Source organism: Kitasatospora sp. GP82, from assembly GCF_029892105.1.
In the GTDB taxonomy this organism is placed as follows: Bacteria; Actinomycetota; Actinomycetes; order Streptomycetales; family Streptomycetaceae; genus Kitasatospora.
Genome location: NZ_JARZAJ010000048.1, coordinates 1 through 46961, shown reverse-complemented (window position 1 = coordinate 46961; position 46961 = coordinate 1). Strand labels below are relative to the sequence as shown.

The following is a 46961-nucleotide window of genomic DNA, read 5'->3' as shown; positions in this document are numbered from 1 at the left end:
GTTCTCAAGGAACGGACGCTTCCTTCGAGCCGCCTTCCAGCGGGCCCTCCGGGCGCTTCGTTCTTTCGTGTTTCAAGCTTATCAGATGTTTTCCGTTCCGTTTCCGGCTCCGGATTTCATCCGATTTGCTTTTGCCTTTCGGCGCTCCCGAACTCTAGCAGAGTTATTCGGTCCGCTTTTCCCTCTCGACCGGAATCGAAAGAGCGCGCGACGAATCGCTCACTGGAGTAAGGGGGGTCCGCCTGAATCAGGCGACTCGCTCAACGTTAGGACACCGGCCATCAAGAGTCAAACGTGAGGGGCCGGATCTGGCTGGATCCGGCCCCTGTCGCCCGAAGGTGCAGCTCAACTCGGGTGTGTTTTGCGCCAGTCGAGCAGGCGATCACTCGACTCGGACTCCGGCGAGCGTCAGTTGGACTTCAGCTCTACGGCCGCGAGGTTGCGCTTGCCCCGGCGCAGCACCAGCCAACGGCCGTGCAGCAGGTCGGAGTCGGCCGGGGTGGCCTCCTCGTCGGTGACCTTGGCGTTGTTGAGGTACGCGCCGCCTTCCTTGATGGTGCGGCGGGCGGCCGAGCGGCTCGGGGCCAGGCCGGCCTCCACCAGGAGGTCGACGATCGGGAGCAGCTCGGCGACCGTTGCCTTGGGCACTTCTGCCAGGGCGGCAGCGAGGGTGGCGGGCTCCAGGTCGGCGAGGTCGCCCTGGCCGAAGAGTGCCTTGGAGGCCGCGACGGCGCGCTCGTACTGCTCCGCGCCGTGGACAAGGGTGGTGAGTTCCTCGGCGAGGGCGCGCTGGGCGAGGCGGGCGGCGGGGCGTTCGGCGGTCTCCCGCTCCAGTTCCTCGATCTCCTCCCTCGTACGGAAGGAGAAGATGCGCAGGAAGTTGGAGACGTCCCGGTCGTCCGCGTTCAGCCAGAACTGGTAGAAGGCGTACGGGGTGGTCAGCTCCGGGTCCAGCCAGACCGTGCCGGACTCGGTCTTGCCGAACTTGGTGCCGTCGGCCTTGACGATCAGCGGGGTGGCGAGGGCGTGCACGGACTTGCCCTCGGCCTTGCGGATCAGGTCGGTGCCGGCCGTGAGGTTGCCCCACTGGTCGCTGCCGCCGGTCTGCAGGGTGCAGCCGTAGCGGCGGTTCAGCTCCAGGTAGTCCATGCCCTGGAGGATCTGGTAGCTGAACTCGGTGTAGCTGATGCCGGCGTCGGAGTTCAGCCGACGCGCGACCGCCTCCTTGGCAATCATGTTGTTGACGCGGAAGTACTTGCCCACGTCACGCAGCAGACTGATCGCCGACATCCCGGAGGTCCAGTCCAGGTTGTTGACCATACGGGCCGCGTACTCGCCCTCGAAGTCGAGGAAGCGGGAGATCTGGCCGCGCAGACGGTCGACCCAGCCGGCCACCACCTCGGGGTCGTTGAGGACGCGCTCCGCCGTCGGCTTGGGGTCACCGATCAGGCCGGTCGCTCCGCCCACCAGGCCGAGCGGGAGGTTTCCGGCCTGCTGGATGCGGCGCATGGTGAGGATCTGCACCAGGTTTCCGAGGTGCAGGCTCGGGGCCGTCGGGTCGAAGCCGCAATAGAAGGTGACCGGGCCGTCCGCGAACGCCTTGCGCAGTGCGTCCTCGTCGGTGGACAGGGCGATCAGCCCACGCCACCGCAGCTCGTCGACGATGTCCGTCACGGTCACGCTTCTCCTTCGATCGGGCGCCGGGCGCGTCGGGTGGGCCGTTCCATCGGACCCTGCGCCTGGACGACTCCAGCCTTCTAGAGGGTACGCGGTCCTGGCCAGCGGATTTCAGCCCAGGCATCGTGTGCCGCAGGCCAGGACGCCGAAATTCCGTTGTCCGCCCGGCCCGGGGCCGTTCACAGTGGTGCCACTGCCACCGGCGAAGGGTGGCCGACAGGTGGGTGACGGGACGGCCGTGCCGTCGGGCACGGCCGGACAGGGAGGTGGCCGGAATGCGCAACACGCTGGTACTGAACGCGAGCTATGAGCCCCTGACGACGGTGTCGCTCAAGCGGGCCGTGGTCCTCGTCCTCCAGGACAAGGCCGTGGTCGAGCACGCCCATCCGCTGGGCATGGTGCGCGGGACCGGCGTGTCCGTGCCGATACCCCGGGTGATCAGGCTCCAACGGTACGTCAGAGTGCCGTTCCGACAACGGGCGCCGTGGTCGCGGCGCGGGGTGCTGGTACGGGACCAGCACCTGTGCGCGTACTGCGGGCGGCGGGCGAGCACCGTCGATCACCTGGTGCCGAGGTCGAGGGGCGGAGCCGACAGCTGGCTGAACACCGTGGCGGCCTGCGCGGAGGACAACCAGCGGAAGGCCGACCGAACCCCCGAGCAGGCCGGGATGAGGCTGCTTCGCCGGCCGTTCGAGCCGACGCCCGAGGCTTCCCTGATGATGGCGCTCGGCCTGCGGGACAGCGAGGCGGACGAGTTCGCCGCCTGGCTCCCACTGCCTGCGGCCGCCTGAGCCGCTGCCCGGTGGTCCGATCCGACTCTTGGGGGGGACGGATCGGCCCACCGGACCGTACGGGCGCGGTGGCCCGGGCTCAGTCCTTGGCCTGGAAGGCAGTGGCGGTACCGAAGTTGGCCGAATGCTCGGGTACGGTCACGACCTTGTCGCCGCCGATCAGGACCCGGCCGGAGGTGAGCAGCGAGCCTGTGCCCTGGGGGTAGGCGCCGCCGGTGGACTCCTGGCCTCCGGTCAGCGCCAGGCGGCTGAGGTGGGCGGGCTGGTCGAGGCGTTCGTCGACGGCCAGCATCAGCGCACCGTTGTCGATGCCGACGGCGCGGGCCGTGCCCTTCTCGGACGCCGGCGTCTTCCACAGGGACTTGCCGCTGTTCAGGTCGTATGCGGTCACCGTGACGGGACCGGGGGCGGTCGGGGTGAGGGTGGTGACCAGGGTGTGGTCCTGGAAGAAGACGCTCGGCGTGGCGCTGAACGTGCCACGGGCGACGTCGAGTCGGCCGGCGTCGCCGGAGACCGGGATCTCGGCGGTGGGGTCGCCGTTGGCGCCCCAGGCGAAAACCCGGTCGTCGGTGGGCTTGTCACCAGTGGTAGCGATCACGGCGGGCTCGGCGGACAGGACGGTGACGGCCTTCGGGTTGTTGTTGAGGCCGCGCCACCACTTCACCTTGCCGTCGGCGGCGTTGAGCGCGACGGCCTGGCTGTTCGGGTTGCTGTCGACGCAACCGCTGTTGAGCAGCACGGTGCCGCCGCTGGCGCTGCCGGACAGGGTGCAGAACTTGCCCTGGCCCGTGTACTGCCAGACGTCCTTGCCGTCGGCAGCCGTCCAGGCCGCTGCCTTGTCGTCGCCGACCGCGATCACCTTGTCGCCGGTGAGCGCGACCTGGGCGGCGTAGGTGTCCTTGTCGGAGAGAGTCTTGGTCCAGACCGTCTTGCCGGTCTTGGTGTCGATGGCGGCGAGCAGGGTGCAGGGGCTCTTCGGGTCGGCCTGCGGGCGGAACAGAGCGGCCCCGATGCCGTCGCTGTTCACGGTGGGCGAGAGATCGCAGGCGGCTGCGCCCTGGGCGGGCGGGGTGGCGGTCCAGGTGGGCTTGCCGTCGGCGAGGGCGTAGGCGTGCAGGCCGGTGCTGTCGGCGCGGACGACGGCGTCGCTCAGCAGCCAGCTGCCGACCAGGGTGTCGTCGGCGGCCGTGGCACCGGCGGAGGCGGGCTGGGCCGTCCAGGCTTTGGCGTGGGCGACGGCGAAGGCCTTGGCGGCGGCCGGATCCTCGGTGGCTCCGCCGCCGGCACTGCTGCCGCCGCCGCTGCCTCCGGTGGCCAGGACGGCTGCCGTGATCAGAACGGCGACGGCAGCGGCCCCCGCACCGGCGCGGATCGCGAGGGTGCGCTTGTCGGGACCGTGTTCGGCCGAGACCACGGCGGCGACAGCGGACTTGGCGCGGTCGACGAGCGATCCCTTGCCGGTGGAAGCGGCCGCCGTGTCACCGGCAGCGGCGGGGTCGTCCGAGTCCCCGGAGACGGCAGGCATGGTGGCGGTGGCGAGCTGCTCGAACGGGGCGAAGGCGGCGGTCGCCGGCCCTCCGTCCGCCTCGGCATCCGGTGCGGCGGCCGACGACTGGTCGGCGGGGTACGGCTGGTGGTACCCGTAGTAGCCGTTCTCGCTGCCCGGCGGGGCGTACAACTGCTGTTCGGCTGCGGGGTACTGGCCGTAGACGGAGTCGGATCCCGGTGCGGGCGGCTGCTGGTCGAAGGGCGTCGTCCCGTAGGCGGCGCTGTCGGTGACGGGCGCGTAGAAGCCCTCGGAGTACCCGTCGGCCTCGTGCTGCTGCGGCAGGCCGGTCTGCCACGGGTCGGTGCTCGGCGCCGCCCAGCCGGGCTGGCCCGGCAGGCCGTGCTGCTCCGGGAAGCCGGACTGGTCCGTCACACCCTGCTGCGCCGGAACACCCTGCTGACCGGGGAAGCCGTGCTGCTCGGAAAAGCCCGATTCGCCGCCCGCGTACGGCTGGGCCTGGCCGGCCCCGCCCCAGGGGTCACCGGCCGGCGCCGACTGCTGCGATGGATACCAGGGCTGCTGCTGGTAGTCGTACCCGATGGGCTCCTGCCCGGCGGTCCCGGAGTGGTCCTGAGCCATGCGTTCCGTCCGTCCGACTGCGTGCTACAAGCCGCCAGCATCTCATGTCGGAGCGGGCGTTCCGCCAGGAACCCTGGGCTCAGGACGCCGGGCACGGCTCAGGATTCGGCGCGTACGGCCTCGTCGATCCGGGCCGCGAGGGTGAAATCAAGGCTGGTCAGGCCGCCTTCGCTGTAGGTGAGAAGGACGAAGCGCAGGGTCCGCCAGCGGATGTCGATGTCGGGGTGGTGGTCCATCTGCTCGGAGGTCACGGCAATCGAGTCCACGATCCGGATCGCGGCCGGGAAGCTGGATGCCTCGACGGCTCGGGTGATCGAGTTTCCCTCGCGGGTCCAGTCGGGCAGGGCGGCGAGGGCCGCCGCGATCTCGTCCTCGGTCAACAGGCTCGGGCGGCTGCTGCTCATGGTGCTGCTACCTCTTCTCAACTGGTGCATTCCGGGCAGAAGGTGCACTCGTAGGAGCATAGGAAGGCGACCGCCCGCAGGGACGGCGACACCTCGCAGCGCGCACAGATCTCACGCGTTCCGGTGCCGGGGCGGCCCCGGCTCACCGGCGGGAGGATCAGCGGCTTGACCGTTCGTCAGCTTATGAGCAGTCGGGTGACGGCGACCAGGCCGACCACCACGATGATGCCGCGCAGCACCGGCGGCGGCAGCCGACGGCCGACCTTGGCGCCGATCTGGCCGCCCAGCACCGAGCCGGCCGCGATGAGCAGGACGGCTGTCCAGTCCAGGTGCGAGGTGAAGAGGAAGAAGACGGCGGCGACACCGTTGACGATGAGCGCCAGCACGTTCTTGGCGGCGTTGAGCCGCTGCATGCCGTCGTCGAGCAGCATGCCCATCAGGGCGATCAGCAGGACGCCCTGGGCCGCACCGAAGTAGCCGCCGTAGATACCGGTGAGGAAGACCCCGGCGAGCAGCACCGGGCCGGCCTCGGAGCCAGCGCCGTCCCGCCGCCGGGCGGCCATCGCGCGAGCCACCCGGGGCTGGATGACCACCAGCACCAGGGCGAGCAGGATCAGTGCCGGGACGATCGCGTCGAAGGCGCTGCTCGGCAGCTTGACCAGCAGGTACGCGCCGAGCAGCCCGCCGAGCAGGGAGGCCGTCCCGAGCCGCAGCAGCCGGCGGCGCTGGCCGGCGAGTTCGCGGCGGTAGCCGATGGCGCCGCTGAGCGAGCCGGGGACCAGGCCGAGGGTGTTGGAGACGTTGGCGGTGACCGGCGGCAGGCCGAAGGCGAGCAGCACCGGGAAGGTGATGAGGGTGCCCGAGCCGACAACGGTGTTGATCGTCCCGGCACCGACTCCGGCGATCAGGACGGCGAGCCCCTCCCACAACGTCATGTCCGAACCCCTCGCTCGCTCCTGTCGCGCTGATCATCCAGCACTCGGCGGCGCGAAGACCAGAGGGCATCCACGATACGGAACGTGAATCGGACGATCGGCCGCGGGAAACCCCGATCGACCGGCGGACCACAAGGCGACCGACCGGAGCAGGGGCACAACCGAAAGGCCGGCCCCCGGACGCATCCGGGGGCCGGCCGAAATCCTGGCTAGAACCCGACCATCACTCGGGGTCGATCTTCGGGTACTCGCGGGTCGGCTCGACACGCGGGCGGGCGGCGCCCTTCTCGGTGTCCACCGGGCGCGGCCCGGCGGGCGGGGTGACGGACGGGCGGCCGGGGTTGTCGAGCGGAACCTGAGTGGTCGTCGGGGCGGCGGCGGCCGGGGCCGCGCCGTTGCCGCCGGTCAGGCCGGTGAAGGCACCGCCGAGGCCCTTGAGTGCGTCGCCGACCTCGCTCGGGATGATCCAGAGCTTGTTGGAGTCGCCCTTGGCGAGCTCCGGCAGGGTCTGCAGGTACTGGTAAGCGAGCAGCTTCTGGTCGGCGTCGCCGTCGTGGATGGCCTCGAAGACCGTGCGGATGGCGGCGGCCTCACCGTCGGCGCGGAGCACCGCCGCCTGGGCCTCACCCTCGGCGCGCAGCACGTCGGCCTGCTTCTCACCCTCGGCGCGCAGGATCGCGGCCTGCCGGGAACCCTCGGCGGTGAGGATCGCCGCACGCTTGTCACGGTCGGCGCGCATCTGCTTCTCCATCGAGTCCTGGATGGAGGTCGGCGGCTCGATGGCCTTCAGCTCGACGCGGTTGACCCGGATGCCCCACTTGCCGGTGGCCTCGTCCAGCACGCCGCGCAGGCCCGCGTTGATGACCTCACGGGACGTCAGGGTGGACTCCAGATCCATGGAGCCGATGATGTTGCGCAGGGTCGTGACGGTGAGCTGCTCGATCGCCTGGATGTAGCTGGCGACCTCGTAGGTGGCGGCGCGCGGGTCGGTCACCTGGTAGTAGATGACGGTGTCGATGTTGACCACCAGGTTGTCCTGGGTGATCACCGGCTGCGGCGGGAAGGGGACGACCTGCTCACGCAGGTCGATCCGGTTGCGGACGGTGTCGATGAACGGCACCACGATGTTCAGGCCCGCGTTGAGGGTCCGGGTGTAGCGGCCGAAGCGCTCCACGATCGCGGCGCTGGCCTGCGGGATCACCTGGATCGTCTTGATCAGTGCGATGAAGGCCACCACGACCAGGACGACCAGCACGATAAGGACGGGTTCCACGGACTCTCCCTAGACGACCAGGGCGGTTGCGCCCTGGATCTCGACGACATCGACCTGCTGCCCCGGCTGGTACACGCTGCCGGGATTGAGCGCACGGGCCGACCAGATCTCACCGTTCAGCTTGATCCGCCCGCCCTCCCCATCGACCTGTTCCTGGACGACCGCGGTGGCACCCACCAGCGCCGCAGTCCCCGTCCTGTACTCCGGCGCCTGCTGCAGCTGGCGGTAGGCGATCGGGCGGACGAAGACCAGCAGCGCGACGGAGACCCCGACGAAGATCAGGAACTGGAGCACCACCCCGGCCCCGAGCCCGGACGCCAGCGCGGCGGCGCCCGCACCGATCGCGAACATGGCGAATTCCGGCAGCGCCGTGAGCACCAGAGGTATGCCCAGGCCGACGGCGGCCAGCAGCCACCAGATCCAACTCTCCACGGATCCATCCTAGGGACGGGAAGACTCTTCCCGCGTAGCTTCCCGCAGGTGGATGGGCGGAAACCGGTCGCACGTACGACCGGTCCCGGTTCAGCCGAGTTCCGTGTGTCCGCGGTGCCCCGGAGCTCAGCCCAGCGGAAGGCCCTGAGCGGACCAGCGGTCGCCCCGGCGCTCCAGGGTGAGCGGCAGGCCGAAGCAGAGCGAGAGGTTGCGGGCGGTCAGCGCGGTGTCGATCGGCCCTGCGGTCAGCACCTTGCCCTGCCGGATCATCAGGACATGGGTGAAGCCCGGCGCGATCTCCTCGACGTGGTGGGTGACCATCGCCATCGCGGGCGCGAACCCGTCCTGGGCCAGCGCGCCCAGGCGGCGGACCAGGTCCTCGCGGCCGCCCAGGTCCAGCCCGGCCGCGGGCTCGTCAAGGAGCAGCAGCTCGGGGTCGGTCATCAGGGCACGGGCGATCAGGGTGCGCTTGCGCTCGCCCTCGGAGAGGGTGCCGAACTTGCGCCCGGTGAGATGCGCCATGCCCAGCCGGTCGAGCAGCGCGAGGGCACGCTGCTCGTCCGTGGTCTCGTACTGCTCCCGCCAGCTGACCGTCATGCCGTAGGCGGCGGTCAGCACGACCTGGAGCACGGTCTGGTCGGAGGGCAGCCGCTCCATCATCGAGGCACCGGCCAGGCCGATCCGCTGGCGCAGCTCGAAGACGTCCACGGAGCCGAGCTTCTCGCCGAGGATCGCGGCGGTGCCGGTGCTCGGGAAAAGATAGGTGGAGGCGACCTGCAACAGGGTCGTCTTCCCCGCACCGTTCGGGCCCAGGATCACCCAGCGCTCGCCCTCGGAGATCGACCAGGAGACCTGGTCGATGAGCGCGTGCCCCTCCCGGACCACGGATACGTCCACCAGCTCCAGCACGTCGCTCATGCCTACGCCTTCCCCAATGCAGATTCGGCCGTCCTTGGGACCTGCGCGAAAGGTCCTCGGGGTGCGGTCCACTCGTCTCGTCAGTCGGTGCGAGCGGGCAGCCCGCTCCGGTTGCCGGGTGAGGCTGGGAGGGGTGCGCCGCGCGCAGCACAGCCCAAACCTACGCCACGCGGATGGCCGAGTTTTCCGTAGGCTGGCCGGATGCTCGCCACACCTGCCGACAATCCGTACGAAGAACCGCGCTCAGGGCGCCTGACCGCCTGGGGCAACGCGCTGCTCGCGGGTCTCGTGCCGCCGGACAACGCCGCCGCCGCCGTGCTGGGCGAGGACGAGACACACCGGGTCACCGGGCTGCCGGGCGACACGGACGGGGAGCAGCACGGGCTCACCTGGGCGCTCGGGCGGCTCCGGGTCCTCGGGGTGACCGGGCTCCGGCTGGCGCTGCCCTGGGCCGGGCACCCGCTCGGGCTGACCGGTCCTGCCGGGTTCAATGCGCGGGCCCTGGTCGCGGGTGAGGCGGTACTGGCGATCGGGGCACCGATCGGGCTGGTACCCGAGGTGGAGGTGTACGGGCCCGCCGGTGATCAGGGGGTGCGGGTGCTGTGGCAGTGCGGCACCGTCAACGACGGGCCGCCGACCGGGGTGCCCTCGCTGCACGAGGCCGAACGGGAACTCGCCGACGGACTGCGGGAGGCGACCCTGATGCTCACCAAGCTGGACGTGGCCGGGGCAGGCCCCGAGGCGCTACGGGCCCTGGAGGCGTACCGGCGACGGGGGCACACGGAGCTGCTCGCGCCCGGGTACGCGCCGCGCGCCGTACGGGTCCTGGAGTCGGCCCGGCAGATCTCGGCCCTGCTGGCGATCGCCCTCGGCGGCCACGGGGCGGCGGTGAGCGCCTCCGAGATGGCCGCCCGCCGCGAGGTCCTGGCCCCCCTGGTGCAGACGGCCCGCCGCGCCCAGATCGCCGCCTACAACTCACTCCCCGACGAACCCCGCCCCTGACCTTTCAGGGGCAGGGGTCGACCGTTCAGGGGCGCGGGGCTCTGCTTGGGGCAAGCCCGACTGCGCGCCCTATGCCGCGCCGTTGCGGACGGCCCAGAGGGCGGCCTGGGTGCGGTCGGCGAGGTCGAGCTTCATCAGGATGTTGGAGACGTGCGTCTTCACCGTCTTCTCGGAGAGGTGGAGGGCACGGGCGATCTCGCGGTTGGAGCGGCCGTCGGCGATGTGGCTCAGAACCTCGCGTTCGCGTTCGGTGAGGGTGCCGCCCCGGCCCTGGGGCGGGCGGGGTCCGTCGTCGGAGAGCAGGGCCTCGGCCAGTTCGGGCTGGAGCAGGACGTGCCCGGCGTGGACGGAGCGGATCGCCCCGGCCAGCGCCTCGGGATCGACGTCCTTGTACACATAGCCGGCCGCCCCGGCCCGCAGGGCGGGGACCATCGTCCGGTGCTCGGTGAAGCTGGTGACGATCAGGATCCGCGCCTTGCTGCCCTGCTCCTTGAGCAGTCTGAGCGCCTCGATCCCGTCCACCCCGGGCATCTTCAGGTCCATCAGGACGACGTCGGGCAGCAGCTCCTGGGCGCGCGCGACGCCTTCCGCACCGTCGGCCGCCTCGCCGACCACCTCGATGTCGTCCTGCACCTCCAGAAAGGTCCGCAGGCCGCGCCGGACCACCTGGTGGTCGTCCACCAGCAGGACGCGGATCGCCGACGACGTGTCAGGCACCGGGGACCTCCATCTCCACGACCGTCCCCTTGCCGGGGGCCGATTCCAGCACCAGTGTGCCGCCGACGGCCGCCGCCCGGTCGCGCATCGACACGAGCCCGAGGTGTCGTCCGGCCCGCCGGACCGATTCGGGGTCGAAGCCGTGTCCGTCGTCGGCGACCCGCAGCAGCGCGCCCCGACCGGCCGTTGCGGCCAGGGTGACGTCCACGTGCCGGGCGTCGGCGTGCCGCAGGGCGTTGTGGAGGGCCTCCTGGGCGACCCTCAGGACCGCCGCCTCCTGTCCGGAGGGCAGGGCCCGTACGCCCTGGCTGCGGAAGCGGACCTCGGCGGCGTGCGCCCGGTCGAGCAGTTGGACCTGGGAGGCGAGGGTGGCGACCAGACCGTCCTCGTCCAGCGCGGCGGGGCGCAACTCGACCACGACGGTGCGCAGTTCGTCGGCGGCCTCGGCGGCGAGGCGGGCGACCTCGGCGAGTTCGGCCCGGGCCCGGGCCGGATCGCGGTCGACCAGGGTGGCGGCGGCCTTGGCGGTGAGACGCAGCGAGAAGAGCTTCTGGGAGACGGCGTCGTGCAGGTCGTGGGCGATCCGGGCGCGTTCGCCGGCCAGGGTGAGTTCGCGGCTGCGCTCGTAGAGGCGGGCGTTGCCGAGGGCGATGGCGGCGTGGGCGGCCAGGATGCGCAGCAGCTCCTCGTCGCGTTCGGTGAAGCCGCCCTCCTTGTCGGCGAGGAAGACGGCCCCCAGAACCTCCTCGTCGTCGATGATCGGCATCCCGAGGAAGTCCTTCATGTCGGGGTGCGCGTCGGGCCAGCCCTCGAAGTCGGGGGCCAGCCGGACGTCGACGAGCCGGGTCGGGTCGAGCCGGTGGAGCATCGAGGCGAGTACGCCGTGCTGGCGCGGCAGCGGGCCGATCGCCTTCCACTGCTCGTCGCTGACGCCGTCGACCACGAACTGGGCGAACCCGCCGTGGTCGTCGGGCACCCCGAGGGCCGCGTACTCGGCACCGAGCAGCTGCCGGGCGGAGGCGGTGATCCGGCGCAGCACCTCGCGGACCTCAAGGTGCCGGCTCATCGCGAGGACAGCCGTGCTGACCGCCTCGATCCCGCCGAAGCTGGGGTCGCAGGCGGTGGTGGGGTCGTCGGCGGTGGTGGGGTCGTCGGCGGTCATGTCCCCCACGCTACCGCCGGGCCGCCGGGCCGGGCATGGGGCGCCGGGTCTAGGACGTGCGGCGTAGCCGGATACGCCGACGGGCGGCTTCCGGTCGGATCCGACCGGAAGCCGCCCGCGAACGCACACCGGGTCAGCCCTTCTGCATGACCTCGGGCTCGTGCCGGCGCTGGAGCCGCTGCACCAGGAACGCCAGCGCGACCGACATGGCCACCATGACCAGGCAGTTGACGACCCAGTGGCCGACCGAGTGGCTCCAGAGCGCGTCGATCTCGTTGGCCTTGTTGGACATCGGGGCGATGTGCGCCAGGTCCAGGGTGTTGCCCGAGGCGGCGACGCCCCAGCGGGCGGGCATCAGCCAGGCCAGCTGCTCCAGGCCGGGCTTGTGGAAGAGCTGGAAGACCGCACCGGTGAAGACCATCTGGACGAGGGCGAACATCACCAGCAGCGGCATGGTCTTCTCGGCTGTCTTGACCAGGGCGGAGATCACCAGGCCGACCATCATCGAGGTGATGCTGAGCAGGATGATGCCGATCGCCATCTCGACGGCGGGGGCGTGCTTGAACACCAGCCCCTCGGCGGGCAGTTTGCGCACCCCGAACCCGATCCCCGAGATGATCGCGCCCTGCACGATGCTGACCCCGCCGAGCACGGTGATCTTCGACATCAGGTACGCCGACCGGGAGAGCCCCGAGGCGCGTTCCCGTTCGTAGATCGCCCGTTCCTTGATCAGTTCACGGACCGAGTTGGCCGATCCGGACAGACAGGCGCCGAACGCGATGACCATCAGGATCATGCTGGCGATGCTGTTGGTGTGCGTCCTGGGGCTGGGTCGCAGCCCCAGGTCGTCCGGGATCAACGTACTCAGCACGCCCAGCAACAGTGGCATCAGCAGTGACAGCCCGATGTAGCCCCAGTCGGAGCCGATCACCGAGAGGTAGCGGCGGATCAGCGTCCACAGCTGGGAGCCCCAGCTCTGCGGCTTGGGCGGGCGGAGCTGCTCGCGGGCGACGGCGTCCGACTGGGCGGCGACCGAGTCCACGTCCGCCGAGTACTGCTGGTAGTGCACCGAGCCGCGGTAGCGGCCGGCCCAGTCGTGGTCCGGGTAGTTCTCGAAGGCCTGGAAGACATCCGCCCAGGTCTCGTACCCGAAGAAGTGCAGGGCCTCGTCCGGCGGGCCGAAGTACGCCACCGAGCCACCCGGCGCCATCACCAACAGCCGGTCGCAGAGCGCCAGTTCGGCCACCGAGTGGGTGACGACGAGGACCGTGCGACCGTCGTCGGCGAGGCCGCGGAGGGTCTGCATGACCTCGCGGTCCATACCGGGGTCGAGGCCGGAGGTGGGCTCGTCCAGGAAGATCAACGAGGGCTTGGTGAGCAGTTCGAGGGCGACCGAGACGCGCTTCTGCTGGCCGCCGGAGAGAGCGGTGATCCGGTTGTCGGCCCGCTTGTCCAGCCGCAGTTCGAACAGCACCTCGTCGATCCGGCGCTCGCGCTCGGCGGCCTCGGTGTCGCCCGGGAAGCGCAGCCGGGCGGCGTACTTGAGGCCGCTGCGGACGGTCAGTTCCTTGTGCAGGATCTCCGACTGGGGCACCAGGCCGATCCGCGAGCGCAGCTCGGCGAACTGCTTGTAGAGGTTGCGGCCGTCGTAGAGGACGTCGCCCCGGTCGGCGGGCCGGTAGCCGGTGAGCGCGCGCAGCAGGGTCGACTTGCCGGATCCCGACGGGCCGATGACGGCGACCAGGGACTTCTCCGGGACGGAGAAGCTGACGTCGTTGAGCAGGACCTTCTTCGCACCCTTGTGCTCGACCTCGACGGTGAGGTGCCGGGCGGAGAAGGTGACGGCACCGGTGTCCACGAACTCCTGGAGCTGCTCGCCGACCAGGGTGAAGGTGGAGTGACCGACCGTCAGCCGGTCCTGCGGCCCCATCAGCTGCCGCTGCGCCGGCTGGCCGTTGAGGAAGATCCCGTTGTGGCTGCCGAGGTCGACGATCTCCCAACGGCCGTCGGGCAGTTGGCGCAGCTCGGCGTGGTGCCGGGAGACCTGGAGGTCGGAGACCACGATGTCGTTGTCCAGCGCGCGGCCGATCCGGATGGTGCGGCTGCCCGCGGTGAGGCTGCGGACCATGGTCGGGTTGCCGAGACCCGGCTGCGGCGTGCCGCCGGACTGCTGCGGGACGTACGGGGACTGGGGGGCGGGCGCCTGGGGCGCGGGCCACTGCTGCGCGACCGGCTGCTGCGCGGGCCACTGCTGCTCCATCGGCGGCTGCTGCGCCGGGTACGGCTGCTGCTCCGGCGCCTGCTGGTGGGGAGCTGCCGGGCCGGGACGGGGCGCCGTGGCGGCCTCGTACCAGCCGGGCGTCGGCGGCTGGCCGCCCTGCGCCGGCTGGGCGGCGGGCTGGGCAACCGGCTGGGCTACCGGCTGGGCAACCGGCTGGGCAACCGGCTGGGCCGGGACGGCGGCCGGGGCCGAGAAGACGATCCGGGGCCCGTTCTCGGCGTTGCCGAGGTGCAGCACGGTCCCCGGCAGCAGCTGCACCTGAAGCGTGCGGCCGCCGGCGGCGTAGGTGCCGTTGGTGCTTCCGTGGTCCTCCAACTGCCAGCTCGCGCCGTCGAAGAAGATGGTGGCGTGCCGCCAGGAGACCCTGGCGTCCTCGAACCGGAAGTCCGATTGCGGGTCGCGCCCGATGGTGTACGACAGTCCGGGTTCCAGCACCCGCTGCTGCCCGTTGATGTCTACTACGAGTTGCGGCACTGTTCGCCCGCCCCGCTCTCCGGTCCCCCGGGTGTTGCTGAATCTGACGGGGGAATCATTCCAGCCGCGCGGCGCCGGTCGAAAGTCCGGTCCTCGGACTGTGACCGCACGGCGATACTCTTCGGCACCGCCTCCGCCGGACGAGCACCTTTTCGGCACCCGCAGGGCGTCCAGGGGACGGACGGGTGCGGTGGAGCGGCCCGCGCGCCCGGTAGCGTGGGAGGCACCATGAACGCGATGCCACCGGCCGCTGAGCCTCTCCCCGCCCCGCAGCCCCCCGCCCCGCTCGCGCAGCGCGGCGCCGACGACGAGCGCACCCTGCTGGTCAAGGTGTTCGGCAAGGACCGTCCCGGTATCACCGCGGGCCTGTTCACCACGCTCGGCGAGTTCGGCGTGGACGTGATCGACATCGAGCAGATGGTCACCCGTGGCCGGATAACGCTGTGCGCGCTGATCACTCCCCCGGGTTCGCCGAGTGCGGAGGGCGAGCTGCGGGTCACCGTGCACCGCTGGGCCGAGAGCCAGCGGCTCCAGGCCGAGATCATCTCGGGCACCGGCGACAACCGCCCCCGCCGCGAGGGCCGCTCGCACGTCACCGTGCTCGGCCACCCGCTGACCGCCTCCGCCGTCGCCGCGCTGGCCAACCGGGTCTCCGAGGCGGGCGGCAACATCGACCGTGTCTTCCGGCTCGCCAAGTACCCGGTGACCGCCGTCGAGCTGGCCGTCTCCGGAGTGGCCACCGAACGGCTGCGCGCCGAGCTGGCCCTTGAGGCGGCCGTCCAGCGGGTGGACATCGCGGTGGTCCAGGCGGGGCTGCACCGCCGGGCCAAGCGCCTGGTGGTGATGGATGTGGACTCCACCCTGATCCAGGACGAGGTGATCGAACTCTTCGCCGCCCACGCGGGCTGCGAGCAGCAGGTCGCCGAGGTTACCGCCGCCGCGATGCGCGGCGAACTGGACTTCGCGGAGTCGCTGCGGGCCCGGGTCGCACTGCTGGCCGGGCTGGACGCGCGGGTGACGGACAAGGTCCGCTCCGAGGTACGGCTGACGCCCGGGGCCCGCACCCTGATCCGGACGCTCCAGCGGCTCGGCTACCAGGTGGGCATCGTCTCCGGCGGTTTCACTCAGGTGACCGACCACCTGGTCCAGCTGCTGGGCCTGGACTTCGCGGCGGCCAACACCCTGGAGGTCGTGGACGGGAAGTTCACCGGCCGGGTGACGGGCGAGATCGTGGACCGGGCGGGCAAGGCGCGCTGGCTGACGCGGTTCGCCGAGCAGGCGCGGGTGCCGCTGGAGCAGACGGTGGCGATCGGCGACGGCGCCAACGACCTGGACATGCTGAACGCGGCCGGCCTCGGGGTGGCGTTCAACGCCAAGCCGGTGGTCCGGGAGGCCGCCGACACGGCCGTGAACGTGCCCTTCCTCGACACCGTGCTCTACCTGCTGGGCATCACCCGCGAAGAGGTCGAGGCCGCCGACCTGGTGGACTGAGGCCGGAGCTGCGGCCCTTCAGGGGGCACTCGGGTTTTTGAGGGGCGCGGGGCTCTGAAGACCGACCCCACGCGCCACGCGCCCCTCAAAGGCCCGCAGAGCCCCGCGCCTGGATGGCCCGTTCAGTCCTGTGGGGTGTGGAACGCGTCCAGTTTCGCCACGCCCGGCTCGACGCCCTTCCAGGAGCCGCTGAAGCTCAGAACCGCGACGGCCGACGTCGGGAAGCCTCCGAGTCGCAGCCGGCTGAGCGCGTCCGCATCGCCCTCGTCCCCCGCCAGCACCTGGGTCAGGCCGAGCACGCCCGGGTTGTGTCCGACCAGCAGCAGGTCGGTGAACTCCTCGGGGGTCTCCTGCAGCACCGTGATGATCTGGCCGGGGCTGGCCTCGTAGACCCGCTCCTCGTAGACCGTCTTCAGTGGCCGCCTGGGCAGCTCGTGGACGGCCAGCTTCCAGGTCTCCCTGGTCCGCAGTGAGGTCGAACAGAGTACGTAGTCGGGGTTGATACCGGAGTCGGCAAGCCAGCGGCCGGCCTCCGGCGCCTGGTGTCGACCACGGTCGGCCAGCGGCCGCTCGTGGTCGTCCACCTGGTTAGGCCAGTCGGCCTTGGCGTGGCGGAGAACGATGATCCTGCGGGGCGTTTCGGCGCTCATACCAAAAGAGCTTTGCAGAAAATCCGCCGCCGGGCGCGGCGCTCCCGTGGGCCACCACCCGCAGGAGTGGAGTCGGTTCGCTGACGCTGCCTCAGCCCATGCTCTGGGCGATGCTGGCGATCACGCTCACCACGACGACGATGGCGGCGATCACCCCGAGCATCTGCAGCAGTTTCTTCTGGCCATTCGGCGGGTTCGGTTCGAGAACGGGCATGGCGCCGAGTCTCGCATCCGAAACCCGCCGGACGGAAACCGGGGGCAGGCTCTTGACCTGCGCTTGGTGGCGGCCGGTCGGATGGCGGCTCAGGCGGCGGCCGGAGCCTCGTCCTCGATGTGCTTGGCCTGGGCGGCGCGCAGGCCGACCAGTATCTGCGGGACGAGCAGCAGTGCCAGGAAGCCGAGCGGCAGGTACCAGGAGCCGGTGGACTGGTACATGCTGCCGACCAGGATCGGACCCGGGATGGAGATCAGGTATCCGAGGCTCTGCGCGAAGGCGGAGAGCTGGGCCACCCCGCCGGACGTCCTGGCGCGCAGGCCGATCATGGTCAGCGCGAGCGGGAAGGCGCACATCGACAGGCCGACCAGGCAGGCCCACAGCCAGGAGAGGGTACCCGCCGCGAAGGCCAGGCCGATGTACCCGAGGATCCCGGACAGGGCCAGCAGCACCACGAAGAGCCGCTGGTCGCCACGGCGCGCGGCCAGGTTCGGCAGGATGAAGGAGACCGGCACACTGATCGCCATCACCAGGGCGAGCAGCACACCGGAGGAACCCGCAGAGACCCCGGCGTCCTGGTAGATCTTGGGCAGCCAGCCCATGGTGGCGTACGCGCTGGTGGACTGCAGGCCGAAGAAGCATGCGAGTGCCCAGGCGGTGCGGCTGCGCCTGATCGTCAGCCTGGCCGTGGCGGCGGACGCTGCGGCCCGGGGGGTGGAGCCCTTCTCGCGGCGCAGGAAGAGCGTCACCAGGCAGAGCGCCAGGGCGAGAAGGCCGAGCAGGCCCCAGACGCCCAGACCGAGCCGCCAGCTCCCGCCCAGGGCGCTGGTCACCGGGACGGTGATGGCAGCGGCCAGCGCGGTGCCGCCCGACAGGGACATCGAGTAGAGGCCGATCATCGGGCCGACCCGCTCGGGGAAGTACCGCTTGATGACCACCGGCAGCAGCACGTTCGAGACCGCGACACCCGTCAGGGCGACGGCGGTCAACAGCAGGAAGACCGCCGTACCGCCGGCGAAGGAGCGGGCCAGCACGCCGAGGGTGACAGCGCCCATCCCGGCCGTGACCACCGCGAGCGGACCGATCCTGCGGGCCAGCGCGGGGGCGGCGACGCCGAAGATCGCGAAGCAGAGCGCGGGCACCGCCGTCAGCAGCCCGGCGACGGTGGCGTTCATCCCCAGGTCGGTCCGGACCTTGTCGAGCAGCGGCCCGAGGCTCGTCACCACCGGACGGAGGTTGATGGCGGCCAGCGCGATCATGGCGGCGAGCAGCCAGGACAGTTTGCGGCCGTGGCGGTCGGCGGTCGGGCTGAGGCTGGGGCTGGTTTCCGTCGGCGGCGCTGTGGTGTGCGGGTCGGTGGTGGCGTCTGCTGCTGCGGTGGACATGCGCCCATCATAGAATGATGGGATGAATTCATACACCCCGGTATCCTGAGCTTCATCAGGGCTTCCCCGCGACCAGGTCCGCCGTCAGGCACGACCCCGCGAGCAGCAACAGACCCTCACACCGCAGGAGACAGAGTCCATGGTGCTGTCAGCCACCCGGCGAACGCCGCTGTCCGATCAGGTGATCGCGCAGCTCCGCGCCCAGATCACCTCGGGCGAATGGCCGGTCGGCTCACGGATCCCAACCGAGGCGGCGCTGGTCGAGCAGCTGGGGGTGGCCCGCAACACCGTCCGGGAGGCGGTGCGGGCGCTGGCGCACAACGGGCTGCTGGACATCCGCCAGGGCTCGGGGACGTATGTGCTGGCCACCAGCGAGCTGGCCGGGGTGATGCACCGCCGGTTCGCCGACGCCGACCAGGACCAGGTCGCCGAGCTGCGGTCGGTGCTGGAGAGCGCGGCCGCCGGGCTGGCCGCCGTCCGCCGCACCGAGCGGGACCTGACGCTGATGGAGACGACCCTGGCCAGACGCGACGCGGCCTGGGCACTGGGCGACCCGGAGGACTTCGTCCAGGCGGACGCCGCCTTCCACCAGGCCGTGGTGGCGGCGGCCCACAACGACGTGATCGCGGCGGTGTACGCGGACCTCGGCGAGGTGATGCGGGCGCACCTGCGGCACGACGTCGGCCCGGAGCTGGTCGCCGAGCGGTACATCGGGCACGACGGGATCATCGACGCGATCCGGACCCGGGACGCCCAGCGCGCCTCCGCGGAGGCCGGTTCCGCGATCGGCGCCTGCGGCCGTACCGAGTCCTGACGCGGGCAAGCCCCGGACCGCAGTGGTCCGGGGCTTGCTGGGTACGCCAGGTTCAGGCGCCGATGGCGTGCAGGCCGCCGTCCACGTGGACGATCTCGCCGGTGGTCTTCGGGAACCAGTCCGAGAGCAGCGCGACCACACCGCGGCCGGCCGGCTCCGGGTCGGCCAGGTCCCACTTCAGCGGGGAGCGGCTGTCCCAGGTGGCGGCCAGGTCCGCGAAGCCCGGGATGGACTTGGCGGCCATCGAGCCGATCGGTCCGGCCGAGACCAGGTTGACCCGGATGTTGCGCTCGCCGAGGTCGCGGGCCATGTAGCGGGAGGTGGCCTCCAGCGCGGCCTTGGCCGGGCCCATCCAGTCGTACTTCGGCCAGGCGAACTGCGCGTCGAAGGTCAGGCCGACCACCGAGCCGCCGTCCTGCATCAGCGGCAGCAGCGCCATGGTCAGCGCCTTCAGCGAGAACGCGGAGACGTTCATCGCGGTCGCCACGGACTCCCACGGGGTGTTCAGGAAGTTGCCGCCCAGCGCGTCCTGCGGGGCGAAGCCGATCGAGTGGACGATGCCGTCGAGGGTGGGCAGGTGCTCACGCACCTGGTCCGCGATACCGGCCAGCTGCTCCTCGCTGGAGACGTCGAGCTCCAGCACCTTCACCGGCTTCGGCAGCTTCTTGGCGATCCGCTCGGTCAGGCTGGGGCGGGGGAAGGCCGTGAGGATGATCTCGGCCCCCTGCTCCTGGGCGAGCTTGGCGGTGTGGAAGGCGATGGAGGACTCCATCAGCACACCAGTGATCAGGATGCGCTTGCCCTCAAGGATTCCGCTCATGTTTCAGTGACCCATGCCCAATCCGCCGTCGACGGGAACGACGGCTCCGGTGATGTATGCGGCCTCGTCCGAGGAGAGGAAACGCACCGCGGACGCGATCTCGGCCGGTGCAGCGTAACGACCGAGCGGCACACCGGCGACGATCTCCTTACGGCGCTCCTCGCTGAGCACCGCGGTCATGTCGGTGTCCACGAAGCCGGGGGCGACCACGTTGACGGTGATGTTGCGCGCGCCGAGCTCACGGGCGAGCGAGCGGGCGAAGCCGACCAGACCGGCCTTGGAGGCCGCGTAGTTGGCCTGCCCGGGAGAACCGCTGAGACCGACCACCGAGGAGATCAGCACGATGCGGCCCTTGCGCGCCCGCAGCATCTTCGCCGAGGCCCGCTTGACCACCCGGAAGGTGCCGGTGAGGTTGGTGTCCAGGACGGAGCTGAAGTCCTCCTCCGTCATGCGGAGCAGCAGGGTGTCCTTGGTGATGCCCGCGTTGGCCACCAGCACCTCGACCGGACCGTTGGCGGCCTCGACCTCGGTGAAGGCCGCGTCCACCTGCTGGGCGTCGTTGATGTCACAGCGGACGGCGATCGCACCGTGCTTCGCCAGCTCTTCCGGGATCTCGCCCGAGCGGCTGGTGATGGCGACCTTGTCCCCCGCCTCGGCGAAGGCAAGGGCGATCGCGAGGCCGATGCCCCGGTTACCTCCGGTGACGAGAACCGAGCGGCTCAACGATCCACCTCTCTCCGTAGTTTTCGGCGGCCTCCGAGGACTGGCACGTGGGGTGCCGGCCGGGCCGCAGCCGTTCGCATGAACGCGTACGCAGTGTGACGGTATCGGTCCTGCTGAGGCTGCGACGAATCCGGCTCCGACAGGTCCGCCTACCTCGATCTGTCGTGTTCCGACAATGCGTGCACGGAACGGATCCGGCCCCGCTCCACCGGGAGAACCGGTCCGAAGTGGGAACAACCCACCCCACCGGGCCCGTTGCCTTCAGGGCCCATCTGCCCCGACTATGTCGGGACGCGAAGACCAGCCGGCCGCGGAGTTGCAGAGCTGCCCGCACGCGCAGGCGGCTCCGCAGGGCCCCACGCCCCCGAGGTAGTGCATGGTTGCCGTCTGCGGAGAGATCCGCCGGGCCACCACCGGTGACAAGGAAAGCGAAGAGAGCGGATGAGCAAGCCAAACCCGAGCAGCGGCAGCCGGCTACGGCTTCCGGCCATCACCGCCCTGGCCCTCACGGTCGGCGCCACCGCCTGGGCGCTGCGCGAAGTGCCCGCCGCCTTCGGGCGCCGCCCCGACGCCCGGAACGACGACCGGATCCGCAACTCTCCGCAGTTCGCCGACGGCGTCTTCCACAACGCTCCCTCCGCCCTGGCCGGTGCGACGCCTCCCGGCCCGCCGACCGACCGGGCCACGCTGCACCGCCTGCTGTTCGAGCGCGAGGGCCGGCAGCCCGTCCGACCGGTGCCGGTGGTCGTCCCCGAGGGCGGCGCCCGCCGCCCTGCCGCCGAGGGCGTCGAGATCACCTGGTACGGGCACGCCTCCGCGCTGGTGGAGATCGAGGGTCAGCGGGTGCTGCTCGACCCGGTGTGGAGCGAACGCTGCTCCCCCGTCGCGCAGCTCGGCCCCAAGCGGCTGCACCCGGTGCCCGTCGAGCTGGAGGACCTGCCGCAGGTCGATGCGGTGCTGATCTCGCACGACCACTACGACCACCTCGACATGGCGACCGTGAAGCGGCTGGTGGCCGGTCAGTCCGCGCCCTTCGCGGTGCCGTTGGGCATCGGCGGCCACCTGCGCCGCTGGGGTGTGCCCGAGCACCGGATCATCGAGCTCGACTGGGACGAGACCTGCACCCTCGGGGAGCTCACCCTCACCCTGACCTCCGCCCACCACTTCTCCGGCCGGGGCACCACCCGCAACACCACCCTCTGGGGCTCCTGGGTGATCGCCGGGCCGAACCGCAAGGTCTACTACACCGGCGACTCCGGCTACTTCGAGGGTTATGCGGAGATCGGCGACCGGCACGGCCCGTTCGACGCCGCCCTGGTCCAGGTCGGCGCGTACGACGAGGCCTGGGCCGACATCCACATGACCCCGGAGGACGCCGTCCGGGCCCACCTCGACCTTCGCGCCGGGCTACTCGTCCCGGTGCACTGGTGCACCTTCACCCTCGGCCTGCACCCGTGGGCCGAGCCGATCGAGCGGCTGCTTGCCGAGGCCAAGTCCCAGGCCGTCCCACTTGCCGTCCCCCGCCCCGGCGAGCGGGTGGACGTGGACAACCCCCCCGAGCTGGACGGCTGGTGGGAGGCCCTCTAGCGGCAACGGGCAGACCTCAAGGGGCGCGGGGCTCTGCTTGATCAACTGCCTGCGCGACCTGCCCCCTACGAAGGTGCAGGGTCGCCCGCGCACGCTTGACCAGGCAGGGCCCCTCGCCCCTGGGTGGTCCATGGCCGATCGGGCAGCGCCGCACCGGACAGTGCAGGGCTCGCCGCCCCCCTGTCTGCCAACCCGCCTGCCCGAGGCGGGAAATTGCCTGGCCGATAACCCGGTGGACCGGACATGATGCGGTGCGGGTACCTCTGTACATAGGCACCCGCACCCCGACCATCGACTCGAACCAGGGAGCCCGATGCCGCCCACATCCAGCGCCGGCACACCGCACGGCCGCGCCGTCGATCCGCTGTTCCTCGCCTACCCGCTGCGCGGGCTCGCGGACGCCGCCCTCAGCCGCGCCCGCCAACTCGGCGTCGAACACGCCGACTTCCGCCTTGAGCGGGTCCGCAGCGCCTCCTGGCGGCTGCGCGACGCCCGCCCGGCCGGCTCCTCCGACAGCGTCAATCTCGGCTTCGCCGTCCGGGTCCTGCTGGACGGCGCCTGGGGCTTCGCCGCCGGGGTGGACCTCACCACCGACGCCGCCGCCAGGGTCGCCGAGCAGGCGGTCGCCGTGGCCCGGCTCTCCGGTGGGATCAGCCGCGCGGCCGGAGCCAAGGAGCTGGTGGAGCTGGCCGAGGAGCCCGTGCACGCCGACGCCACCTGGGTCTCCTCGTACGAGATCAACCCCTTCGAGGTGCCGGACGCCGAGAAGACGGCGCTGCTCGCCGACTGGAGCAGCCGTCTGCTGGCCGCCCGGGGCGTCTCGCACGTCCAGGCCGCTCTGCTGACGGTGCAGGAGAACAAGTTCTACGCGGACACCGCGGGCACCGTCACCACCCAGCAGCGCATCCGCCTGCACCCGTGGCTGGAGGCCACGTCGGTGGACGAGCAGAGCGGCGCCTTCGAGTCGATGCGCACCATCGCGCCGCCGGTGGGCCGGGGTTGGGAGTATCTCGCGGGGGTCCGGGGACCGTCCCCCGATGGAGGCGGCCTCAGCGGCAGCGCCTGGGACTGGGACGCCGAACTGGCCGAACTCCCCGAGCTGCTGGCCGAGAAGATGAAGGCCCCGAGCGTGGCGGCCGGCCACTACGACCTGGTGATCGACCCGTCCAACCTCTGGCTGACCATCCACGAGTCGATCGGCCACGCCACCGAGCTGGACCGCGCGCTCGGCTACGAGGCCGCCTACGCGGGCACCTCCTTCGCCACCTTCGACAAGCTGGGCTCGCTCAGGTACGGCTCCGAGCTGATGCACGTCACCGGTGACCGCACCGCCGAGCACGGCCTGTCCACCATCGGCTACGACGACGAGGGGGTGGCCGCCCAGTCCTGGGACCTGATCAAGGACGGCACCCTGGTCGGCTACCAGCTGGACCGGGCGATGGCCAGGCAGCAGGGCCTGGGCCGCTCCAACGGCTGCGCCTTCGCCGACTCGCCCCTGCACGTCCCGGTGCAGCGGATGGCCAATGTCTCGCTCCAGCCGGTCGCGGACGGCCCCGGCACCGAGGGCCTGATCTCGGACGTGGAGAACGGCCTGTACATCGTCGGCGACCGTTCGTGGTCCATCGACATGCAGCGGTACAACTTCCAGTTCACCGGCCAGCGCGCCTTCGCCATCAGGAACGGCCGACTCGCCGGTCAGGTCAGGGACTTCGCCTACCAGGCGACCACCACCGACTTCTGGGGCTCGATGAGCGCCGTCGGCGGTCCGCAGACCTACGTCCTCGGCGGTGCCTTCAACTGCGGCAAGGCCCAGCCCGGCCAGATCGCGGCGGTCAGCCACGGCTGCCCGTCCGCGCTCTTCCGCAACGTCAATGTGCTCAACACCCAGCAGGAGGCGGGTCACTGATGAACGCGATTGCGCCCCACGAGCTGGTCGAGCGCGCCCTGGAACTCTCCCGCACCGACGGCTGTGTGGTGATCGCCGACGAGACGTCCAGTGCCAACCTCCGCTGGGCGGCCAACGCCCTCACCACCAACGGCGTCACCCGGGGCCGCCGGCTGACCGTCATCGCCACCGTCGAGGGCCCGGACGGCACCTCCGCCGGCGTGGTCGCCCGTGAAGCCGTCACGCTGGACGAGGTCGAGAGCCTGGTCCGGGCCGCCGAGGAGGCCGCCCGCGCCGCCGAACCGGCCGAGGACGCCCAGCCGCTGGTCGCCGACCGCCCGTCCGCGCCCGCCGCCTCCGGGTACGGCTTCACCGAGGCGCCCGTGGAGACCTCCATCGAGGTCTTCGCCGAGTTCGCCCCGGCCCTGGGCGAGGCCTTCGCCCGCGCCCGCACGGCCGGCCAGCTGCTGTACGGCTTCGCCAGCCACGAGTTCACCACCAGCTACCTGGGCACCTCCAGCGGTCTGCGGCTGCGCCACGACCAGCCCACCGGATCGGTGGAGATCAACGCGAAGACGGCCGACCTCGGCGCCTCCGCCTGGGCCGGTGCCGCCACCCGGGACTTCCGGGACGTGAACGTCCCCGAGCTGCACGAGCAGCTCACCCAGCGCCTCGCCTGGGGCCAGAAGAAGGTCGACCTGCCCGCGGGCCGGTACGAGACCCTGCTGCCGCCCTCCGCCGTCGCCGACCTGATGGTCTACCTGCACTGGTCCTCCGGCGGGCGGGACGCCGCCGAGGGCCAGACCGTCTTCAGCAAGACCGGCGGGGCCACCAGGATCGGCGAGAAGCTCACCGAGCTGCCGCTGACGCTGCGCGCCGACCCGGCCGAACCCGGCCTTCAGGCCCCGCCGTTCGTGCTCGCCCACAGCTCCGGCGACTCCGCGTCGGTCTTCGACAACGGCCTGCCGCTGACCGCCACCGACTGGATCCGCGACGGCGAGCTGGTCAACCTCATCACCACCCGCCACTCGGCCGACCTCACCGGCCTGCCGCTCACCCCGCCCATCGACAACCTCGTCCTGGAGACGGCCGACCAGTCGGCCGCCCCCACGCTGGACGAGATGATCGCGCGCACCGAGCGCGGCCTGCTGCTCACCTGCCTCTGGTACATCCGCGAGGTGGACCCGGCCACGCTGCTGCTCACCGGCCTCACCCGGGACGGCGTCTACCTGGTCGAGAACGGCGAGGTGGTCGGCGCGGTGAACAACTTCCGCTTCAACGAGTCGCCGGTGGACCTGCTCGGCCGGATCACCGAGGTCGGCCGCACCGAGCCGTGCCTGCCGCGCGAGTGGGGCGACTACTTCAACCGGGTCGCGATGCCGCCGGTCCGCGTCTCCGGGTTCAACATGAGCTCGGTCAGCCAGGCGTCCTAGCGAAAGGGTCCTCGGAGTGGATGAGAAACGGCTGGTCAAGACCTCGAAACTGCTCTCCCGGGTGCTGCGCCACGACCCGGGCGCGATCGGCGTCCCGATGGACGGGAGCGGCTGGGTGCGGGTGGACGCCCTGCTCGCCGCCCTTGCCGTGCGCGGTACCCGGCTAAGCCGGGCCGAGCTGGACTTCGTGGTCGAGAACAACAACAAGCGCCGCTTCGCCTACTCCGAGGACGGCGCGTCCATCCGCGCCAGCCAGGGCCACACGGTGGCGGTGGATCTCGGCCTCCCCGCCACCGAACCGCCGCCGGTGCTCTACCACGGCACCACCGGGAGCTCCCTGGACGCGATCCTCCGGGAGGGGCTGCGCCCGATGTCCCGGCAGGACGTCCACCTCTCCACGGACACCGAGACGGCCGTGCGGGTGGGGTCCCGGCACGGCCGCCCGGTCGTCCTGGTGGTCGACGCCGCCGCGCTGGCGGCCGACGGGCATGTCTTCCGGGTCAGTGCCAACGGTGTCTGGCTCACCGACGCCGTCCCGCCCGGCTACCTCCGGGTGGCGGCTCGCTAGCCCCGGCCCGGCCGCACTCCGAGCACCGCCGAGCGCCACCTGCGGCGCGGGCAGCTTTTACCTCCCCCGCTCTGCTGGGAGGACCTGACGCGGCGTACCGTGATGTGGCCGTACTCGGCGATGGGTACGGGTGCAGACGAGAGCGGTGGATCATGAACAAGAGCCAGCGGGTGTTCCGGATCACCGGAGCACGCACCAGCCTCTCCGACGACGTCCGGGGGCGCCAGCGGCGCTATGTGGCCTCGATGCTGCTCCGCACGGTGTGCGTGCTGCTCGCCGTGGTGCTGTGGGACGTGCAGCGGCTGGTGGCCTACGCGGCCCTGGCGGGCGCAGTGCTGCTGCCGTACTTCGCCGTCCTGGTCGCCAACGCCGGCCGGGAGAAGGCCCCGGGCCTGCCGAGCACCTTCGCAGTGCCGACCGACACCCCGCTGATGCTGGGGCCCGGAGGCACCGGCGGGGGCGGCGCCTCGAAGGAAAGCTGACAGAGCCTCAAGAATCGCTGTCCGATTTGTACATATCCGATGACATTCGACCCCCGGAAAGCTCAGATTCAGCTCAGATTAATCATGAAAGAGCTAGCCACACGGGGGGCATGGCATGACATACTGCGTACGCGCTCCGCATCCCCCGTCGGAGCGACAGACCGACGCCGGGCGGCTCCCCCCGTGGCTGCCCGGCGTCGTCATGCCCCTTTACGGGCCGCTCAGCTGCTGAGTGCGAGACTGGCCGTGCACGGCGCATCCGCAGAACACTCAGGACGGCTTCCCATGGACACCCCCTCGCTCGGACTCTTCGGCGCACAGGACGGCCCCGAAGGCCCGCCGGTCTGCTCCGGCAAGGGCTGCCGCAAGCCCGCCGAGTGGGTGCTGGTGTGGAACAACCCCAAGCTGCACACGCCGGACCGCCGCAAGACCTGGCTGGCCTGCGAGGAGCACCGCGAGCACCTCTCCCAGTTCCTGGGCGTCCGGGGCTTCCTCAAGGAGACCGTCCCCTTCGCCGAGTTCCAGGGCTGACGTCGCACCGAAGACCGGCCGGCAGACCTGGGCCCTGTCCGGCCGATCTTGACGGGCAGGCCCTAGCCGCCGATCGCCGACATCGGGCGCTCGGGCTGGAGGAAGTCGGCGTCGTCGATACCCGCCCCGGCCTTCTTGCCCCACATCGCCTGCCGCCACAGCTCGGCGAGTTCGGCGTCCGCGGCACCCGAGCGCAGGGCGGTGCGCAGGTCCGTCTCGCCGGTCGCGAAGAGGCAGTTGCGGATCTGGCCGTCAGCGGTGAGCCGGGTGCGGTCGCAGGCGCGGCAGAACGGGCGGGTGACCGAGGCGATCACGCCGACGCTCGCCGGGCCGCCCTCCACCAGCCAGCGCTCGGCGGGAGCAGCGCCCCGGGCACCGGAGGGCTCGGGGGTGAGCGAGAAGCGGGTGTGCAGGCGCTCCAGGATCTCCTCGGCGGTGACCATCTGCGAGCGGTCCCAGCCGTGCTGGGCGTCCAGCGGCATCTGTTCGATGAAGCGCAGCTCGTACCCGTGCTCCAGGCACCAGCCGAGCAGGTCGGCGGCCTCGTGATCGTTGGTCCCGCGCATCAGCACGGTGTTGATCTTGACCGGGGTCAGCCCTGCGGCCTCCGCCGCGGCCAGCCCGTCCAGGACGTCCTGGTGGCGGTGGCGTCGGGTGAGCGCGTGGAAGGTGTCCGGGTCGAGGGTGTCGAGCGAGACGTTGACCCGGTCAAGGCCCGCCGCTTTCAGGGCCGTTGCCGTACGGGCCAGGCCGACTCCGTTGGTGGTGAGCGAGAGCTCGGGGCGCGGCGCGAGCTCGGCACAGGCGGCGACGATGCCGACCAGGCCGGGGCGCAGCAGCGGCTCACCGCCGGTGAAGCGGACCTCGCGTACGCCCAGGTCCCGGACGGCGAGGGCGACCAGTCGGACGATCTCCTCGTCGGTCAGCAACTCGGGCTTGGCCAGCCATTGCAGGCCCTCTTCCGGCATGCAGTAGGTGCAGCGCAGATTGCACCGGTCGGTGAGGGAGACCCGCAGGTCGACGGCCTGCCGGCCGAAGGTGTCGAGGAGCATCGCGGCCCCCTTCCGGAGAAAAGCCGGCCCGGCCGCCAGGTACGGCGGGCCGGGCCAGCTTATCCGGGTGATCGGACACCTCTTCGAGGCGTCCCGAAATGATCAGTGTGCGCCCAGCCCTGTGAGCGAGCGGACCTCCAGTTCAGCGTACTTCGCCGGGTCCGCCCGCTCCTTGGAGAGCAGGGTGCCGATCCAGCCGGCCAGGAAGCCGATCGGGATGGAGACCAGACCGGGGTTCTCCAGCGGGAACCAGTGGAAGTCGCTGTGCGGGAAGAGCGAGGTCTTGGCACCCGAGACCACGGTGGAGAAGACCACCAGGGTCACCGAGGAGATCAGGCCCGCGTAGACCGAGCTGACCGCGCCGACGGTGTTGAAGCGCTTCCAGAACAGCGAGAACAGCAGCGTCGGCAGGTTGGCGGAGGCGGCCACGGCGAAGGCCAGGGCGACCAGGGCGGCGGTGTTGAGCTTGTCGGCGAAGATGCTCAGCAGGATGGCGATCGCGCCGATCGCCACGGCCGCCAGCTTGGCCGAGCGGACCTCCTCCTTCTCACCGGTGCGCCCGCGCCGGATCACATTGGCGTAGAGATCGTGGGCGAAGGAGGCCGAGGAGGCCAGGGTGAGCCCGGCGACCACGGCGAGGATGGTGGCGAAGGCGACGGCTGAGACCACCGCGAGCAGAACGGCGCCACCGGTGGAGCCCGCGCCGCCACCGAGCCGCTCGGCCAGCAGCGGGGCGGCGGTGTTTCCGGCCGCGTTGGACGCCTTGATGGTCCCCGGCCCGACCAGGGCGGCCGCGCCGAAGCCGAGCGCCAGCGTCATCAGATAGAACACACCGATGATCCCGATCGCCCAGAGCACCGACTTACGGGCGGCCTTGGCGGTGGGCACGGTGTAGAAGCGGACCAGGATGTGCGGCAGTCCGGCGGTGCCCAGGACGAGGGCCAGGCCCAGGCTGAGGAAGTCCAGCTTGGTAGTGCCGCTGGTGCCGTACTTGAGCCCGGGTTCCAGGAAGGCGGAGGCCCTGCCGCTGGCGTCGGCGGCGGCGCCGAGCAGGCTGGAGATGTTGAAGTGGTACTTGGCCAGCACCAGGACGGTCATCAGGGCGGCACCGGCGATCAGCAGGACGGCCTTGACGATCTGCACCCAGGTGGTGCCCTTCATGCCCCCTATGACGACGTAGACGACCATCAGGGCGCCGACCACGACGACGGTCCAGCGCTTGGCGCTGTCGCCGCTGACCCCGAGCAGCAGGGCGACCAGCGAGCCGGCACCGACCATCTGGGCCAGCAGGTAGAAGATCGACACCACGATGGTGGAGATCCCGGCGGCGGTGCGGACCGGGCGCTGGCGCATCCGGAAGGCCAGCACGTCGGCCATGGTGTAGCGGCCGGAGTTGCGCAGCGGCTCGGCGACCAGCAGCAGCGCGACCAGCCAGGCGACCAGGAAACCGACCGAGTAGAGGAAGCCGTCGTAGCCGAAGAGCGCGATGGCACCGGCGATACCGAGGAACGAGGCGGCGGACATGTAGTCGCCGGAGATCGCCAGGCCGTTCTGGAAGCCGGTGAAGCCGCGGCCGCCGGCGTAGAAGTCGGCGGCGCCCTTGGTCTGGCGTCCGGCCCAGACGGTGATGCCGAGGGTGGCGAGCACGAAGACGCCGAAGAGCGTCATCGTGAGGCCGCGGTGGTCACTCGCGGCGGTGGCAAGTCCGGAGGCGGCCAGGGGGGTTGTCATTCGGCGGCCTCCTGGGGAAGACGGACGGCGGAATCCTGGCGGCCGGCCCGGTCGGCGGCCTGGCGGCTCTCGCGGATGGCGGTGGCCGCGGGGTCGAGCCTGCGGTCGGCGAAGCGGGCATACCAGGCCGCGATCGCGAAGGTGCTGGCGAACTGCAGCAGACCGAGCACGAGGGCGACGTTGACGTGGCCGAAGACCTTGGTGGCCATGAAGGCGGGCGCGTAGCTGGAGAGCAGGACGTACAGCAGGTACCAGAGGATGAAACCTGCGGTCACGGGAAAGGCGAAGCCCCGGAAGGATGCGCGCAGCGAGCGGAACTCCTCGGACTCGTCGGCGCGTTGTGCTTCTGGCGGGGCTGCTTCGTCGGCTGGCGGAGTATCCACTTCGGTGTCTCCTGACGTCTTCGGTGCACTGCGGGACGAGCGGGACGTGATCGGCGTCACGGTCTCACGTGCCGCTGCATGGTAGATCCACCGAAGGATCTCGGGCAGGCTCCCGAGCACCCCGCGCCACATCTGGCCGAAAATCGACTGCGGAACGCCGACGGGGCGGCACCGCAGTGCGGTGCCGCCCCTACTGACGATCCGTCAGAGAGCCTGCGTCAGAAGCCGATCCTGACCTTCAGCGCCGTGCGCTCGTCCATCGCCCGGTAGCCGTCCGGCACCCCGGCGAGGTCGACCGTGCGGTCGAAGACCAGGCCCGGGTCGATGGCACCGGAGAGCACGTCGGGGAGCAGCTCGGGGATGTAGGCGCGGGCGGGGGCGACGCCGCCGTTCAACGAGACGTTGCGGCCGAACATCTGGCCGATGTCCACACCCGCGCTGCCGCCGTGCGGGACACCGACATAGCCGACCGCACCGCCGTCACGGGCAACGGAGATCGCGGTGCGCATGGACTCCTCGGTGCCGACCGCCTCCAGCACGGCGTGCGCGCCCTGGCCGCCCGTCAGCTCCTTGACCGCCTCGATCGCGGCCTCGCCGCGCTCGGCGACCACGTCGGTGGCGCCGAACTTGCGGGCGATGTCGGTCCTGACCTGGTGCCGGCCCAGGGCGATGACCCGGGCGGCGCCGAGCCGGTGCGCGGCGAGCACCCCGCACAGGCCGACCGCGCCGTCGCCGACCACGGCCACCGTGGCACCCGGGCGGACCCCGGCGGAGACGGCCGCGTGGTGGCCCGTGCTCATCACGTCGGAGAGCGCCAGCAGGCCGGGCAGCAGCCTCTCGTCGCTCGCCGCGTCCTTGGGCAGCTGGACCAGCGTGCCGTCCGCGTACGGGACGCGCACGGCCTCGCCCTGGCCGCCGTCCGAGCCGACCTGGCCCCAGAAGCCGCCCTCGGGGCAGGAGGTGTGCAGGCCCTCGCGGCAGAAGTCGCAGCTGCCGTCGGACCAGACGAACGGGGCGACCACGAAGTCACCGGGCTTGAACCCGGAGACCTCCGAGCCGACCTCCTCGACGATGCCGACGAACTCGTGCCCGATCCGCTGCCCGGCCTCGCGGGCGGCGACACCTCGGTACGCCCAGAGGTCGCTGCCGCAGATACAGGCGTTGACGACGCGGACCACGGCGTCGGTGGGCCGCTGGACCCTCGGATCGGGCACCTCCTCGATCCGGATGTCGTTCGGGCCGTGGATCACGGTGGCACGCATGAGGAGTCTTCCTTCGCGGTGGTACGTAGTGCCGTCGGACGGTGCGGACGGCCTGGGGGAAAATCCGCCCGGGTGTACGACTCCCCCGCCGCCCACTCTATTCCGCAGTGTCACGTACGCCACTCCTGCCCGCCCGGACCCGACCGGACCGGACCCGGCTGTGGGTGGGCCCCCTTAGAGTGGTTGACCATGCATGCGATCCAGTCACCGAGCGACGACTCCGCCCTGGCCGACTCCACCTGGGCCGCGCCGCTCCCGGCGCAGCGCACCGGCGAGCACAGCCAGGGCTTCGCCGTGGTCGACGTCGAGACCACCGGACTGGGCCGCACCGACCGGATCATCTCCGCCGGTGTGTACCAGCTGGACGCCTTCGGCGAGGTGACCGACCGGTGGTACACCCTGGTCAACCCGGAGCGAGACCCGGGGCCGGTCTGGATCCACGGCCTGACCAGCGAGGTGCTGGCCGGGGCACCGAGCTTCCCGGAGATCGCGGACGAGCTGAGCGAGCGGCTGCGCGGACGCGTGATGGTGGCGCACAACGCGCTCTTCGACTGGAACATGATCTCGCGCGAGTACTCACGCGCCGGGTTGCGCGCGCCCGTCGAACAACGGCTCTGCACCATGGTGCTCTCGCGCGACCTCGGGCTGCCGCTGCCCAACGGCAAGCTGGCCACCCTGGCCGAGTACTTCGGCGTCCAGCAGCGCCAGGCCCACAACGCGCTGGACGACGCCCGTGTGCTGGCCGAGGCGTTCCGGCCCAGCCTGCACCTCGCCCGGCAGGGCGGCATCCCGCTGCCGCTGACCACCTGCGTCGCCGTCACCGATCTCGGCGAGGACGGCCCGGCCCCCAGCCGGGGCTCCTGGAGCTCGTCCTACCGGGCGAGCAAGAAGCGTCCGCCCTGCCCGTACCCGAACCCCGGGCGCTGGGAGGACGGCCGTCCGCTGATGCAGGGCATGCGGGTGGCCATCACCGGGGACACCGCGACCGACCGCGAACTGCTGGAGGACCGCGCCGTCGAGGCAGGTCTGCACATCGCGAGCTCCGTGAGCCGGCTCACCAGCCTGCTGGTCACCAACGAGCCGGACAGCTGGAGCGGAAAGGCCCGCAAGGCCCGCGAGCACGGCACGCCGATCCTCGGCGAGGACGCCTTCCTCCACCTGCTGCGAGAGGTGGCCCCGCACCCCGGTGTCTGACCGGGGAGATAAGTGGGCGTAGCGTGCCGTTGTGTACCGATTCCTGCTCTCCCGGCGCTGGGCGATCATCACGCTGATCGTTCTGCTGCTGATCCCCACCATGGTGCGGCTGGGTTTCTGGCAGCTGCACCGCCACGAGGCCCGGGTGGCTCGTAACGAGCTCATCGCGACGAACCTCACCGCGGCGCCCGTCGCCTTCGACTCGCTCTCCTCGCCCGGCCACAGCGTGCCGACGGCCGAGACCTGGAAGAGCGTGACGGCCGCCGGGCAGTTCGACACCGCGCACGAGTTCGTGGTGCGCAACCGTACCGAGCCGGGCGGCAGCACCATCGGGTACTTCGTGGTGACACCGCTGAAGCTGGCCGACGGCAAGGGCGAGATCCTGGTCAACCGGGGCTGGGTCGAGTCCCCGGGCGACGCCACCAGCTACCCGACCGTCCCGGCCCCGCCGAGCGGTGAGGTGACGGTCACCGGCCGGATGCGCGCCGACGAGACCACCGCGAGCAGCGGCATCAGGGACCGGGGCGGGCTGCCGCCACGCCAGTTCAAGCTGATCAACAGCGCCCAGCAGGCCAAGGAGAACGGCACCACCGTGCTCGGCGGCTACCTGGAGCTGGTGTCCGCCACCCCCGCGCTGGGCAGCACCCCCGAGCTGCTGCCCGATCCCGAGCACTCGGACATCGGCCCGCACATGGCGTACGCGATCCAGTGGTGGCTGTTCGCCGCGCTCGTGCCGGTCGGCCTGGTCGTGCTGGCCCGGCGCGAGGCCAAGGACCGCGCGGCCGAGGCCGCCCGCCCGGCGGCCGCCGAACCCGAAACGCCGGCCCCGGCCACAGCCTGAGACACCTCCGCAGGTGCGGGCCATGCACCAAGAAGGGGCGCATGGAACCCGATCAGCCATGCAACTCCCCAGGGGCGCGGGGAACTGGCGCGGGCGACCACGCACTACGCGGGGCTTTCCGGTGCGCCCGACCATGCCCTGAAACCACTGCCACGCCCCACGGGAAGCCACGCAGTTCCCCGCGCCCCCGGGTGTGCGCAACACGCCGCAGGTCTCCTAGAGGTCGCCGAGGAAGGCGATCAGCGCGTCGTTGACCTCCTTGGGGCGCTCCTGCTGCGTCCAGTGGCCGGTGTCCGGCAGCCAGACGGTGCCGCGCAGGTTCGGCGCCACCTCGGTGAGGTGGGCGAGACGCTCGCGGGCCGCCGAGTTGGCGACGACGAGGTCCTTCTCCCCGGCGACGAGCAGCGCGGGCGGCAGGATCCGGGCACCGTGCCAGGCTGCGGTCAGCTCCCAGTTGCGGTCCAGGTTGCGGTACCAGTTCAGCGGGCGGGCGAAGCCGCTGGTCTCGAACTCGGCGGCGTAGAAGTCGAGATCCTCCTCCGTCAGCCAGTCGGGCAGCTCGGCGGGCTCGTCGAAGAGGTCCAGGAAGCCGCCGCCCTCCGGCACCAACGGGACGCCCAGCGAACCGAGTTCGACCCTTCCCCCGAGCACCTTGCGGAAGGATCCTCGGACATCGCGCTGCAACTCGGCCTCGGGCACACCGATCTGGTGGAAGTACAGCATGTAGTACGCCTCGCCGAAGAGGTGGCGCAGCCCGACGGTCGGCGCGGTGGACCCGCGCGGGGTCGGCGGAACGGAGAGACCGGCCACCCCGCGCACCAGGTCCGGGCGCAGCAGCGCGGAGCACCAGGCGACCGGCGCGCCCCAGTCATGGCCGACCACGACGGCCTGCTCCTCGCCGAGTGCGGGGATCAGCCCGAGCGCATCCCCCACCAGGTGCAGCATGCTGTATGCCTCGACCTCGGCCGGGCCTCCGGTGCGGCCGTAGCCGCGCTGGTCCGGCGCGACGACGTGGTACCCGGCTTCGGCGAGGGCGGTGAGCTGGTGCCGCCAGGAGTACCAGCTCTCGGGGAAGCCGTGCAGCAGCAGGACCAGCGGGCCCGTGCCGGCCTCGGCGATGTGCATCCGCAGACCACTGGCCGATTCGACGTGGCGGTGCGAAATCTCGGTCATCCCAGCATCCTTCCGACTCACGATATCTGACTCATTGTCAACTGTCGCAGTGGTGGCCGGTCAAGGCCCGCTCACGACGCCGTCGGGGCCGGGAGATCTCCGCGCCTCGCGCCCGGTGCTGGAGATGCTTCCCGTCCAGCCCCGGGACCAGGCAGGATGTCCCCCATGGATCTGGGACTTCAGCAGAAGGTGTACGTACTGACGGGCGCCACCCGGGGGCTCGGACTGGCCTCGGCACGCCAACTGGTCGCCGACGGCGCCCGGGTGGTGCTCAGCGGCCGCACCAAGGAGACTATGGACGCCGCCGTCACCGAACTCGGCGGCCCCGGGCATGCGCACGGCGTGGTCGCCGACAACGCCGACCCTGCGACGGCCGAGCGGCTGATCACGGCGGCCGGGGATCGCTTCGGGCGGTTCGACGGCGTCCTGATCAGCGTCGGCGGGCCGACCGCCGGGCCCGTCCTGCTCGCCGAGGAAGAGTCCTGGCGCAGCGCCTTCGAGTCGGTCTTCCTCGGCGCACTGCGGATCGCCCGGACGGCGGCCGGCGCCCTGGAGGCGGGCGGCGTCATCGGGTTCGTCCTCTCCGGCTCGGTGCGCGAACCGATCCCCGGGCTCGGGATCTCCAACGGTCTGCGGCCCGGACTTGCGATGGCCGCCAAGACGCTCGCCGACGAGCTCGGCCCTCGCGGTATCCGGGTCGTCGGCCTGCTGCCCTCCCGGATCGACACCGACCGGGTGCGCGAACTCGACGCCCTCGGCGGCGACCCCGAGGCCGCCCGGGCACGGGCCAGCGCCGCGATCCCGCTCGGCCGCTACGGCACGCCGGAGGAGTTCGGCAAGGTCGCCGCCTTCCTGCTCTCCCCCGCCGCCTCCTATCTGACGGGCGTCATGGTCCCCGTGGACGGCGGCGCCCTCCGCGGTCTCTGACACCCCGCCGACACCCCGCGCCCCTGACAGCGGCTCGCTCGTCCTACAGCACCCGAGGCTGCCTTACAGCACCCGAGGCGGCTCGGGTGCTGACTTCCGACGAGGAGCGGCGCCCCGGATCCGGAGGTCGACGGGAAGGTCCGGCAGGCCGAGGCTGGTCCTGGCGTTGGCCAGCGGGCCGGTGTGGAAACGCTCCACCAGTTCGTCCGGCGCGCCGCTCGCCCGCAGCCGGACGACCGCCCGCAGCAGCGCTCCGCGCCGGTCCCCGGTCAGCTGGACTCGGGCCCGGGCCACCTCCGGCAGCGCGAGCGTCTCCGTCTCGACCGCCTCCGCCAGGGCCCGGCGCCGCAGCCGCAGCGCCACCCCGCTGCCCTGGGGAACCGGCAGGTCCACGGTGCTGGGGCCGCTGCGGCGCAGCTGGGCGAAGAACCACCACAGCACCCCGGCGACCAGGAGCACCAGTACGCCGATGACGGTCGGCCACCACCATGCCCGGTCCGTCCACCTGGTCCGGGAGGCGGTGCTGACCACCGGCCGGCCCGGCGTGCCGAGCGGCCACCAGCTCGGCATCCCCAGACCGATCCGCCCGTACAGGTCGAAGCCCCCGGCGAGCAGCAGCACCCCGCCGACCAGCAGCACAAGACCGGCCACCGCCAGCATGCAACGGTTGACGGCGGATCGACTCATCCCCGGCCCCTCCCACCGCACCCGACCGGGCCGCACCGGACCAGGCCGCACCGGACCAAGAAGTGCCATGTCACCGGTAGCACCGCGCCCGCCTCACCGTTCCGGCACCGACGAGCGGCGGACGCGCACGTCGAGCTGGTGCGGACCGGCCAGCGGGACGCGGGCGATCGCGGCACGCAGCTCCCGCTGAACGCCCGCGGGGTCGGCCGCGCCGCTGACGGTGACTCGGGTACCGCTGCGGCGGACCCGGACGGCGACCGCGTCCACGCCGGGCAGCTCCCGGGCGCGGGCGGCGATCAGCGCGGCCACCCCCGCCCTGTCGATCACCGTGCCGGGCCGGCGCAGCGGCAGCCAGCGACGCAGCCCCGGAACGAAGGCGAGCCAGCAGAACCAGAGCCCGAAGAGTACGGCGCCCCCCGCCCCGATCCGCACCCGGATGTCGTCCAGGTGGCGTGCCGCCAGCTGGTGCGCCAGCTCGGCACGCCAGCGCCTGGCCGGATGCCCGGTGCGTACGGCGATCACGTCGTAGAGCAGTCCCCCGCCGACCACCAGGACGACCACGGCGATCAGAGCCGCTCCCGCCGTCCGGGGCGCCCTGGGTCGCCGCCCCCGCGACGGCCTCGGCGCGGCATCCGGACTCTCCGCCGTCACCGCTCGACCTCCACCGGGGCCAACCGCTCGACCAGCACCACGACCTCGGCCACCCGGGTCCCCGTCAGGGCCGCCACCTGTTCGCTCACCGCCGCCCGGACCGTCTGCGCCAGCGCGGCGAGGTCGGCCGGGTACGGCAGGTCCAGGCCGAGGGTGAGCCGAGTGCCCCGGCCCGAGGCGGCGATCGAGACCCGGGCAGTGGTGGTGGCCTGCCCGGCGCGCCCGGCCCAGGCGGCGGCCAGCGTGTCGTGGGCCGCACGGGCGGCGATCCTGGCGAGCGCCCGGTCGGCGATCCGCAGCGCGCCGCGCTCGGCCGGGGCCCGGAGCCCGGCGGTGGCGACCTCCGCCATCAGCGCCGCCGGTCGCGGCCGCGCAACAGCTCACCCAGGTCGCCGAGTTCGATATCGCCCTCCAGCAGTCGGCCAACCACGAAGCCGACCGCCCCGAGCACGGCGACCAGCAGGAACGCCGCAAAGCCCCCGAAGTAACCGGCGAAGCCCAGGGCCATACCGGCCACCAGGCCGATCAGGGCCAAATTCATCCGGCTATTCCTCTCCTGTTGCGGTCGCTGCCGCTGCCGTCACTGCCTACTGCAACCTGCGGCGCTGGCCGGAGGACGCGGACTCTTCCTCTTCCTCTTCGTCATCCGGCTCGTCGGGCAGATGGACGTCGTTGACGGCGATGTTGACCTCGACCACCTCAAGGCCGGTCATCCGCTCCACCGCCGCGATGATGTTCTCCCGCACCTGCGCGGCCAACTTGGGGATCACCACGCCGTACTCGACCACCAGCGCGATGTCGATGGCCGTCTGCTTCTCGCCGACCTCGGCCTTGATGCCCCGTCCGACGCTCGACTTGCCGCCCGGCACCCGGTCCCGCATCGCACCGAAGGTCCTGGCCAGCCCGGAGCCCAGCGCGTGGATACCGGGGACCTCGCGGGCCGCCATCCCGGCGATCTTCTCGACCACGCCGACCGCCAGCACGGTACGGCCCCGGTCGGAGGCCGAGCTCACCGAGGCGGCGGTTGCGGAGGCCGCAGGGACGGTCCGCTGGCCGGCGCGGTCGTGGTCGCTCTCGCGGTGGGGGTCGTTCTTGTGCAGGTCGGCGGGCGTCGGGGTGTCGGGCACGGTGGGCTCTCCTGTGTCTTGCCGTCCAGCTATATCGCAAATCGGCACAATCCTGACACTCCGCCACGAAATTCGCGCGCCGGAAGCGAGCCCGAACGACGGCTCTCCGCAGGGGAAACGACAAGGACCGGCCCGGGAGTCCTGCTCCCCGGCCGGTCCTCTGCCCGCTCGGCTGCGCTCAGTCGCCGATGCCCGCCAGGTCACGCAGTCGACGGGCCTGCGCGACCCGTTCGGCCGAACGCTGCTCCTCGTACGAGCGGCCGGCAGCGCCCTGCAGCAGGGCCTTGGTCTCGATCACCGCGCTGCGGGGAGCGGCGAGCAGCGCGGCGGCCAAGTCCCGTACCGCACCGTCCAACTCGGCGGCGGGGACGGCGAGACTGGCCAGGCCGGTGGCCACCGCCTCCTCGGCGCCGACCCAGCGGCCGGTTGCGCAGATCTCCAAAGCCCTTGCGTAGCCGACCAGTTCGGTCAGCGGCTTGGTGCCGGCCAGGTCGGGGACGAGACCGAGCGAGGTCTCCTTCATGGAGAACTGGACGTCCTCGGCCACCACCCGCAGGTCGCAGCCGAGTGCGAGCTGGAAACCGGCCCCGACGGCGTGCCCCTGGACGGCGGCGATGCTGATCAGGTCGGGGCGGCGCCACCAGGTGAACGCCTCCTGGTAGCCCGCGATGGCCTCGTCCAGGTCCTTGTCGTCCGCGGCGGCCAGCTGCAGGAAGTTCCGCTCACCCGGGATGCCCTCCGGGGTGAACATCGCCCGGTCGAGACCGGCCGAGAAGGAGACGCCCTCGGCCCGCAGCACCACGACCCTGACGGTGCCCGGCAGGGTGCGGCCGACGGCGGCGAGCGCCCGCCACATCGCGGGCGACTGGGCGTTGCGCCGCGCCGGGTTGCAGAGCGTCACCACGGCGGTCTCGCCGTCGAGTTCGAGCCGGACTCCGGCCTGCTCCCACAACTGCGGGTCGGGCTCGATGGCGGGGGCGGTCATGGCGATACCTCCAGCGGACGTACTGAACGTGGACATACAACACGTAGGCATACAAGAACATGGGCAATGGACGGACGGCAGAGCTACTGGAGAGTAACAAACCGCGCCCCCACCGGACAGGCCCCGAGCCCGCATAACGGAAAATATCCACGCCGGAAATGACGATCGGCGGTCCGGGTGGCCCGGCCGCCGAATCGTCTGAAGCTGTCGGATCTGAAGCTGTTGGATCCAATACTGGCTGTTCTGATGCTGCACACTCGCACGCCTTGCTGCCTCGACGTGCTCCAGGGGGATGAGCGTGCGACACCGGCCCACTCGGTGATGGCGCGTCAGGAACCCGCTGCCGCAGTAACCTTGTTCTTGCCCCGCGTGGCACCGCCGCGGCCCCGGAGGATAACTCCGGATTCGCTCAACATGCGATGCACGAAGCCGTAGGAGCGACCGGTCTCCTCCGCCAGCGCGCGAATGCTCGCCCCGGAGTCGTATTTCTTCTTCAGATCGGCCGCGAGCTTCTCACGCGCGGCACCGGTCACCCGGCTGCCCTTTTTCAGAGTCTCGGCCACCCGTGCCTCCTCGTAGCTGTGCTCGGTCAGATTCCCATGATCACCCATAGCCAGGCTCCTGGCCACCCATTCGACAAGGTCGATACCGGGAAAGCGCAGTCTGCCGGTGGTGCTCACAGCGCACAAGGGCGCTCACCCTGGGTGCACGCGCCCCCGCCGGATCCAGCCATCGGAAGCGAAAGAGCTGATCAGCAGCACTGGCCCGCCGCTTGAACAGCGACGGGCCAGTGGTGGGGAAGGTAAACGGAATCCCGCACTCTCTCATTCCCCGACATGCCGGAGGATGAGGGTTTCTACGTCAAATCACCGATTACGCGTCTACTGCGCGATCAGGCCAGCGAGACCAGATCCGCATAGGCGGGGCTCCAGAGGTCCTCGACGCCGTCCGGCAGCATGATGATCCGCTCCGGCTGGAGTGCGTCGACCGCGCCCTCGTCGTGGGTGACCAGGACGACCGCGCCGGAGAAGGAGTGCAGCGCACCCAGGATCTCCTCGCGGCTGGCCGGGTCGAGGTTGTTGGTGGGCTCGTCCAGCAGCAGCACATTGGCGCTGGAGACCACCAGCGAGGCCAGCGCCAGACGGGTCTTCTCACCACCGGACAGGACACCGGCCGGCTTGTCCACGTCGTCGCCGGAGAACAGGAAGGAACCGAGGATCTTGCGGATCTGCACCAGGTCGGTGTCCGGCGCGGCGGAGCGCATGTTCTCCAGCACCGTACGGTCCGGGTCCAGGGTCTCGTGCTCCTGGGCGTAGTAGCCGATCTTCAGGCCGTGACCCGCGATGACCTCGCCGGTGTCCGGCTTCTCGACGCCCGCCAGCATCCGCAGCAGCGTGGTCTTACCCGCACCGTTGAGGCCGAGGACGACGACCCGGGAGCCCCGGTCGATCGCCAGGTCCACATCGGTGAAGATCTCCAGCGAACCGTACGACTTGGAGAGGCCCTCGGCCGTCAGCGGCGTCTTGCCGCACGGAGCCGGGTCCGGGAAGCGCAGCTTGGCGACCTTGTCGGACTGGCGCACCTGCTCAAGGCCGGAGAGCAGCTTCTCGGCGCGGCGGGCCATGTTCTGCGCGGCAACGGTCTTGGTCGCCTTCGCGCGCATCTTGTCGGCCTGCGCGTTGAGGGTGGCGGCCTTCTTCTCGGCGTTGGCGCGCTCGCGCTTACGGCGCTTCTCGTCGTCCTCGCGCTGCTGCTGGTACTGCTTCCAGCCCATGTTGTAGATGTCGATCGCGGCGCGGTTGGCGTCCAGGTAGAAGACCTTGTTGACGACCGTCTCGACCAGGTCCACATCGTGCGAGATCACGATGAAGCCCCCCTTGTAGGTCTTCAGGAAGTCCCGCAGCCAGGCGATCGAGTCGGCGTCGAGGTGGTTGGTCGGCTCGTCCAGCAGCAGGATGTCGGCGTCCGAGAAGAGGATCCTGGCCAGCTCGACGCGGCGGCGCTGACCACCGGAGAGGGTGTGCAGCGGCTGGGCCAGGATGCGGTCCGGCAGGCCGAGCGCGGCGGCGATGGTGGCGGCCTCGGCCTCGGCCGCGTAGCCGCCCTTGGTGAGGAACTCGGTCTCCAGCGTGGAGTACTTCTTCATCGCCTTGTCGCGGGTGGCGCCCTTGCCGTTGGCCATCCGCTCCTCGTTCTCGCGCATCTTCTTCAGCACGGTGTCGAGGCCGCGGGCGGAGAGGATGCGGTCGCGGGCCAGGACGTCGAGGTCGCCGGTGCGCGGGTCCTGCGGGAGGTAGCCGACCTCGCCGGAGTTGGTGACCGTGCCGGAGGCCGGGATGCCCTCGCCGGCCAGCACCTTGGTGAGGGTGGTCTTGCCCGCGCCGTTGCGGCCGACCAGGCCGATCCGGTCGCCCGGAGTGATCCGGAAGCTGGCGGACTCGATCAGGATGCGGGCGCCGGCGCGCAGTTCGAGGGCGTTCGCGGAAATCATGGCTGGGAAACTCCTGGGACGTGGGCGGGCACCTGGACCTGGACGCGACACAGGACCGGAGCGCTTGCGAAGGGGGCGACGTAGGGAGGTCGGCGCGCTGTCGAGCACTGCGCGCCGGCTGCCCGCTAATGCCCGGGGGAAACAGCCATACGGGTCAGTCTACCGGGCCCGCCGGGAAGTCCCGCCGGATTATGCGCGCCGGGCGCCTTCGCACCCGGCCCCGGGCCGGACGGGGCCTAGCGCTTGGCGCAGGTGCCCTCGGGCTTGACCACCGCGAAGGGGACCGCCGGACTGCCGCAGACCGGTGCCATGGCGCCCTGGCGGGTGTCGAAGACCCGGGTGCCCACGATCGGGCCGTCGTCGACGGCGGCCCGTCGGCCGTCCAGCCGGTGCAGGAGCACGTTCGGGCCGACGTTCAGCTGCCAGTTGGGGGCGTCCAGCCGGAAGCCGGTGACCAGTCCCGGCAGCGGATGGCCCGCGCTGTTGGTGCCGGTGCAGCTGCGGGGCACCAGCACCGCGTTGTCGGTGTGCACCGTGCGCATCGGGTCGTAGGAGCAGCTCGCCAGCGGCCGCGAGTTGAACCGCAGGTCGCCGTCGCGGTCGCGGAAGCCCATGGTGAGCGCGGGCGTCACCACGGCGACCCACGGCTCGCTCTCGATGACCGGCTGCAGGGCCGCGGCGGCACGCTCCAGCTCGGTGTCGCGGCGCTCGGTGTCCGTCCTGGCGTCGGCGCCGGGCTCGCCCTCGGCGCGGAGCCAGTCGGCGAGACCGGGCACGGCCCGGTGCCAGCGCACCGAGTGGTCGCTGGGGCGGACCGAGGTGACCAGGCCGTCGTCCCAGACCACCACGGCGCTGTCGCCTGCCATCGCCAGGTGCAGCGCGGTCGCACCCTCCCGGCGGTAGGACCACAGATGCTCACCGGTGACCTGGTCGTACGCCTCAAGACCGGGGCCGACCTTGAGTTCCAGGCTGCCGGTGGCCAGCGACTGGGCGCTCACCGGGCTGGCGTCGGCGACGCCCGGCTCGGCCACCCGGTCCCCGAACGGCACCGGCTTGTTGGCATGCGCGGCGGCCCCGGCTCCGAGCACCAGCATGACCGCCAGGGCAGGAAGTACCGATCGAGGGCTGAGAGGACGCAGCGGCTTCCAGGACACGGCCGGAGCGTACCCCCCGTACGCGTGTCCGTCAGCTGAACCCGTCATGCCACCCGCAGGGTGGCCGGTTCCTCACGGCCGGCGACCCACCGCGCCCACCTGCGGTTCTCGTCGCGCGGCCGGGCAGGGTGCCCGTTGTCGTGCGACTGCGACCGCAGGACGGACTGTTACAGAGGTGAGACAGGATGCAGTTCGACGATCGAGCGGACCTGGACACCTCGCAGGTGCAGGACCGGCGCGGGATGTCCGGCGGGAAGGTCGCCGTGAGCGGCGGTGCGATCGGCCTGATCGGGCTGCTGCTCGCGCTCCTCCTCGGGGTGGGGCTGGACGCCGCGGCGGCGGTCGGCGACGACCGGACCCAGCAGCAGGCCACCGGCCGGGTCAACCCCGAGAGCTGGACCCACGGTTCCGCCTCCCAGCGCCGGCAGTGGTTCACCACCGGCTACCGGACCGGTGACATGGCTCAGTGCAACACCTTCGTATAGCGGCCTCCTTTGCCGCGCAGGACACCCGGTGGGTTCCGTTGGTCCGGACGACCTGCCACTTCTGAGTGACATACGGCTTTTCCGGCGGGCCGTGGGCATAACGTCGTGCTCGCGCGACCTTCCTGCGCGCCGCTCCGGCGCCGCCCCCGAGGAGAAGACCCATGCGATTCGGCCGACTTGCCCTGGCCGCCTCCGCACTGCTGCTGGTGACCACGGCGAGCGTTCCCTCCGGCACCCCGCTGAGCCAGACCGAGCGGCAAGCCGCACTCTCCTCGCACGCCGCCCGGCCGCGCGGTGCCGCGCCCTGGCCCGCCGTCCAACGGGCCAGGCACGAAGCGCCGTTCGGGGCCTTCGTCGGGTCCTGGGACAACTACATCCCCCGGATCGCCGACATGGCGCGCTGGCTCGACAACGCCAACATGCAGGTCGGCCACACCTATCTGGCCGGGAACAGCTGGAATGACATCGAGGGCGAACCGGCGGTGCTCGGCCTCTGGTCGCAGTGGCGGCTGGCCGACCCCGCGCGCAGGCTCATCCTCGGTGTGCCGATGCTGGTACCCAACGAGGGCGAAGTCCCGGACTCCGAGGTGGTCAGGCTGCTGGCCGGGGGGAACCGGGGCGAGTTCGACCAGCACTTCCTGCGACTGGCCAGGAAGCTGGTGGCGCTCGGCGGCGGCGACACCGTCCTGACACTCGGCTGGGAGATGAACGGCATCACCTACACCCACCGCTGCAAGCCGGACCCGACGGCCTGGAAGACCTACTGGCGGCGGATCGTCAGCGTGATGCGCTCGGTGCCTGGGCAGCACTTCACGTTCGACTTCGCCCCCAACCGGGGCCTGGACGCCATCCCGTGGACCCGCTGCTACCCCGGCGACGACGTGGTGGACATCATCGGGATGGACAGCTACGACCAGCCCGCCGGGGCCACCTTCGACGACTACGTCTCCGAGCCGTACGGGCTCCAGGACCAGGTCGAGTTCGCCGCCAAGCGCGGAAAGCCCGTCTCGTACCCCGAGTGGGGGCTGTTCCGCAACGGCGACAACCCCGAGTTCGTACGGCGGATGGTGAAGTGGATGCGCACCCACGACACCGCCTACCAGACCGTCACCGACTACTGTCCGCACGGCTTCTGGGAGTGCGACCGCAACCCCCGCTCCAGCGCGGTCTTCAGGCAGCTGATGTCGGGCTCCAAGGGCGCCGGGTCCGGCGAGCCGAACGCGACCTCCGGGCCGCCCACGGGTGGCTGGGACGGATTCGGCTCCACCGGTTGGCTGCCGGGGAGCCTGTTCGGTCCGTGGATCGCCCAGAAGTTCGGCGGTGTCTTCGGCAGGTCACCTGCGGCGCCGGGCCACTAGCACCTCCTTGAGCCGGGGCAGCCGGGTGCGCAGCACCTGCACCAGCCGCTGGCGGGTCAGGACCCTGACGGCCCGGGCGGCGGCGAACGGCGCGAGCCGGCCCGGGCCCAGCACCAGCCGCTGGTTGTGCAGTTGGTCCGGGCGCCAGCGCTGCTTGTACGGCTCCTGGCCGCGCAGCAGGCTCAGCACCGGGATCTCGGCGGCCCGCACCTCGTCAAGGGCGGCGCCGAAGAGCAGACCGGCGATGTCCAGGCGCTCGCGCAGTGCCGGGTGCGCGCCGTACATGTAGAGGCCGCCGAAGGACGGGCAGAGCAGCAGCAGGTTGACCGCCACCGGTTCGCCGTTCAGCTGGTAGCGGTGCAGGGCCGCACGGCGGGTGGCGACGAGCCCGGTGGTGGAGTCGGCGAGGTGGGCGGCGAAGCGCTCGGTACGGTGCTCGGGCGTGACGCCGCGGTGCTGCCACTGCAGGAAGTGCAGTCGCAGCAGTTCCTCGATCGCCTCCGGCACCTCCTCAGGAGTCGCCGAGCTGACCTGGACGCCCGCCTTGGCGATCTTGCGCTGCTTGACCCGGCTGCGCTGGGCGGTCTTGCCGGGCAACCGCTTGAGCAGTTCCTCCATCGGCACGGCCGGAAGGTACTGGCAGAGCGAGTCGGCGAAGCGGTGACGGCGGCCGCGCCAGTGCTCGAAGACCTTCTGGGCCGTGGCCTCGGGGTGGACCTCGCGCAGTTCCAGGCTGTGCCAGGGCCGGTGGAGCGGAAGGGCGTTGGCGAGCTCGGCGGCGGCGAGGTCGGCGCAGGAGTCGTCCAGCAGGACGTCGGTGAAGTCGACCAGGCCGCCGCCGAGGTTGGTCAACCCTCCGAAGGGGCCGCGTCGTTGCAGGGCGGCCGCGCCGACCAGCCGCTCGTCCCGGCGGACCAGCACCACGACCAGAGCGCCGGGGCGGCCGTAGTGGCGCCACCAGGAGCACAGCCAGGCGGCGGCCTGGAAGGAGGTCGCGCCGGCGCATCGGGCCGCCAGGTCGTCCCACTCCTCGGCCACCCGGTCGAGGGCGTCGTCGGATCGGAGCACCTCGGCCCGCCAGCCCGGTGCCGCCGCCTGCGCGGGCAGCTCGGCGCCGGTCGGTTGCCCGCCGCTCGGTGGCTCTGTGGTCAGTTGCTCGGTGGTCATCCTCGGCTGCCCGCTTCCTGAGGTTCCTCGGAGGTCCGGGCGGTACCGGCCGGCTCGGCGGACTCGGTGCGGGGGCGCGGCGGGGTCGGGGCGCCGTCGGCGGGGGTGGCGGAACGGCGGCGGGTCATCATCACCAGGGCGCCGATCAGGACACCGGCGGCGGCCCCGACGGCGGTGTCCACTCGGGCCGAGGGCGAGGACGGCCCCTCCGGTTCGGCGGCCGGGGCAAGCGGGACCAGTCGGACGCCGGTCTCCTTGCTGCTGGTGTTGGCGAAGGACACCAGCGACTTGGCGACCGCATCGGCCGCCTGCATCGCGTCCTCCGCGTGGCTGCCCGTCCCGGTGATCTCGATCACCGGCGCGTCCGGCGAGGTGGTGCCCCGGACCAGTCCGGCCAGCACGGCCGTGCTCTTGCCGAGTTCGGCGGCGGCCCCGGCCAGCACCTGCGGCTGCCCGGCCAGTCTGCCGTACGCCTGGGCGAAGTTGACTGCGGTGGCGCTCTCGCCGGGGCCCTGCGGAACCACCACGACATAGGAGTTGGCGGCGTAGCTGGGGTGGGCGAGGACGCCGTAGCCGACTCCGGCGAGCGCGCCCAGCGGTACGGCGAGCGCGACCGGCCACCAGCGGCGGCTCAGCGCACGTGCGCTGCGGCCCAGTTCGGACATCGGTGACTCCTTGGATTGACGCAGCCGCCGGTGCTCGGACGTGCTGCGGGCGGTCGGATGCGGGCCCACCCCGTCACGGCGGTTCGGGGCTGGTCGCGCACGCGGTTGATCGGACAGGGCTCGCGCCCCTGGAGGTGCATGGTTTCTCGCTCAGTTCCTCGCGCCCCTGAAAAGCCCTTTCGCGCCCCTGGGGGTGGACGGGCTCCGGGCCGAGGCTGTCGTAGAGCTGCCCCAGCTCCTGGGCGATCCGGGCGATGTCGTAGTGCGCGACGGCGGGCGGCTGCGGCAGGGCGACGCTGCGCCGACTCCACAGTTCGCAGAGCGCTGCGGTGTAGGAGGCGGCGTCGGAGGGGATCCGGGCGGCCTCGGGAGCGGCCTCGGGCCCGAGTTCGTCGAGGGCCGGGCAGGCACTGTGGCGGACGGGCAGGCCGGCCGCCAGCCCCTCCAGGACGGTGAGCCCGAAGGTCTCCTCCACCGAGGGTGCCGCCAGCACGTCCATCGCGACCAGGAGTTCGGGTACGTCCTCGCGCTCTCCCGGGCACACCAGCCGCCCTCGGACGCCGAGGCGCTCCGCTCTCCGCACCAGTGCCGCCTGCTCGGGACCCGCGCCGATCAGCAGCAGCCAGGGCTCGCGCAACGCCGGGTGCTCCCTGGCCAGTTCGACGAGCTCGGCGAGCGAGTCGATCAGGATCTCGAAGCGCTTGCCGGGGACCAGCCGTCCGACCCCGCCGACCACCCAGGCCTGCTGGGGCAGGCCGAGGTCGGTCCTGACGATCTGGCGCAGGGCCGCCCGGGAGGCGGTGGGCAGGGTGTAGCGGGTGGTGTCGACACCGTTGGGCAGCAGGTGCACC

Annotated in this window: 47 protein-coding genes and 1 pseudogene; 15 read left to right on the top strand and 33 right to left on the bottom strand. The window is 71.4% G+C overall.

What is annotated here, in order from left to right; translation table 11 throughout:
- Window positions 1-408: 408 nt before the first annotated feature.
- The gene (gene tyrS / locus P3T39_RS31880; RefSeq protein ID WP_280702725.1) at window positions 409-1674 is read right to left on the bottom strand and encodes a tyrosine--tRNA ligase; all 1266 of its coding nucleotides are present in this window, start codon (window positions 1672-1674) and stop codon (window positions 409-411) included.
- Between the two features lie 278 nt (window positions 1675-1952).
- Between tyrS and P3T39_RS31875 the strand changes: the two genes are divergently transcribed.
- On the top strand, window positions 1953-2468 hold the full coding sequence (locus tag P3T39_RS31875; RefSeq protein ID WP_280702721.1) for an HNH endonuclease: 516 nt from the start codon (window positions 1953-1955) through the stop codon (window positions 2466-2468).
- 79 nt (window positions 2469-2547) lie between these two features.
- Here the strand turns inward: P3T39_RS31875 and P3T39_RS31870 are convergent, their stop codons facing one another.
- The 7 genes from P3T39_RS31870 to P3T39_RS31840 all read right to left on the bottom strand — a co-directional run bounded on the left by P3T39_RS31870 (window position 2548) and on the right by P3T39_RS31840 (window position 8558).
- Window positions 2548-4596: a PQQ-binding-like beta-propeller repeat protein gene (locus tag P3T39_RS31870; protein WP_280702720.1), complete on the bottom strand. Its 2049-nt coding sequence runs from the start codon at window positions 4594-4596 to the stop codon at window positions 2548-2550.
- Window positions 4597-4694: 98 nt separating this feature from the next.
- Window positions 4695-5000: a 4a-hydroxytetrahydrobiopterin dehydratase gene (locus P3T39_RS31865; protein WP_280702719.1), complete on the bottom strand. Its 306-nt coding sequence runs from the start codon at window positions 4998-5000 to the stop codon at window positions 4695-4697.
- A 17-nt stretch (window positions 5001-5017) separates the two neighbouring features.
- The gene (locus P3T39_RS31860) at window positions 5018-5146 is read right to left on the bottom strand and encodes a DUF1272 domain-containing protein (RefSeq protein WP_280702718.1); all 129 of its coding nucleotides are present in this window, start codon (window positions 5144-5146) and stop codon (window positions 5018-5020) included.
- A 30-nt stretch (window positions 5147-5176) separates the two neighbouring features.
- Window positions 5177-5935, bottom strand: a complete 759-nt coding sequence (locus P3T39_RS31855) for a sulfite exporter TauE/SafE family protein (RefSeq protein ID WP_280702717.1) — start codon at window positions 5933-5935, stop codon at window positions 5177-5179.
- Between the two features lie 223 nt (window positions 5936-6158).
- Entirely contained in the window at window positions 6159-7208 is a 1050-nt protein-coding gene (locus tag P3T39_RS31850; RefSeq protein ID WP_280702716.1) for an SPFH domain-containing protein, read from the bottom strand.
- A 9-nt stretch (window positions 7209-7217) separates the two neighbouring features.
- Window positions 7218-7640: an NfeD family protein gene (locus P3T39_RS31845; RefSeq protein WP_280702715.1), complete on the bottom strand. Its 423-nt coding sequence runs from the start codon at window positions 7638-7640 to the stop codon at window positions 7218-7220.
- Window positions 7641-7766: 126 nt separating this feature from the next.
- On the bottom strand, window positions 7767-8558 hold the full coding sequence (locus P3T39_RS31840) for an ABC transporter ATP-binding protein (RefSeq protein ID WP_280702714.1): 792 nt from the start codon (window positions 8556-8558) through the stop codon (window positions 7767-7769).
- A 201-nt stretch (window positions 8559-8759) separates the two neighbouring features.
- On the opposite strand from P3T39_RS31840, the gene P3T39_RS31835 reads away from it, so the two are divergent.
- Window positions 8760-9560, top strand: coding sequence for a hypothetical protein (locus tag P3T39_RS31835; RefSeq protein WP_280702713.1), 801 nt, complete (start codon window positions 8760-8762; stop codon window positions 9558-9560).
- A gap of 69 nt (window positions 9561-9629) precedes the next feature.
- Here the strand turns inward: P3T39_RS31835 and P3T39_RS31830 are convergent, their stop codons facing one another.
- From P3T39_RS31830 to P3T39_RS31820, 3 genes are all read right to left on the bottom strand, one after another.
- Entirely contained in the window at window positions 9630-10277 is a 648-nt protein-coding gene (locus P3T39_RS31830) for a response regulator transcription factor (RefSeq protein ID WP_280702712.1), read from the bottom strand.
- Window positions 10270-11343: a GAF domain-containing sensor histidine kinase gene (locus P3T39_RS31825; protein WP_280702724.1), complete on the bottom strand. Its 1074-nt coding sequence runs from the start codon at window positions 11341-11343 to the stop codon at window positions 10270-10272. Before P3T39_RS31825 ends, P3T39_RS31830 begins: the two co-directional genes overlap by 8 nt.
- A gap of 229 nt (window positions 11344-11572) precedes the next feature.
- Window positions 11573-14194: an FHA domain-containing protein gene (locus P3T39_RS31820; protein WP_280702711.1), complete on the bottom strand. Its 2622-nt coding sequence runs from the start codon at window positions 14192-14194 to the stop codon at window positions 11573-11575.
- Between the two features lie 228 nt (window positions 14195-14422).
- Here P3T39_RS31820 and serB point away from each other — a divergent pair, with 228 nt between their 5' ends.
- Window positions 14423-15685, top strand: coding sequence for a phosphoserine phosphatase SerB (gene serB / locus P3T39_RS31815; RefSeq protein WP_280702710.1), 1263 nt, complete (start codon window positions 14423-14425; stop codon window positions 15683-15685).
- A gap of 122 nt (window positions 15686-15807) precedes the next feature.
- Here the strand turns inward: serB and P3T39_RS31810 are convergent, their stop codons facing one another.
- From P3T39_RS31810 to P3T39_RS31800, 3 genes are all read right to left on the bottom strand, one after another.
- Window positions 15808-16335, bottom strand: a complete 528-nt coding sequence (locus P3T39_RS31810) for a histidine phosphatase family protein (protein ID WP_280702708.1) — start codon at window positions 16333-16335, stop codon at window positions 15808-15810.
- A 91-nt stretch (window positions 16336-16426) separates the two neighbouring features.
- The gene (locus P3T39_RS31805; protein WP_280702707.1) at window positions 16427-16549 is read right to left on the bottom strand and encodes an SGM_5486 family transporter-associated protein; all 123 of its coding nucleotides are present in this window, start codon (window positions 16547-16549) and stop codon (window positions 16427-16429) included.
- Window positions 16550-16638: 89 nt separating this feature from the next.
- Window positions 16639-17934: an MFS transporter gene (locus P3T39_RS31800; protein WP_280702706.1), complete on the bottom strand. Its 1296-nt coding sequence runs from the start codon at window positions 17932-17934 to the stop codon at window positions 16639-16641.
- A 139-nt stretch (window positions 17935-18073) separates the two neighbouring features.
- On the opposite strand from P3T39_RS31800, the gene P3T39_RS31795 reads away from it, so the two are divergent.
- Window positions 18074-18748 carry a FadR/GntR family transcriptional regulator gene (locus P3T39_RS31795; RefSeq protein WP_280702705.1) on the top strand — a complete coding sequence of 225 codons (675 nt, stop codon included), beginning with the start codon at window positions 18074-18076 and terminating at the stop codon, window positions 18746-18748.
- 52 nt (window positions 18749-18800) lie between these two features.
- On the opposite strand, the gene fabI is transcribed toward P3T39_RS31795, so the two are convergent.
- A complete protein-coding gene (gene fabI / locus P3T39_RS31790; RefSeq protein WP_280702704.1) occupies window positions 18801-19568 on the bottom strand; it encodes an enoyl-ACP reductase FabI in 768 nt (255 codons plus the stop codon).
- Between the two features lie 3 nt (window positions 19569-19571).
- Window positions 19572-20291, bottom strand: coding sequence for a 3-oxoacyl-[acyl-carrier-protein] reductase (fabG, locus tag P3T39_RS31785; protein WP_280702703.1), 720 nt, complete (start codon window positions 20289-20291; stop codon window positions 19572-19574).
- Window positions 20292-20732: 441 nt separating this feature from the next.
- Here fabG and P3T39_RS31780 point away from each other — a divergent pair, with 441 nt between their 5' ends.
- From P3T39_RS31780 to P3T39_RS31755, 6 genes are all read left to right on the top strand, one after another.
- Window positions 20733-21878: an MBL fold metallo-hydrolase gene (locus P3T39_RS31780; RefSeq protein ID WP_280702702.1), complete on the top strand. Its 1146-nt coding sequence runs from the start codon at window positions 20733-20735 to the stop codon at window positions 21876-21878.
- Window positions 21879-22191: 313 nt separating this feature from the next.
- Complete coding sequence (locus tag P3T39_RS31775) at window positions 22192-23784, top strand: TldD/PmbA family protein (RefSeq protein ID WP_280702701.1); 1593 nt, start codon at window positions 22192-22194, stop codon at window positions 23782-23784.
- Window positions 23784-25196 carry a metallopeptidase TldD-related protein gene (locus P3T39_RS31770; RefSeq protein ID WP_280702700.1) on the top strand — a complete coding sequence of 471 codons (1413 nt, stop codon included), beginning with the start codon at window positions 23784-23786 and terminating at the stop codon, window positions 25194-25196. The genes P3T39_RS31775 and P3T39_RS31770 overlap by 1 nt, the downstream gene beginning before the upstream one ends.
- Before the next feature lie 16 nt (window positions 25197-25212).
- Window positions 25213-25764, top strand: coding sequence for an RNA 2'-phosphotransferase (locus P3T39_RS31765; RefSeq protein WP_280702699.1), 552 nt, complete (start codon window positions 25213-25215; stop codon window positions 25762-25764).
- Between the two features lie 152 nt (window positions 25765-25916).
- The gene (locus tag P3T39_RS31760) at window positions 25917-26246 is read left to right on the top strand and encodes a DUF3099 domain-containing protein (RefSeq protein WP_280702698.1); all 330 of its coding nucleotides are present in this window, start codon (window positions 25917-25919) and stop codon (window positions 26244-26246) included.
- A gap of 285 nt (window positions 26247-26531) precedes the next feature.
- A complete protein-coding gene (locus tag P3T39_RS31755) occupies window positions 26532-26777 on the top strand; it encodes a hypothetical protein (protein WP_280702697.1) in 246 nt (81 codons plus the stop codon).
- Between the two features lie 62 nt (window positions 26778-26839).
- On the opposite strand, the gene moaA is transcribed toward P3T39_RS31755, so the two are convergent.
- The 4 genes from moaA to P3T39_RS31735 all read right to left on the bottom strand — a co-directional run bounded on the left by moaA (window position 26840) and on the right by P3T39_RS31735 (window position 31205).
- Window positions 26840-27829, bottom strand: coding sequence for a GTP 3',8-cyclase MoaA (gene moaA, locus P3T39_RS31750; RefSeq protein WP_280702696.1), 990 nt, complete (start codon window positions 27827-27829; stop codon window positions 26840-26842).
- 102 nt (window positions 27830-27931) lie between these two features.
- Entirely contained in the window at window positions 27932-29560 is a 1629-nt protein-coding gene (locus P3T39_RS31745; protein ID WP_280702694.1) for a cation acetate symporter, read from the bottom strand.
- Complete coding sequence (locus P3T39_RS31740; RefSeq protein WP_280702693.1) at window positions 29557-29943, bottom strand: DUF485 domain-containing protein; 387 nt, start codon at window positions 29941-29943, stop codon at window positions 29557-29559. Before P3T39_RS31740 ends, P3T39_RS31745 begins: the two co-directional genes overlap by 4 nt.
- A 218-nt stretch (window positions 29944-30161) precedes the next feature.
- Complete coding sequence (locus P3T39_RS31735) at window positions 30162-31205, bottom strand: zinc-dependent alcohol dehydrogenase family protein (RefSeq protein ID WP_280702692.1); 1044 nt, start codon at window positions 31203-31205, stop codon at window positions 30162-30164.
- Window positions 31206-31394: 189 nt separating this feature from the next.
- Here P3T39_RS31735 and P3T39_RS31730 point away from each other — a divergent pair, with 189 nt between their 5' ends.
- On the top strand, window positions 31395-32399 hold the full coding sequence (locus P3T39_RS31730; protein ID WP_280702690.1) for a DEDDh family exonuclease: 1005 nt from the start codon (window positions 31395-31397) through the stop codon (window positions 32397-32399).
- A 31-nt stretch (window positions 32400-32430) separates the two neighbouring features.
- Window positions 32431-33240 carry an SURF1 family protein gene (locus P3T39_RS31725; RefSeq protein ID WP_280702689.1) on the top strand — a complete coding sequence of 270 codons (810 nt, stop codon included), beginning with the start codon at window positions 32431-32433 and terminating at the stop codon, window positions 33238-33240.
- A 216-nt stretch (window positions 33241-33456) separates the two neighbouring features.
- Here the strand turns inward: P3T39_RS31725 and P3T39_RS31720 are convergent, their stop codons facing one another.
- Window positions 33457-34413 carry an alpha/beta hydrolase gene (locus P3T39_RS31720; protein WP_280702688.1) on the bottom strand — a complete coding sequence of 319 codons (957 nt, stop codon included), beginning with the start codon at window positions 34411-34413 and terminating at the stop codon, window positions 33457-33459.
- A gap of 165 nt (window positions 34414-34578) precedes the next feature.
- Here P3T39_RS31720 and P3T39_RS31715 point away from each other — a divergent pair, with 165 nt between their 5' ends.
- On the top strand, window positions 34579-35340 hold the full coding sequence (locus tag P3T39_RS31715; protein WP_280702687.1) for an SDR family oxidoreductase: 762 nt from the start codon (window positions 34579-34581) through the stop codon (window positions 35338-35340).
- A 63-nt stretch (window positions 35341-35403) separates the two neighbouring features.
- Here P3T39_RS31715 and amaP read toward each other — a convergent pair whose 3' ends face one another.
- The 9 genes from amaP to P3T39_RS31670 all read right to left on the bottom strand — a co-directional run bounded on the left by amaP (window position 35404) and on the right by P3T39_RS31670 (window position 42375).
- Window positions 35404-36027 (bottom strand): alkaline shock response membrane anchor protein AmaP, encoded by a 624-nt coding sequence (gene amaP, locus P3T39_RS31710; protein WP_280702686.1) that lies wholly within the window; start codon window positions 36025-36027, stop codon window positions 35404-35406.
- Between the two features lie 93 nt (window positions 36028-36120).
- Complete coding sequence (locus tag P3T39_RS31705; protein WP_280702685.1) at window positions 36121-36678, bottom strand: DUF6286 domain-containing protein; 558 nt, start codon at window positions 36676-36678, stop codon at window positions 36121-36123.
- Window positions 36675-37028, bottom strand: a complete 354-nt coding sequence (locus tag P3T39_RS31700) for a hypothetical protein (protein ID WP_280702684.1) — start codon at window positions 37026-37028, stop codon at window positions 36675-36677. The genes P3T39_RS31705 and P3T39_RS31700 overlap by 4 nt, the downstream gene beginning before the upstream one ends.
- Window positions 37028-37219, bottom strand: coding sequence for a hypothetical protein (locus tag P3T39_RS31695; protein ID WP_280702683.1), 192 nt, complete (start codon window positions 37217-37219; stop codon window positions 37028-37030). The genes P3T39_RS31700 and P3T39_RS31695 overlap by 1 nt, the downstream gene beginning before the upstream one ends.
- Before the next feature lie 46 nt (window positions 37220-37265).
- Window positions 37266-37691, bottom strand: coding sequence for an Asp23/Gls24 family envelope stress response protein (locus P3T39_RS31690; protein WP_280702723.1), 426 nt, complete (start codon window positions 37689-37691; stop codon window positions 37266-37268).
- Between the two features lie 292 nt (window positions 37692-37983).
- Window positions 37984-38790, bottom strand: a complete 807-nt coding sequence (locus tag P3T39_RS31685; protein ID WP_280702682.1) for an enoyl-CoA hydratase/isomerase family protein — start codon at window positions 38788-38790, stop codon at window positions 37984-37986.
- A 329-nt stretch (window positions 38791-39119) separates the two neighbouring features.
- Window positions 39120-39353 carry a helix-turn-helix domain-containing protein gene (locus tag P3T39_RS31680; protein ID WP_280702722.1) on the bottom strand — a complete coding sequence of 78 codons (234 nt, stop codon included), beginning with the start codon at window positions 39351-39353 and terminating at the stop codon, window positions 39120-39122.
- Between the two features lie 329 nt (window positions 39354-39682).
- Complete coding sequence (gene abc-f, locus P3T39_RS31675) at window positions 39683-41281, bottom strand: ribosomal protection-like ABC-F family protein (protein ID WP_280702681.1); 1599 nt, start codon at window positions 41279-41281, stop codon at window positions 39683-39685.
- Window positions 41282-41517: 236 nt separating this feature from the next.
- Window positions 41518-42375, bottom strand: a complete 858-nt coding sequence (locus P3T39_RS31670; protein WP_280702680.1) for a hypothetical protein — start codon at window positions 42373-42375, stop codon at window positions 41518-41520.
- A 380-nt stretch (window positions 42376-42755) separates the two neighbouring features.
- On the opposite strand from P3T39_RS31670, the pseudogene P3T39_RS31665 reads away from it, so the two are divergent.
- Window positions 42756-42920 (top strand): annotated as a pseudogene (locus P3T39_RS31665) (neutral zinc metallopeptidase); the annotation flags it as partial.
- Between the two features lie 161 nt (window positions 42921-43081).
- Window positions 43082-44278 carry a glycosyl hydrolase gene (locus tag P3T39_RS31660; RefSeq protein WP_280702679.1) on the top strand — a complete coding sequence of 399 codons (1197 nt, stop codon included), beginning with the start codon at window positions 43082-43084 and terminating at the stop codon, window positions 44276-44278.
- Here the strand turns inward: P3T39_RS31660 and P3T39_RS31655 are convergent.
- From P3T39_RS31655 to P3T39_RS31645, 3 genes are all read right to left on the bottom strand, one after another.
- Entirely contained in the window at window positions 44255-45445 is a 1191-nt protein-coding gene (locus P3T39_RS31655; protein ID WP_280702677.1) for a GNAT family N-acetyltransferase, read from the bottom strand. The genes P3T39_RS31660 and P3T39_RS31655 overlap by 24 nt on opposite strands.
- Window positions 45442-46110 carry a Wzz/FepE/Etk N-terminal domain-containing protein gene (locus tag P3T39_RS31650; protein ID WP_280702676.1) on the bottom strand — a complete coding sequence of 223 codons (669 nt, stop codon included), beginning with the start codon at window positions 46108-46110 and terminating at the stop codon, window positions 45442-45444. Before P3T39_RS31650 ends, P3T39_RS31655 begins: the two co-directional genes overlap by 4 nt.
- Before the next feature lie 73 nt (window positions 46111-46183).
- A partial coding sequence (locus P3T39_RS31645) for a glycosyltransferase (protein ID WP_280702675.1) occupies window positions 46184-46961 on the bottom strand: 778 nt, incomplete at its 5' end.

Excerpts from the sequence above, each read along its gene's own strand:
- P3T39_RS31875 (WP_280702721.1), top strand. The coding sequence starts at position 1,953 with ATGCGCAACACGCTGGTACTGAACGCGAGCTATGAGCCCCTGACGACG.
- P3T39_RS31870 (WP_280702720.1), bottom strand. The coding sequence starts at position 4,596 with ATGGCTCAGGACCACTCCGGGACCGCCGGGCAGGAGCCCATCGGGTAC.
- P3T39_RS31865 (WP_280702719.1), bottom strand. The coding sequence starts at position 5,000 with ATGAGCAGCAGCCGCCCGAGCCTGTTGACCGAGGACGAGATCGCGGCG.
- P3T39_RS31855 (WP_280702717.1), bottom strand. The coding sequence starts at position 5,935 with ATGACGTTGTGGGAGGGGCTCGCCGTCCTGATCGCCGGAGTCGGTGCC.
- P3T39_RS31840 (WP_280702714.1), bottom strand. The coding sequence starts at position 8,558 with ATGAGCGACGTGCTGGAGCTGGTGGACGTATCCGTGGTCCGGGAGGGG.
- P3T39_RS31835 (WP_280702713.1), top strand. The coding sequence starts at position 8,760 with ATGCTCGCCACACCTGCCGACAATCCGTACGAAGAACCGCGCTCAGGG.
- P3T39_RS31825 (WP_280702724.1), bottom strand. The coding sequence starts at position 11,343 with ATGAGCCGGCACCTTGAGGTCCGCGAGGTGCTGCGCCGGATCACCGCC.
- serB (WP_280702710.1), top strand. The coding sequence starts at position 14,423 with ATGAACGCGATGCCACCGGCCGCTGAGCCTCTCCCCGCCCCGCAGCCC.
- P3T39_RS31810 (WP_280702708.1), bottom strand. The coding sequence starts at position 16,335 with ATGAGCGCCGAAACGCCCCGCAGGATCATCGTTCTCCGCCACGCCAAG.
- P3T39_RS31805 (WP_280702707.1), bottom strand. The coding sequence starts at position 16,549 with ATGCCCGTTCTCGAACCGAACCCGCCGAATGGCCAGAAGAAACTGCTG.
- P3T39_RS31800 (WP_280702706.1), bottom strand. The coding sequence starts at position 17,934 with ATGTCCACCGCAGCAGCAGACGCCACCACCGACCCGCACACCACAGCG.
- P3T39_RS31795 (WP_280702705.1), top strand. The coding sequence starts at position 18,074 with ATGGTGCTGTCAGCCACCCGGCGAACGCCGCTGTCCGATCAGGTGATC.
- fabI (WP_280702704.1), bottom strand. The coding sequence starts at position 19,568 with ATGAGCGGAATCCTTGAGGGCAAGCGCATCCTGATCACTGGTGTGCTG.
- P3T39_RS31780 (WP_280702702.1), top strand. The coding sequence starts at position 20,733 with ATGAGCAAGCCAAACCCGAGCAGCGGCAGCCGGCTACGGCTTCCGGCC.
- P3T39_RS31775 (WP_280702701.1), top strand. The coding sequence starts at position 22,192 with ATGCCGCCCACATCCAGCGCCGGCACACCGCACGGCCGCGCCGTCGAT.
- P3T39_RS31770 (WP_280702700.1), top strand. The coding sequence starts at position 23,784 with ATGAACGCGATTGCGCCCCACGAGCTGGTCGAGCGCGCCCTGGAACTC.
- P3T39_RS31760 (WP_280702698.1), top strand. The coding sequence starts at position 25,917 with ATGAACAAGAGCCAGCGGGTGTTCCGGATCACCGGAGCACGCACCAGC.
- P3T39_RS31755 (WP_280702697.1), top strand. The coding sequence starts at position 26,532 with ATGGACACCCCCTCGCTCGGACTCTTCGGCGCACAGGACGGCCCCGAA.
- moaA (WP_280702696.1), bottom strand. The coding sequence starts at position 27,829 with ATGCTCCTCGACACCTTCGGCCGGCAGGCCGTCGACCTGCGGGTCTCC.
- P3T39_RS31745 (WP_280702694.1), bottom strand. The coding sequence starts at position 29,560 with ATGACAACCCCCCTGGCCGCCTCCGGACTTGCCACCGCCGCGAGTGAC.
- P3T39_RS31735 (WP_280702692.1), bottom strand. The coding sequence starts at position 31,205 with ATGCGTGCCACCGTGATCCACGGCCCGAACGACATCCGGATCGAGGAG.
- P3T39_RS31730 (WP_280702690.1), top strand. The coding sequence starts at position 31,395 with ATGCATGCGATCCAGTCACCGAGCGACGACTCCGCCCTGGCCGACTCC.
- P3T39_RS31720 (WP_280702688.1), bottom strand. The coding sequence starts at position 34,413 with ATGACCGAGATTTCGCACCGCCACGTCGAATCGGCCAGTGGTCTGCGG.
- P3T39_RS31715 (WP_280702687.1), top strand. The coding sequence starts at position 34,579 with ATGGATCTGGGACTTCAGCAGAAGGTGTACGTACTGACGGGCGCCACC.
- amaP (WP_280702686.1), bottom strand. The coding sequence starts at position 36,027 with ATGAGTCGATCCGCCGTCAACCGTTGCATGCTGGCGGTGGCCGGTCTT.
- P3T39_RS31700 (WP_280702684.1), bottom strand. The coding sequence starts at position 37,028 with ATGGCGGAGGTCGCCACCGCCGGGCTCCGGGCCCCGGCCGAGCGCGGC.
- P3T39_RS31695 (WP_280702683.1), bottom strand. The coding sequence starts at position 37,219 with ATGAATTTGGCCCTGATCGGCCTGGTGGCCGGTATGGCCCTGGGCTTC.
- P3T39_RS31685 (WP_280702682.1), bottom strand. The coding sequence starts at position 38,790 with ATGACCGCCCCCGCCATCGAGCCCGACCCGCAGTTGTGGGAGCAGGCC.
- abc-f (WP_280702681.1), bottom strand. The coding sequence starts at position 41,281 with ATGATTTCCGCGAACGCCCTCGAACTGCGCGCCGGCGCCCGCATCCTG.
- P3T39_RS31670 (WP_280702680.1), bottom strand. The coding sequence starts at position 42,375 with ATGCTGGTGCTCGGAGCCGGGGCCGCCGCGCATGCCAACAAGCCGGTG.
- P3T39_RS31660 (WP_280702679.1), top strand. The coding sequence starts at position 43,082 with ATGCGATTCGGCCGACTTGCCCTGGCCGCCTCCGCACTGCTGCTGGTG.
- P3T39_RS31655 (WP_280702677.1), bottom strand. The coding sequence starts at position 45,445 with ATGACCACCGAGCAACTGACCACAGAGCCACCGAGCGGCGGGCAACCG.
- P3T39_RS31650 (WP_280702676.1), bottom strand. The coding sequence starts at position 46,110 with ATGTCCGAACTGGGCCGCAGCGCACGTGCGCTGAGCCGCCGCTGGTGG.